The sequence below is a fragment of the Allobosea rubneri genome (assembly GCF_032464875.1).
Classification (GTDB): domain Bacteria; phylum Pseudomonadota; class Alphaproteobacteria; order Rhizobiales; family Beijerinckiaceae; genus Allobosea; species Allobosea rubneri.
The window spans coordinates 1-57,340 of record NZ_JAWDID010000002.1 but is presented as its reverse complement, the minus strand read 5'-3'; the positions used below and the strand labels follow the sequence as shown (position 1 = coordinate 57,340).

Sequence of the window (57,340 nt, the reverse complement as noted above, 5' to 3'; positions counted from 1 at the left end):
CCTGGGCGCAGCGCCCGTCCGGAGCCGTCTGCCCAAAAACGCCATCTCCTCACGCATTTCCTTGCCCGACAGCAGCGTAAGGTTAGCGCCGATCCGAGCGATGATTGGCGCCCGTTTCACTACTGCAGGCCGCTCGACTTAGGGCGAGCCTTAGTTACTTGAATTTAAACCAGTTCAAGTATCTTCTGCGCCTGCTTGCCATGCGGTTGCGCCGGCAAGCTCGGTCGGCTCGTGGCGAGCGGAGAATCCGGCGTGAAGACAGGTCTGTCCCGCAGAGGCTTCCTCAAGGCCGGCGCAGCGGGCGTCGTCATCAAGGTTTCGCTGCTGCCCTCCGCGACAAAGGCCGAACTGATCGAGACGCCGCCCCGCCCCGGCGCCGATTGGCTTTCCGGCGGCAAGCCGAAGTACCGGCTCGACGCCATCGCCAAGGTCACCGGCGGCAAGACCTTCACCCGCGACTATCGCGCCCGCGATCTCGAGGGCTGGCCGAAGGAGCAGGCGCACGCCTTCATGCTGCATGCGACGCGGGTCGACCGCGTCTTCGACGGCGTCGACCTTTCGCTGCTCAGCGACGAGCTCAAGCCGGACCGGCTGGTGCTGCAGGAGGACCTCGTCGCCGACGGCGTCGCGATGCCGGCGCCGTGGCCGGGCTTCTATGGCGACGTCTTCTTCGTGCCGAAGGGCCAGACGGCGCGGCTGCTCGGCCAGCCCGTCGCGATGCTGATCTATCACGACTTCGCCCGCTACGACGCGGCCAAGCGCAAATTGCGCTTCCACGACAAGGTCGTGCGCTACGGCGCCGAGGGGCCCTCGACCACGCCCGGTCCCTATGGCGCTGCGCGCTATGTCCGGATCGACGGCGGCAATCCCGATGCCGAGGATCGCTATTCGGCGCTGAAGGACACGACGATCCGCGCCGGCTTCAAGGGTATCGAACCGCAATGGCCCGCCGCCGGCGAAGGCGATGCGATGGCGCGCGGCATGGCGGCGGCGGCCGAGATCGAGCGCGAGATCGCCAATGCCGGCGACGACGTGCTGGTGCTGCGGCGCTCCTACTCGACCCAGTCGGCCGACGCCTCCGCCATGGAGGCCGACAACGGCAATGTCTGGTACGAGCGTGGCACAGGCGTGCTGCATGCGCTGATCGCGACGCAGTCGCCGCACGAGGTCGCCGAGTTTGCGGCCCATATGGTCTCGAAGTCGAAATTCGCGCTGAAGAGCATCGATCTGAAGATCGGCTACACCGTCGGCTACGGCACCAAGGACCACGCCATCTTTCCGTTCTTCTGCGTGCTCGCCGGGCTCTATGGCGAGGGCCGCCCGGTCCGGCTCGCCAATGACCGCTACGAGCAGTTCCAGACCGCGCTGAAGCGCCATGCCTTCCAGATGGAGAAGGTCATGGTGATCGATCGCAAGACCGGCAAGTTCCGGGCGATGACCGGCCGCTACAGCAATGACGGCGGCGGGCGCGAGAATTTCTCGGTCTCGGTCGGCACGGTCGGCGCGACGGCGGCGCAGTCGATCTACTACCTGCCGAAGAGCGACTTTTCCGCCGCGATCCTGTCGTCTCGCGCCGTCGATGCCGGCTCGATGCGCGGCTACGGCACGCTGCAGACGATGGCGGCGACAGAGATGATGGTCGACGAGGCGGCCGAAGCGCTCGGCCTCGACCCGATGGAGTTCCGGAAGCGGAATGCGCTGAAATCGGGGATGAAGAACTCGCAGGGCGCGATCCCCTCAGGCGCGCTGCGCCATGACGAGATCCTGGCGAAGGCCGAGACGCATCCGCTCTGGGTGAACCGGCAGAAGCGCAAGGCCGAGTTCGAGGCCGCCAATCCCGGCAAGAAATACGGCGTCGGCTACGGCCATGTGCACAAGGATTACGGTACCGGCGCGGAGGCGGCGCTCTGCGCGCTCGAATTCGATGCGAGCGGGCGGCTGAAGCTGTCACATGTCGCGCATGAGATCGGCACGGGCGCGACGACCTCGCAGGCGGTGATGGCCGCCGCCATCCTCGGCAAGCAGCCGGACGAGACCGTGTTCGGCAAGGTGCGCTGGCCGCAAATGCCGCTGGAGACCACCGACGAGCCCTATACGCTCTCGCAGGAGGAAGAGGACAAGCGGATGGCCAATCCGCGTTGGACGCCGAGCTTCACCTCGCCGATGAGCGCCTCCAACAGCGTCTATTATCTCGGCCACGCGACGCGCGAGGCGGCGCGTATTATGGTCGAGCTCACGGTCTGGCCGGCGGCGCGTTCGCTCTGGTCGCGCGGCATCGGCGGCGGCCAGATGGCACCCGAGGCGGTGCGCCGCGAGGATCTGCGCGTCACCAATGGCGGGATCACGGCCGCGGCGATGCAGCCGCTGTCCTTCGCTGCGGTCGCGGCCGAGGCGCACCGGCTCGGCCTCGTCACCGGCATCACCGTGCACAGTTTCAATCGCTGGCAATGGGCCGAAGCGGAATTCGAAGTGCCGGGGACCGGGCGTCGCCGCTTCGCGATCGACGCGCTGGCGCTGAAGTATGGCGACGGGGCTCCAGCCGAGCGCAAGGCGCTGATGACTGAAGGAGGCTGGCATTTCGTCGAGCGGACTTCCGTCTCCTACCCACCGGCGCAGCGCAACAACGCCGGCGTCACCTATTACGCGCCGATGGCGACGCTGGCCGAGATCGTCGTCGACACCGGCAGCGGCGAGGTCAGCCTGCTCTCGCACCACTCCATCCTCGAATGCGGCAACCAGATCGTGCCGGAGCTGGTCTCCGGCCAGATCCAGGGCGGGCTCGCCATGGGCATCGGCCACGCCTTGAAGGAGTACCTGCCGCTCTATGAGGACGGGCCGGGCGACGGCACCTGGAACTGGAACCGCTACGAGTTGCCGACCTCCGGGGATGTCGCGGTCTGGAAGCAGACGGCCGAGGTGCTGCCGCCGCTCTCCGACACCGATCCGCCCAAGGGCATGGCCGAGGTGGTGATGATCGCGGTCGTGCCGGCGATCGTGAACGGCGTCGCCCACGCCATCGGCAAGCGCTTCTACACCCTGCCGCTCACGCCGGAGAGGATCAAAGAGGCGCTGGCATGACGATCCCGACCAAGCAGCTCTCCCTGACCATCAACGACAAGGCCGTCGGTCCGATCGACGTGCCCGAGACGATGATGATGCAGGACTTCCTCTATGAGTACCTGAACCTGACCGGCTCGCGCATGGGCTGCGGCCAGGGCATCTGCCATGCCTGCACCGTGGTGCTGGAAAAGGCGGACGGCTCGCTCGAGGAGATGCGGACCTGCATCACCGGCGCGCACTGGTTCGCCGGCCGCAAGATCAGGACCATAGAAGGTCAGGCCAAGCGCGACGCCAATGGCGCGATCACCGCGCTCTCACCAGTCCAGCAGGCCTTCATCGAGCACTTCTCCTTCCAGTGCGGCTATTGCACCCCGGGCTTCGTCACCGGCGCGACGGTGCTGCTTGACCAGTTGAAGCGTAACCCGGTCAAGCGCGAGGCGCTGGAACAGGTGATCAGCGAGGCGCTCGACCGCCATATCTGCCGCTGCACCGGCTATGTCCGCTATTTCGAGGCGGTGCGCGATCTCGCCCTCAAAACTCCCGGCTTGGTGAAGGCGTAAGGCTGATGGCGAGGAAGCTGCTTCTGGCCGCTCTGGCGGCCGCTGTCGTCGGTGCGCTGGGGGCTGGGGCCGTCTTCCTCGGCCTGTTCGAGCGCAGCGTAGTCGCCAAGGAGATCGAGCAGCCGCTCTCGGCCGAGCAGATGAAGGGGCTTGCCAAGCGCGGCGCCTATGTCGCCGTCGCCGCCGATTGCTATGCCTGCCATGTCGTCAAGGGCGGCGCGCCCTGGGCCGGCGGCCTGCCGTTCGAGACGCCGTTCGGGACGATCTTCTCGACCAATATCTCGCCCGACAAGGAGCATGGCATCGGCTCCTGGACGCGCGCCGAGTTCCACCGCGCCGTGCGCGACGGCATCGGCAAGCATGGCCATCTCTATCCGGCCATGCCCTATGCCTCCTATCGCAAGCTGACCGCCGACGATGTCGACGCGGTCTATGCCTTCCTGATGAGTCGCGAGCCGATGAAGGTGGCGAACAAGGCCAACCACCTGCCATTTCCGTTCAACATCCGGCAGGGCCTGACCTTCTGGAACCTGGTCAACCTCTCCTCCGATACGAAGACCGAGGTCGCCGGGCGCTCGCCGCTGTGGAACCGTGGCCGCTATCTCACCGATGCCCTCGCCCATTGCGGCGAATGCCATACGCCGCGCAACCTCGCCATGGGCATGAAGGAAAGCGCCTATCTGGAGGGCGCCGAGCTCGAAGGCGTGATCGCGCCCGACATCACCAAGGCCGGGCTGACCCGGATGGGTTTCGACCCGCTGGTGTTCGCGAGCTTCATGAAGTCGGGCATCTCGGCGCAGGGCGCGATGACCAACCAGATGTTCGAGGTCGTCCACTTCTCGACCCAGTATTTCACCGCCGAGGACCTCGCCGCGATGTCGGCTTATCTCTTCGACCTCGACAAGCTGCCGGAGCATGCGACGCCGCCGGCGCCGCCCAAGCCGGTCGCCGTCTCCGCCGAGGTCGCGGCCTCGGCCCGCGCTAGCTACATCGCCGTCTGCGCCAGCTGCCACGGCATCGATGGCCAGGGCATCCCGCATGTCGTGGTGCCGCTCGCAACCAACGCCTCCTTGCGGCTGGCCGATGCGCGCAACCTGAACAAGGTCATCCTGACCGGCATCCCGGCCCAGCGCTTTCCCGGCTTGGAGCGCATGCAGCCCATGCCGGGCTTCGCCGGACAGCTCTCCGACCGAGAGGTCGCCGACCTCTCCAACTGGCTGCGGGCGAACTGGGGCGGCCAGCAGCCGACCGTCACCGCGGACGAGGTGAAGCGGCTGCGCTAGGACGACCTCCCGACCGCCCGAGCACGGCGCGCCGGCACACGGTGCCGCGCCGCCTCGTCGCGGCGCATCCCAGCGCTCGAAAGCTTCCTCGCGCGAGCCGGCGCCCATTTCGCCCGAAAGTGCCTTACGACCAGCCCTGCGTGACCTGCATCACAGACGCGGCACCTGCAATTTCTCCGAATGCGGCGTCCATCGGCCGAGCAGCGCCATGGAACGAGCGAGGAGAGCAGAATGGCAACCCTGACGCGCGCCTACCTCCAAACCGTCGAAGGCTTGAGCAATGTGGCCCCCTCCTCCCGCAAACGCTCGTTGAAATCCATCCTGGGCTGCCTGGCGATCGGGCAGATCTTGCGGGAGGAATACGTCTACGAGGTGCATGGCCCGTTTCGCGTCGACGAGACCGAGCCGCCTCAGCCACGGCTCGCCGCCTGGATGATTGCCAGGCTCGCGGCAGCAAGCCGCCGCGGAAAGGGCTGACTTTCGCCCGCCTCCGGCAGACGGCGATAGCACCCCAGCGTTGCCCAACGTGGTGGCTCTCGTCCGGCGCGACCGACGTACTGCCGAACTTCAACGTCATCACCCGAAAGGGTGGCCGGCCGTCGGCCCGATCGATGGTCGCGAAGAGGGCCGAGCCCAAAACTCTCCGGGCGACGACCTCAGTCTGGATCCCCCGCGCCTCCGCCGCTGCGGTAGAGGTCGTTGGCACGGTTCAGATGGTCGGCCATCGCCTGGGCGGCTGCATTGCCATCGCCGGCGGAGATGGCATCGAAGATGCGCTGGTGCTCCTGAAGGGTCGTATTCTCGCGGCCTACAGCGCGCAGCAGCGTATGATAATAGGCGCTGAGCCAGTTCAGCATGCCGTCCAGCGCGGCGCTGAAGATCGGGTTGCCGCTCATCGCCGCGATCTGGCGGTGGAAGGCGACATCCCGCGCCAGGAAATCGTCGAGATCGGCCTGCCGGTGCTCTTCGAGACGCTGCGCCAGCAGCGCGATCCCGGCGGCGTCCGCGCGCTCGGCCGCCATCCGCGCGAGACCCGCCTCCAGGAAGAGCCGGACTTCCTTGAGATGGCTGAGCGTGCCCGGCTCGACGCTGAGCAGATAGCGCGCCGCATTGCTCATCTGGCTGACGATCGCCTCGGCCGTCGGCAGCACGACACGGGCGCGCTCGCCGTGGCTGATCTCGACGATGCCGGAGCGCTCGAGCTGCTGGAGCGCCTCGCGGATCGCCGGCCGGCCGACGCGGTAGCTGTCCATCAACTCGCGTTCGGAGGGCAGTTGCGCGCCCGGGGCGAATTCGCCGGCATTGATGCGCGCCAGCAGGCGGTCGAGCACCTCATGCGAGAGTTTGCGGCGCGGAATCGGCTCGGGGGTCACGGCGGCAGCCTGTTGCTCGGTTCTCATCTCGGACCGCCATTGCGAACGGCGCTGAAATAGTCGGCTCCGCCGATCTGCCCGCCTTTCAGCGCAAGTTCAAGCCCGTCACGATGCGGATCGGCGGCATAGGCGCGGCAGAGGGGCGAGCCCGGCGCGATCTCCGCGATCGCCGAAAGCGCGTCCACGCCAAGCTCGAGCGTGGCATGGCCGGAGGTATCGCCGCCCGCGATCAGGGCCCGCCTTGGCCCGCCCGCATCGACGATTCCAGCCAGAACCCGGCCAAGGCCGGCACCGATCCGGTCATTGATCTCGGAGATCGGGCGACCTGCGCTTTCACAAGCCGCGCCCAACGCCGCGACGGCGGGATCGTCCGGCCCTTGCGCTGTATAGACCAGCGGTGACGCGCCCTCGCCGAGCCTGCGCATCGCTTCGCCGGTCGCCCGGCCGATCTCGGCTATCCATGCCGTCGCATCGACCGCGCGCGTCGCATCGAGTGCGATCGCCGCAAAGCCGTACCCGCTCGCATGAGCGATCTGGCCGGCGGTGACCGGCGAACAGGAGCCTGAAACGACGGCGATCCGCTCGACCGCGGGCACCCGTCTTGGTGCGGGGTCGCGCTCGATCCAGCCTCTGGCACGCCAATGCGCGACCAGCGCATATTCGACGCCCTGCGAGCCGGCGACGAAATGGCCCTCGTCGCGCGTCTCCCAGACCAGCTGGCCGGCGGCGGCGAGGCTGGCCTCGTCGAGCACGTCGAGCGCGACGATGGGAGCGCCATCGTGCGTCATCTGTGCCAGCCGCATCGCTCCCTGGCCGCCGTGGAGCGCGATGAAATCGATCAACCGGATCGGCATGCCTGTCTGCCTGGCGAGATGACGGGGTATGTCCGCCTCCGCCATCGGGGTGACCGGATGGCGCGCCATGGTCGGGTGGCGATCGAGCCTGTGGACCGTGCCACCCGCCCCCGCGAACAGGTTTCCGAAGGCCTGATAGCGCTCGATCGCCGGGGCGCCGACGATCAGCGGCACGTAGGCGCCCGGAAACGCCGCATGGGCGAGTTCGATCGCCCGTCCGATCGAGCCGATATGCGGCGCCGAATCGAAGGTCGAGCAGGTCTTGTAATGGACCAGCGGCGCATGGACGCGAGCGAGCGCCTCGAAGATCGGCGGAAGCTGCACATCCATCCATTCGGGCGGGCGCGAGCGGGCGATGCCGGCAATGCCGATACAGCGTCGGTCCGAGAAGGCGGCCAGGCGCTCCGGCGCGGGCAGATCGAGAAACAGCACCGAGTCGAGCCCGGCGAAGCTCATCACCTCCATCACCGCCGCGGAACCGGTGAAATCGTCACCGTAATAGGCAATCAGAGGCCCGTCGGGCAGGCCGCTCATCCGAAGCGCTCCAAAGCCCGCGCCAGCATCGGATGCGTCTGCGCATAGCTCTGCAGCGGGACCTGCGCCATCGCCGCCTCCCAGGCCTCGCGCAGGGCGGTGACGCCGCCGGCCGGCCCGTCGGGATGGGCGAGGATTCCGCCGCCGGCGGCATAGATCAGGTCGGTGGAGCCGAGCGCCGCGAAGGTCGCCGGTGCCTGGCGCGCGGTCTGGCCGGAGGAGAACACCGGCATGATCGCGTCGGCCCTGGACTCGAACAGGGGCTCTCGGCAAGCCTGCGCCGAGGCGATGACACTCGCATCAGGCTCGCTGAACTTGTTGGCGATGCCGTTGACATGCATGTGGTCGGCGCCGGCCAGTCGCCAGATCTTGTGCCAGGCGCGATAATCGAAGCCGAGCTGCGGGCTGCGGGACAGGTAGCCCCAGCCATTGCGATGGGCGTGGATCGGCAACTGCGTGAACCGGCCCAGCTCGATCATGCCGGCGAGACCGACGGAATTCAGGCTCGCCATCACGCAGGTGCCGCCGCGCTTCAGCACATGATCGTGGCGGCGCCTCATCTGGTCGAGATCGCCGGTGATGTTGAAGGCGAACATCGCCTTGCGGCCACGCCTGTCGGCCTCGGCCTCGATCGCGCGCATCACCGCATCGACCCGCGCCTCGAACGGGCAAAGCGGGCCATCCGACTGCAGCTCGTCATCCTTGATGAAGTCGATGCCGGCTCCTGCCAACGTCGCGACAAGCGCGGCAGTCTCCTCCGGGCCGAAGCCGACGCTCGGCTTGACGATCGTCCCGATGAGCGGGCCATCAGGGACGCCTGCCAGAGCGCGCGTGCCGGCAACGCCGAATTTCGGGCCGGCATAGGCATCCGCGAAGGCTGCCGGCAGGCGAATATCGGTCAGCCTGAGGCCGCTGACCTGCCGGAGCTCGAACAGGTTGCCGGCGACGGTGGCAAGCAGGTTGGGCAGCGACGGCCCTGTCGTCTCCAGCGGCCAGGACAGGGTCAGCCGCGCCCGGCGATAGCCGCCCGGCGCCGGCGGGGCGGCCGGATCGACCGAGGGCAGCGACGGCGCCTGTGCATGGTCGAGCAGATCGAGCCGCTCGACCCGCGCCGCCGCGCGCGCCATCAGCTCGGGCGTCTCGCCGGGAACCGCGACGAACGTGCCGCTCGACTGCTCCCCGGCCATCACCTCCGCGGTGCGCCGCGGATCGCCCGGCGTCTCGAACCAATAGTCCGCTTCGATCCGATTCAGGCTGGCCACGCGGCGCTCCGAGGTGATTTCGACAATGAGAATGTCATACAGTCATCATACCAGATTGACAATCAACGCGGCTCTATGGGAAGGACCGGGATCAAGAGGTTCGCCTGTTCGGATCCATGCCAAGGGAGTGAAGAATGACCACGGTTGCGCTCTTCGGCGCCGGCGGAAAAATGGGAATGCGCCTCGGCCGCAATCTCGCCGGCTCCCGCTTCGAGACCCGGCATGTCGAGGTCAGCCCGGCCGGCCAGCAGCGCGTCAAGGACGCCTACGGCGTCGATTGCGTGCCCGCCGAGAAGGCGATCGTGGACGCCGATGTGGTGATCCTGGCGGTGCCTGACACGCATGTCGGCGCGGTCGCCAAGGAGCTGCTGCCAAAGCTTGCCTCGGGCACGATCGTGGTGATCCTCGATGCTGCCGCCCCCCATGCCGGCCATCTGCCGGAGCGGGCCGATATCACCTATTTCATCACCCATCCCTGCCATCCGCCGATCTTCAACGACGAGACCGATCCGGCGGCCAAGGCTGACCATTTCGGCGGCATCGCCGCCAAGCAGCACATCGTCAACGCGCTGATGCAGGGTCCGGAGGCGCATTATGCGCTCGGCGAGGAGGTGGCACGGACGATCTGGGCGCCGGTGATGCGCTCACATCGCATCACCACCGAGCAGATGGCGATCCTCGAGCCCGGCCTGTCGGAAACCGTCTGCGCCACGCTGCTCGACGCGATGCGCGAGGCGATGGAGGAAGCGATCGCCCGCGGCGTGCCGCGCGAGGCAGCCCGCGACTTCCTGCTCGGTCACATGAACATCCTGGCCGCCGTGACCTTCGAAGAGGTCCAGGGCGTGTTCTCCGATGCCTGCAACAAGGCGATCGTCTTCGGCAAGGACACCATCCTGAAGCCGGACTGGAAGCGCCTGTTCGAGCCGGAGGAGATCCGCGAGAGCGTGCGCCGGATCACCTGAGCCCTCGCTTGCAGACCGCAGCCGACAAACGAACTCAAAAGAACATGGGGAGGATCACCATGAAGCGCCCAACGAGCATGTCTACAAGGTGCTCGATGGCGAGGTCGGCCAGGATCTCCTGAAGCGCATGGACGCCAAGAACACCGTCGGCCTCCGCTGATCTGCAGGCTCATAGCGATCCCGGTTGCCGGGGGTGAAGGCATCCTGTCGTCATGGAAGCGACGGGTGCGCCGCCCGCGATGAAGCAGACGATCGACCTCGTCGCCTCGGTCGACTGCTTCCCGGTGGCACTCGATCTCATAGCATCGGGCCGGATCGGCTATCCGAAGATCGCCAGCTTCTTCGCCCTGGAGGAAGCTCAGACCGTCTTCGAAACCCAGGCCGAGAATCCGACCGCCTATCACAAGGCGGTTTTCAGGATCTGAGCCGCGAGCCGGCTCGCCCGCCTTCACGGCAAGGCACTACCAGCGGCGGCCGCTACCGGCTCGATGCATCCGAGGAGCTTAGGCTGGACACCCAGCCGTCGGCGTGACGGCTGGCCCGGCCTTCCTGCTCCAGCTTCTGGAGATGGGCGACGACATTCCGCTCCGCCGCCCGGATCAGCCATGGATTGGTCTGCGAGTAGAGTTCCTTGACCAGGTCCATCGCAGCGAATGGCCCGGTGCGCAGGGTCTCCGCTATGGCCTCCTCGCGCTTGATCCTGTGGTCGAGCAGTTCCTGGATATAGGGCGCCGGATCGGGCAACGGCGGCCCGTGCCCCGGCAGCAGGAGACGATCATCCCGTGCCAGCATCCGCCGCAGGCTCTGGAAATAGGCCGCCATGTCGCCGCCTGGCGGCGAGACGATGCTGCTCGACCAGCTCATGACATGGTCGGCGCTGAAGACGATGCCGTCCGGCCGGGCGAAGCAGAGATGATCGCTGGCATGGCCAGGCGTATGGATGGCGAGCAGGCCAGCGACAGAATCGCCATCCTGGAGCGGGACATCGGGTCGGAAGGCGGAATCGGCGCTGCGATGGAAAGCGAAGGTCCGGGCGCCCGTCTGCGCCTGTAGCGCGGCCAGCGCTCCAAGGTGATCCGAATGGCTATGGCTGAGCAGGATCGCGCCGACGCTACCTCCGGTCGCGGCCAGGATCGCCGCGACATGTGCCTCGTCATCCGGCCCGGGATCGAGCACGACCGTGCCCTGCCCCGTCTCGATCAGATAGGTGTTCGTGCCGTGATAGGTCATCAGGCCGGGATTGCCGGCGACGATGCGCCTGATCCCCGGCGCGACCTCGGTCGCAAGGCCGCGCACCGGCTCCGGCTCAGTCAGATAGGGCACAATCCCTCCATGACCGTTGCGGCACGCCGGCACGCAGAGCGGTGGCGCCAGCGCTAGACGCCGTATGGGCTTTAGAGCTCAACGCTCCAGCCGGCGGGCGACATAGAGCTGTGTGGGAACCACTACGACCAGAAGCGCGGCCATCAGCAGGACGGCCAGGGCCGCTGCACCCGGCAGGTCCGGGAACTGCCAGAGGTTCCACAGCGTCGAGGCGGCGACGAGATTGCCGGTCGACATCAACATCAGCGGCACCGTGAGGTCGCGGGCGCTGTGGGCGAAGACCCAGAGCCAGCCATTGAGGATCTGCGGCCAGACCAGCGGGAAGGTGACCTTGCGCAGCGAGGTCAGCCAGCTCGCACCACTGATCAGCGCAGCATCCCCCAACTCCTTGTGGATCTGGATCAGGGCGCTGCTCATCGTCCGGACGCCGAAGGCGATGTAGATCGTCACGTGGCCGAGGACCAGAATCCAGACCGTGCCGTAGAGCGGCGTGTTGAGATAGAGCAGGAGGATCGCCAGCACGAGCACGATGGGTGGGATCGCCATCGGCAGGAAGGACAGCGCGTCGAGGATCTTGCCGGCCCGGCTGTTCGAGCGCACCGTGAACCAGCCGATCAGGCAGGAGATCAGCATCACGATCGTCGCGCTCGACACCACGAGGATGATCGTGTTGAGCACCGCCCGCGAGATCATCGGATTGGTCAGCAGGCGGCGATAGATGTCGAAGGACAGGCCACCGAGCGCCGAAAGGCTCGGCGTGGTGTAGGACGGCTGCAGGCTGACCCAGATCAGGATCAGGAGCGGCAGCATCATCACCGCGCAATAGCCGAAGGTGAAGCCGAGCGCGGCGATGCGCCAGCGGCCGAGCCTGATGCGCTTCGGCCGGAAAGCTTTGCCGGTGACGACGCGGAAGCGCTCGCCAAGCCGCGTCGCGCGCATATAGGCCCACATCAGCCCGCCCGCGACCGCCAGCAGGAGCACGCCGAAGGCCGAGGCCAGACCGTAGTTCGGCAGGCCGTTATCGGGCGAGGACAGCAGGTAGACCCGCGTCGATAGCACCGGCACGTCCGCCGACAGGCCGATGATCAGCGGCAGATCGAAGGCCTGCACCACCGCCATGAACATGTAGATGCCGATCGAGAACAACCCGGGCGTCAGCAGCGGCAGCGTCACGCGGGTCAGCGTCGCCCAGGAACCGCCGCCATGGACGCGCGCCGCCAGCTCCAGATTGGGGTCCATGTTGCGCAAGAGGCCGCTGATCATCACGAAGGCGGTCGGCACCACCGCGAAGGAGGTGACGATGATCAGCGACCAGAAGGAATAGATGGTCAGGATCGGCTGCAGGAAGCCGAAAAGCTCGCGGAACATGACGTTCAGCGCGCCATTGCCGGGGTTGAGCAGCAGGATCCAGCCGAAGCCGACGACCAGTGCCGGCACCATCATCCAGGCGAACATCAGGATGCGCACCAGGATGCGGCCCGGCATGTCGGTGCGCTCGGTGCACCAGGCGATGGCGGTCGCGATGGCGACGCCGATCGTCATGCTGGACAGTGCATAGACCGCGGTGTTCCAGACTAGGCTCAGCGTACGCGGGCTCTGGAGCAGCTGGACATAGTTCTTGAGCGTGAATTCCAGCGTCTCCAGCGGCATCGCCTCGGACGGTGCCAGCGATGTCCGGATCAGCAGCAGAACCGGACCGAGGACAAGAACGGAGACGACCGCGAGCAAAAGCGCGAGCACTACCTTCTGCTGGTCGAGCCCTGTGCTCGGACGGCGGGCGGCCGCGATCGAACCGCCGCTCATTTCGGGCTCCCGGAGGAGGCCGGCTCGTCTGCAGGCACGATGACGCAGCGCTCGGGCGGCAGCTCCAGGACGAGCTCCTGCCCGACCGACAGCGCGGTATAGGGGTCGAGCATCAGGGTCAGCTTGCGGCCGCCAACCTCGACCTCGGTCTCCACGACATCGCCGAGGAAGGTCATGGCATCGACCCGCGCCTTGAAGCGGTTGGGACCGGATGCCTCGGTCGCCGGTGCGACCAGGATCGCCTGCGGGCGGACCACGACCATGACCTGCGCACCCGGCGCGAGTTCGGGACCGGCGACACCGGAGATCAGGCCGATCGCCGTCTGGGCGCGCCCTGTCGCGCCGCCAGCCTCGAGCACGCCGGGCAGAAGATTGCTACGGCCCATGAAATCGGCCGTGAAGACGCTGTTCGGCCGCAGATAGATATCGCGCGGCGAACCCTGCTGGACAATCTTGCCAGCCTTCATCAGCACGATCTGGTCGGACATGCCGATCGCCTCGACCTGGTCATGCGTGACGAAGAGCGTGGTGATCCCCAGTGATTTGACGAGATTGCGGATCTCGGTGCGCATCGTGTCGCGCAGCTTGGCGTCGAGATTGGAAAGCGGCTCATCGAGCAGGAGCAGGCGCGGCTCGTGCACCAGCGCGCGGGCGAGCGCGACACGCTGCTGCTGGCCGCCGGAGAGCAGCGGCGCCGGACGGTCGGCGAGATGGCCGAGCTCGACCATCTCCAGCGCCTTCAGCACGCGCGGGCGCACCTCATGGCTCGGCGCACGCTTGACGCCGTAGACCAGCGGGAAGGCGACGTTGTCGAAGACGCTCATATGCGGCCAGATCGCATAGGACTGGAAGACCATGCCGAGTTCGCGGCGGTTGGCCGGAACCAGCAGGTTCTCGCGCGACGAGAAGACGGCCCGGTCGCCCATCTGGATCACGCCGGTATCCGGGTTCTCCAGGCCGGCAATGCACTGCAGCGTCGTGGTCTTGCCGCAGCCCGAGGGCCCGAGCAGCGTGAAGAACGAGCCCTCCTCCACCTTGAAGGAGACATCCCTGAGGGCGAGCATGGCGTCCTGGCCATGCTGTCCCGGATAGGATTTGACGAGGTTCTCGATCAACAGCATCGGGATTTCCGGCTTTCCGTCCGTAAGGTCTTGCTCGGGAGGGGCCTTGCACCCCTCCCCGTTCGGCCAGTCGCGCTCAGCGGGTCATCAGATCGGCGATGGCGCTGCGCACCGAAAGGGCCTGCTTGGTGTCCTCGAGCGAGGTTTCGGTCAGGATCTTGGCGCCGCCCTTGACCCGCTCGGCGATCATGTCGGCGAGCGGCGAGCCCTTGTCTCCGGCGCGCGGCAGCGGCTCCTGGGCATTGGCGACTGTGATCCCCTCGGTGGTCAGCCAGGCCGCGAACAGGCGCGCAGCATTGGGGTTCGGCGCGCTCTCCGGGACATAGATGTAGAGGTTGTTCAGCGGGATGAAGTCGCTGAACAGCTTGAACTTCACGCCCTCGCTGCGGCCGGCGATGTGGAAGGCCGAGAGGCCGACCGGCGCCTGGCCGACCGAGATCGCCCGCGTCGCCGCCGCCGTGCCGCGCTCCAGCACCGGCTTGTTGTCGAGCGTCGCCTTGGCCATCTTCAGCGTCTCGTCCTTGCCGAGCGCGAAGGAATAGTAGTCCAGCGGGTTGAGCGAGAAGGCGTTGATCGCGACGCGGCCGCGCCACTCGCTCTTCAGCAGCTCGGCCCAGGTGTTGGGCACGTCCTCATCCTTGATCAGCTTCGGATTCCAACCGATGCCATAGGTCGCGTCGAGGATCGGCAGCGCCGCGCCGCGCAGGTCCTTCATCACCCGGTTGGCGACTTCCTCGATCTGCGGGAACTGCTTGCCGAAGACCTCGGCCCAGGGATAGGGCTTGAGGATCTGGCGCTCGAACAGCACCGAAGCCTCCTGCGCGCCGCCGGCGCCGACCACGTCGACCGACCCGCCCGCGCGGCCGCGCTCGGCGATCAGCTTGGTGCCGGTCTGGACCGGGTTCGCCGCGTTCCATTCTATGGTGATGTTGAGGCCGAAGCGCTCGTTGAACGCCTTGGCGATCGCGGCATGGGCCTGCGGCGTGCCGGGGCTGCTCACCGCGACGAAGAGGCGGCCCTCCTTGCGCGCGCCTTCAAGAATCTGCTCGTAGCTCGGCGCCTGCGCCTGAACTGCGCCGGCCGACAGGAATACGCTCGCCATAGCGGCGGCGGTCGTGAATAGAGAGCGAACGGTCGCCATGCTTTCCTCCTTCGCAGGGTGTGACCCGACAGAACTGCTTGTCATTCCATTATATGGAATTTGTTATCGTTAGCCTCGGCCTAACTGTAAGCACCTTTGCCGTTCAAGGGCAAAGGCGCGGATAGATCATCCACGATGTGGATCAAAATACCTCGATCAGGCCGGCCGCGCCCATGCCGCTGCCGACGCACATCGTCGCGACCGCGCGCCTGGCGCCGCGGCGCCGCCCCTCGAACAGGGCATGCCCCAGCATGCGTGCGCCCGACATCCCATAGGGATGACCGACGGCGATCGCGCCGCCATCGACATTGAGCCGGTCGGCTGGCAGGCCGAGCTTGTCGCGGCAGTAGAGCACCTGCACCGCGAAGGCCTCGTTGAGCTCCCAGAGGTCGATGTCGTCAACCGAAAGTCCCGCCCGCGACAACAGCCGCGGCACCGCGAAGATCGGGCCGACGCCCATTTCGTCGGGCTCGCAGCCGGCAACGGCGAAATGCGAGAGCGCGCCGAGCGGCGACAGGCCGAGCTTTTCGGCGAGCTTTTCCTCCATCACCACGCAGGCGGCGGCGCCATCCGAAAGCTGGCTGGCATTGCCGGCGGTGACGGTACCGCCCTGGCGGATCGGCTCGAGCTTGGCGAGACCGGCGGCATTGGTGTCGGGACGGTTGCCCTCGTCGCGGCCGAGGCGCACGACTTCCTCGCTCGTCACCCCCGTCGCCTTGTCGGTGTTGAGCTTGACGCTGTCCATCGGCGCGATCTCGGCGTCGAAGCGACCCGCCTCCTGGGCGGCGGCCGTGCGGCGCTGGCTTTCCAGCGCATAGGCATCCTGTTCGTCGCGGCCGATGCCGTAGCGCTTCGCCACCACCTCGGCGGTGTCGAGCATCGGCATGTAGACGTCCGGCCGGTTCGCCTTCAGCCATTCATCGTGAAAGCGGTAGGTGTTCTTGTGCTCGTTCTGCACGAGGCTGATGGTCTCGACGCCGCCGGCCACGACCGCCTGCGCGCCATGGTTCGTGACGGCGTCGACCGCCATGGCGATCGCCTGCAGGCCGGAGGAGCAGAAGCGGTTGATCGTCGCGCCGGCCACGGTCACCGGCAGCCCGGCGCGCAGCACCGCCTGGCGGGCGATGTTGTAGCCGGAGGCGCCTTCCTGCATGGCGCAGCCGAGGATCAAGTCCTCGATCAGCGCCGGATCGACCTTGGCCCGGGCGACCGCCTCGGCCACGACATGGCCGGCGAGGCTCGCCGCATGGGTGTTGTTGAAGGCGCCGCGATAGGCACGGCCCATCGGCGTGCGCGCGAAGGAAACGATGACAGCCCGGCGCATCACGCCCTCCCCTCGACCGGCGCGCCGGTTTCGCGCTGCCAGAGATCCATCAGCAGTTCGTCGCCGCCCTCGTTGGATTCGAGCCGACGCAGCCCATGCGGATCGATCACGTCGCGGATCAACCGCAGCTCCTCGGCGGTCGGTGCCGGCGTCACCGCGATCTCGCCCGCGGTATGGACGACGAAGCCGGTCTTCTCCTGCACACGCTCCAGCGTGACGCCGGGATGCAGGGAGACGACGCGCATCGACCCGCCCGGTCCCTCGAAGTCGAAGACGCCGAGATCGGTGACGACGAGGCCGGGCTTGGCACGGCGCACCGGGCGCGCCTGACCGCCGCCATCCTCATTGCCGCGGCCGCAGACGAAATCGACCTTGGCGACGATCGTGCGCGGGGTATGCCGGCGGATGTGATAGCAGAGCGTTTCGCAGCCCCAGAGGTCGTCGGGAACACCGCGCGCGCCGACGAGCTGCGCCTTCGGCTTGGCCCAGGGGCCGATCACCGAGATGTTGGAGGCGCCGTACTGGTCGAGCTGGACCGTGCCGATCCAGATCTGCAGCTTGCCGTGGGCGATGAGATGGAACATCTCCTGCCAGCTCAGATTCATCCGCCCCGAGGCGGCCAGCGTCCATTCGTCGACCAGCGCCTTGGCGTGCACGTCGCAATCGGCGGCGGCGCGCGAACCCGTGGTCAGGAAGAGATCCGGGACATGCAGCGCCTTGGCGAGGCGCGCCGAAAGATCCGACAGGATCGTCGCGCCGACGCCCATGGCGTTGCCGCGGAACTCCTTGGCCATGCGGCTGATCAGGAGTTCTTCCAGCGTGTAGTCGGTCATCGTCACTGCTCCCGAATCCATGCAGAGAACCATTCGGAATCGGTCGCCCGTTTCTGGTATTCCAGCACCGCCGGCAGATCGAAGCGGTAGTCCGGATAAAGCGCCGTCATGCCGGCGCCGCGCGGCGCCTCGATCACGCCGTCGATCCAGAGCCGCGAAAGGAAGGTGCCGCCGGCGGTCGCCGCGTCATCCGGCAATTCGTCGACGATCCTCTCGGCCGTGACGAAGACGGTCTTCGCCGCCTGGACGAGGAGCGGATCGGCATAGCCGTCGCCGATAATCACGGCATTGCCGTGCCGGTCGGCGATGTTGGCGTGGATGAAGGCGACATCCGGCCGCAGGGCCGGCACCGCCAGCAATTCCTCGCCGCTGAACGGGCAGGCGATCTTGCGGAACGGCGCCGTCGGCGTCGTCAGGATGTCGGTGTCGAGCCCGAAGCGTGTCGGTAGGAAGGGCAGGTTCTTCGCGCCGGCCTCGAAGGCGGCGATGATCGTCGCCTCCGAGTACTCCACGACCGAGATGCTGCCGGCCTCGCGCGCCCGACGGAAATGCGGCGCCAGCCCGAAGGCGTCGAAGCCGACGAAAGCGAACTGCAGTTCGCGGACCTTGCCGGCGCCGATCAGGAGATCGACTTCCGGGCCGCCCAGCATGGCGACGAGGGTGAGATCGCCGACATCCGCAGCCGCGAGCGCCCGCGCCACCGCCATCGGCTTGCGCTGAATGCCGCCGCCGCCGAAGGCCACCGAGCTGCCGGGCGCGACCGCGGCCAGCGCTTTCGCGAGAGTGATCGTCTTCGTCATCGTCACTTTCCGTTCTGGCGCAGATCGAGCAGGCGCCGGGATTTGCCGGTGCTGCCGACCTGCGTAAGCGGCAGCAGGCTCGCCGGCGGCACGATCTCGACCGCGACCCGCACGCTCAGATCGCGATGCAGGGCGGCCTCCATGTCGGCCGCGAAGGCCGCATCGTCGATCTCGTCCGACTTCTTCTCGACCCGGACCGTCATCGACTCCCGGCGCGAGAGGCCCTCGCCGGAATAGGCGACGACGCAGAGGAACTCGCCGGTCGCGCGCGGGTCGGCGGTGACCGCGCTCTGGCAGGCCATCGGATAGACGTTGGTGCCGCGCAGCTTCACCATCTCGTCGCTGCGGCCGAGGAACATCGAGAGCTTGCGCGTGCACAGGCCGCAGGAGCACTCCGAGCGCTCATAGGCGACGAGCAGATCGCGCAGATCGTAGCGGATGATCGGCGGCGTGCTGCGATGCAGGCTGGTCACGACGAGATTGCCGCGCTCGCCGGCCGGCAGCACCGCGCCGGTCTCGACATCGGCGGTCTCGAGATAGACCGTGTCCTCGCTGATGTGCTTGCCGTCCTTCGCCTCGCATTCGAAGGCGATCTGGCCGATCTCGTGCGTGCCGTAATTGTCGTAGACCGGGCAGCCCCAGGCCTCCTCGAGCTGGCCGCGCAGATGGCCGTCGACATCCGGGCCGAGAAAGGAGTGCAACCGCTTGGTCTTGAGCGAGCGCAGGTCGAAGCCGGTCTCGTTCGCCACCTGGACGAGGCGCGCCAGATATTCGGCGCGGCCATACCAGGCGGTGGTGCCGATCTTCAGCGCGTATTCGAGCTGGCGCTCGCTCGGCGTCACCACGCCCGAGCCGGTCGTGACCGGCATCGCGCCGAGCCAGTGCAGGCAGGCGTAGAGGCCGCAATAGCCGGCATTGGCCATGGCGAGCGTGTAGGTGATCTGCACGGCATCGCCGGGGCGCGTGCCCTGCGCCCAGAGCGCGCGCGCCGTCTGGATCGCCTGCACTTCGAGGGCGACAGGGTCGAACAGGGTGAGGCGCGGGAAGCCGGTGGTGCCGCCGGAGGTGTGCACCTTGAAGGGCGTGCCCGCCAGATCCTCGGCCGTGACCGGCTGGTGGCTGCCGAAGGGCGGCGCGGCCGCGATCGCCTCCTTGAGGTCGTCGCTGGTGAAGGTCGGCAGCTTCTCGATATCATCGAGGCCACGAATGTCGCCGGGCTCGATCCCGGCCGCGCGCCAGCGCGTATCGTAGAACGGCGTGCGCCAGGCATCGTCCATGCGCGCCAGGAAGCGGGCGTTCTGCAGCGCGCGCAGCTCCTGGTCGGACATCTTTCCGGTTGTCTGCTGGAAATGCGGCGGCGGCGGGTAATCCCGCATCAACCCGTCCCAGTCGACCGACTTCCAGTAATAGGGAACCGCCGGGGCGCTTTCCTCGTCCGTCCGCGCGGGCTTCACCTCGTTGAGAGACACTAGACTACCTCGCTTCTATCTGCGCCGGCGGCGCTGAACGCGGCCTGCTCCGGCGTCAAAAGGCTTTCGATGAACCGGTCTCCGGCGCGCTTGCGCAGCGCCGCGGTGCCGCCGAAGCTGGCATGGAGCCGACGCGCGCGCTTCAGATAGAAATGCGCGTCGGTCTCCCATGAGAACCCCATGCCGCCATGCAGCTGGATGCAGTCGGCCGTGATCTTCATCGCGGCGTCGGCGGCGATGACGCGGGCGATCTGGGCCGCATCGAGATCGCCGGGCCGCTGCACCGCATCGGACACGGCGAGCCGCGCATGCGAGAGCAAAGTGAACCCGTCGGCAAGGCGATGCTTGATCGCCTGAAAGCGCCCGATGACCTCGCCGAACTGCTTGCGCTGCCGGACATGCGCGACCGCCCGCTCGAAAGCCGCCCGGGCGATGCCGACCAGCTCGACCGCGGTCAGGACATGGATCGGCAGCAGGAGGCGCTCGGCCTCGCTATGGCTGCAGCTCGCCCGCGCCATCTCGGCATCCGGCGCGAGGGTCACGCTTGCGATGGGCGTCGTGGGGTCCATCGGCTGAAGCGCCCGGCTCGTCGCCCCGGCGGTCCGGTAGAGGACGAAGTCGACGCCGGCTTCTCCGCGCTCCATGCGAAGGATATGGCTCGCACCGGCCGCGTGCTCGATCAGCGGCAGGACCACACGCTCCGCGGCGTCGCATATCGGCTCCGCCGTCGCGAGCCCGAGCCGCACCTTCCCCTCGGCCAACTCCTGCAGAAGCGCGTCCCCGACCGCGCCAAAGCGGGGCGCGAGACCAGCCAGCAGCACTGCCGACAGCGCATAGGGGCCGCAGAACAGTTGCGCGCCCATCTCCTCGACGATGTCCGCTGCCTCGGCGAGGCCGAGACCGAGGCCGCCATGGCTCTCGGGCACCATGATGCCGGTCCAGCCCATTTCGGCGGCGAGCCGCCAATGGCTCTCGGCGAAGGCCGTAGAGGCATCCGCATCCTGCACCAGGGCCGCGTTCGGAGCGGCTTCGGCGAGCGTACGCGCCGCGGCGTCGCGCAGCATCTGGTCGGAATAGGCCGTGGAAACGCCCTGTGTCATCGCGGCAGCTCCAGGCCACGTTCGGCAATGATGTTGCGCTGGATTTCGGAGGTGCCGGCCAGGATCGTCTCGGCGCGGGTCCAGAGATAGTCGCGGTGCCACAGCCCCTCGGCCGGCGCCAGCTTCTCCTGAGGCCCGTACTGGAAGGCCGGGCCCATGATGTCCATGGCGAGGTCGAACAGGCGCTGATGCGTCTCGCTCCAGAGCAGCTTCACGGCCGAGCCCTCGACACCAGGCGGCACGCCGTCCTCCGCCTGCTTCAGCATCCGGTCGGCATGGAGCCGCAGGGCATGGGCGTCGCAGAGCAGGCGGGCGATGGCCTCGCGGATCAGTGGATCCTCGATCGCCTTGCGCCCGTCGCGCTGGGTTGTCGCCGCCAGCCGCACCAGATCCTCAAGCTCGGTCTGGAGTCGGACGATGCGCGGGATGAAATAGGTACCACGCTCGAAATTGGCGGCAGCCATGGCGATGCCCCAGCCGGCATTCTCCTCGCCGAGCCGGCAGGAGACCGGCACCTCGACATCGTCGAGGAAGACCTCGCCGTAATCGGCCTCGCCGGTGATCTGGCGGATCGGCCGGACCCGGATACCGGGCAGGCGCATGTCGACGAGGAAGACCGAGATGCCGCGCTGGCGCGGACCCTCGCTCGAGGTCCGCGCGAGCAGGAAGCACCAGTCGCCGAGATGGGAGAAGCTCGTCCAGATCTTCTGGCCGTTGAGGATGTAGACGTCGCCGCGGCGCTCCGCCCGAGTCGTGAGCGAGGCAAGATCGGAGCCTGAGTTCGGCTCGGAATAGCCCTGGCACCAGATCTCCTCATTGCCGAGGAGCTTTGGAATGAAGCGGTCCTTCTGCTCCTGCGAGCCGAAGGCGATCAGGGTCGGACCGACGATGCCGTGGCCGATCAGATTGACCGCGAGCGGCGCTTTCGCGCGGGCATATTCCTGATGGTAGATCGCTTGCCGGCTCAGCGAGAGCGGCCGCCCGCCGACCGCCTCGGACCAGCCAAGGCCGGAGAGGCCGGAACGGCAGACATGGTCCTCCCATTCGCGGCGGAACGCGAGACGCTGCATCTCGGCGGTGCCGTAGCGCGCCCCGGCCAGGCGCGGCAGCTCCTGCGCGAACCAGGCCTTGATCCCGGCGCGGAACGCCTCGTCGGACGGCGCGGCGAGAATGGCTGCCGGCGAAGGGGCAGCCGCCATGGCGGAAAGGCCGTTCATGGAGAGGCTCACCGGCGCCCGCGCTCGATCGCGCTCGCCAGGCCGCTGCCGCGCATCTGCGCGAACTCGGCCGAGACATGCGAAAGCTGGTGGCTATCGAAATGGGCGGACAGGGCATTGCGGAAACCCTGCATGTCCATGGTCCGGTTCAGCGAGCGCTTGATCAGCCGCAGCGCGAAGGGCGGCGCAGCGGCGACCCGCTCCGCCATGGCCTGGACCTCGCTTTCGAGCTCGGCCCGGGCGACGACACGGTTGACCATGCCCGCCGCCAGAGCCTCCTGAGCCGAGAGACGCGCGCCGGTAAAGAGGAACTCCTTGGCCTTTCGCGTCCCCATCACCCAGGGATGAACCAGCACCTCGACGGCGGCCGCACCCATGGAGTGGCAAACGGGATCGGCAAAGAAGGCGTCATCGGCGGCGACGACGAGGTCGCAGAGATTGGCGACCATGAAGCCGCCGGCGATGCAGGCGCCCTGCACCTGCGCGATCGTCGGCTTCGGGCAATCCCAGATCCGCAGCGCATAATCGAAATAGCGCAGCTGCTCGTAGTCCCAGCGTTGCTCGACGGTGAAGCCCTGCCGCTTCGCCTGGGCCTCCTTGAGATCGTGCCCGGCCGAGAAGTGATCGCCCTGGCCGCCGATCACGATGACCCGAACCTCGGCATCGGCCGTGGCGGCGGCGAGCGCCGCATCCATCTCGTCCAGCAGGAGCTGGCTTTCAGCGTTCCGGGCACCCGGCCGCGCATGCAGGATGCGCGCGACCGCCCCCGACACGCTGTACTCGATCTCGCTGAATGCCATGTCGATATTCCATTATATGGATGCTTATTGACAGGATTCGCAGCATATCGGTGGAATTATTTGGGTCAATAGGGAGCATGACAAAAATTGGATCCACTAAGTGGAATAGGAATGTGAACCATCCCGACGGACGGGAGCCAGCGTACAGACCTCGCCCAGGCCGGCATATTTAGGCCCAGCGATCCGACAGAGAGGGCGCAGCCGCTCCGTCACCACCTTCCCGCCATCAATCAGATCGTCACGGACATGGAACCGACGCACACGCCCGACGATGAGCTGCGCACCCTGATCACCGAAGGCGATGACCTGCTCGAAGCCGCACTCGAGCGCCGCCGGGACACACGCCAGGCGCGGCGTCGCAACATCGAGCGACGCCACCAGCTCCAGCCCGAGCAGCTCCGCCTCGCTGACATCGCACGGATGCTCGGCCGCACTGAGATGAACCGGCTGGACCAGCGCCTCGTCGGCGATGTTGACGACGAAATCACCCGCGGCCGCGATGCTCCGCGCCGTATCCTTCAACCCGTCGCCGCGGCGCATGACGCTGATTCCAATCAGCAGCGGCTCCGTCGAGAGATAGGTGAAGGCACTGAACGGAGCCAGATTCACCACACCCTCCGGCGACAGGCTCGTCACCCAGGCGATCGGACGAGGAACGATCAATCCGATCAGGAGCTTGTAGACCTCGTCGACTGACAGGCCCTCGGCGCTTGCATTCATAAAATTCCACCATATGAAATATGATTTCAGATTTCATTCCATGAAGTATTGCAATTGGCAATAAATCGCCATTATCGTTGCGTTCATCTATCCACATTATGGCTTCTTGAACCCCCCCATGATCGAAAATCAGCAGCCCACCGTCGCTGAAGTGCTTGCCGCCGAGCTTCAGGCGGCCGGCGTAGAGCTGATCTTCGGCCAGGGCTCGCCCTCGGCCCTCACTTTGGCGGCCGAGCGGCGCGGCCTGCGACAGATCGGATTCCGGACGGAGAATGCCGGAGCGGCGATGGCGGACGGTTTCGCCCGCGCTTCCGGCCGCCTCGGCTGCATCGCCACCCAGAACGGCGCCGCAGCGGCACTGGTCGCGGCAGGACTGACCGAGTCTTTCAAGGCCTCGGTGCCGGTGCTCGTCCTGGTCCAGGACGTCGAGCGCTCCCATGTCGACCGCAACGCCTTCCAGGAGTTCGACCACGCGGCGCTCTTCGCCTCCTGCACGAAATGGTTCCGCCGCGTCGACGATGGCGCGCGCGCCCTCGAAATGCTGCGCAAGGCGATCCTCATCGCGACCAGCGGCCGGCCAGGGCCGGTGGCGCTCGCCATCCCGGCCGACGTCCTGACCGAGCGGGCGCCCCAACTGCGCGCGCCCCGCTCCGTGCCCGCCGCCTTTCCCGCGCTGCGCCAGCAGCCCGAGCCGGCAGCGATCGCCGAGGCCGCCCGCCTGCTCGCCACTGCCAGGATGCCGATCATCGTCGCCGGCGGCGGGGTCCATAGCTCGGGCGCACAGGCCGAGCTTGCCGGCCTGCAACAGCGCTTCGCGCTCGGCGTCGCGACCACGATCATGGGCAAGGGGGCCGTGAGCGAAGCCGATCCACTTTCTCTCGGCGTGGTCGGCAGCGCGATGGGTCCCGGCAGCCCTTCCCGAGCGATGCGCTCGCTGATCCGCTCGGCCGATGTGGTGATGTTCGTCGGCAACCGGACCAACGACAATGGCACGGCCTCATGGAGCCTGTTTCCGAGCGGCGCGGCCTTCATCCATATCGACGTCGCGGTCGAGGAAACGACGCGGAACTATCCGGCGCTGCCGCTGGTCGGCGACGCCCGCACCACATTGCACGCGCTTAGCCTCGCCATGGCCGGGCTTGTCGATGCCGAAGGCGGCGCGGCGCGCCGCCGGCCGTTGCTCGCGGAGGCCATCGCACAGGCCCGCACAACCACCGCCGAGGAGGTCGCAGCCGTGACGAAGCGGTCCGGCGACCCGTTGCGCCCCGAGCACCTGATGCATGTCCTGCAGGACCGGGCGCCGGCGGAGACCGTCTTCGCCGCCGATGCCAGCTATTCCAGCCTCTGGGTCTCGCAATATCTGCAGGCCCGCGAGCCCGGGAGGCGCTTCCTGTTTCCGCGCGGGCTCGCCGGGATCGGCTGGGGCTACCCGCTGGCGCTCGGCGCGCGCCTCGCCTTGCCTTCCACCCCCGTCGTCGCGGTGGTCGGCGATGGCGGCTTCTCGCATTGCTGGGCGGAGCTGGAATGCGCCGTCCGGCACGGCATCGACGTCAAGCTGATCGTCCTGAACAATGCGGTTCTCGGCTTCCAGCGCCATGCCGAGATGCTGCGCTTCGGCCAGGCGACCGACATCTGCGCGATCACCCGGATCGACCATGCGATGATCGCCCGCGCGGTGGGCTGCGCCAACGCCACCGTCGCCTCGGCAAGCGAGCTCGCAGCCGGGCTCGATGCGATGTTCGCGGCGAAGGGCCCGTTCCTTCTCGATGTCCATGTCGATCCGGATGCCTATCCGCCGATCGCCGGCTTCGCCAGGCTGCAGGCCTCCTGAATGCGCCGGGCCGGGCGCACCAAGCGGGCAGGCCAAAGCGGCGAGGCGGCGAGCCGCCAGTGCCGCAAGCCCGCCTCGCCCTTCGGACGCTCTCGCGCCGTGCCTTCCGCCCATCTTCTCAATGCGCGGGCGGAAGGCTATGTGCTCGACAGGGGTCCGCTCTGACCTATGGTCCGATGAAGAGACCGAATTCGACTGTTCGAGGCCCGTGCCCCGCACTGGGCAGACGGGGAAGCGGAGACCTTCAGCACATGGCGCAGGATGGCGAGAGCACGGCGCGGGAGCCCGCCCAGGGCACCCAGGTCATCGACCGTGCCATTTTCCTGTTGCGCTCGATCGCCCAAAGCGGTGGGTCGGCGCGCCTCACCGATCTGGCGCGCGCCGCCGACCTTGCGACCCCGACCGCCCGGCGCATCCTGAAGCGGCTCGTCGACCATGGCATGGCCGGACAGGATCCCGAGACGCAGCGCTATCATCTGGGCATGCTCGCCTATGAGCTCGGGCTTGCGGCGAGCCACCGGGTCGATGTCGCGGCGCGGCTGAAGCCGTTGATGCAACGGCTGGCCGAGCTCTCCGGAGACACCGCCTATCTGGTGATGCGACAGGATTTCGAGGTCGTCTGCATCGACCGGGTCGAGGGCAACTACCCGATCAAGACACTGACCCTGAAGGTCGGCGACCGCTATCCGCTCGGCATCACCGCCGGCAGCCTCGCTTTGCTCGGCGCACTGCCGAAAGCCGAGGCCGACGCCATCGTCGAGGCCAACCGGACAGCCTATGCCGAGCGCGGCCATCTCACCGTCGAGCAGTTGCGCGACGATCTCGAGAAGACGCGCCAGCGCGGCTATGCGCTGCGTCGCGACGCGATCACCGATGGCAGCATCGGCATCGGCCTCGCGGTCCCCAACGGCTCAGCCCCGCCCTATGCCGCGGTCAGCCTCGCCATGGTGCTGGAGCGCATGACCGAGAGCCGGCGCGAACAGCTGCTAGCAATGATCCGCGGCGAGCTCGCCGCCCTCGCCGGGAACGATCGAACCTAAGCCCGAGGCGAATGGCGAGCCGGCCGGGAGGACGCCGGGTCGACTGCCTTCACCGGCGTCGCACTCTTGCCGAGTTCCCGGTCGGGCGGAGGTCCGGTTGTCGGATCGGGCCTTTCAGCGTGCGCCGACGCCTTCCGGACCTCTGCCGCGAAGAAGCAGCCACAGCGCAACCGGGCATCCCAGCACCGTCGCAAGCAGCCCCGCGGGAAGCGCCCAGGGATAGATGAGGTTGCGTCCCAGCCAGTCGGCGGCGGTCAGCAGCAAGGCGCCCGTGGTCGCAGCGGCGATCATCGTCTGGACGGGCGTACGAAAGCCCGCCAGCACCACAAGCCGCGGGGCAAGCAGGCCGATGAAGCTCAGGGGGCCGACCAGCACGGTCGCGACACCGGTGGCCGCGGCGGCGAGGGTTAGAAGCCCGAGGCGGCCGCGTCCGGCGGGCAGCCCGAGCCCTGCGGCGGTCTCCGGTCCGAGCGGCAGGATGGCGAGCCAGCGCCGCGCGGCCAGCCCGAGCAGCAGCACGGCGGCGGCGCATCCTGCCGCCGTCAGCGCGAGGCTCGGGGTCAGCTGCGCCGTCGATCCCGTCATCCAGCTCAGCAGCGCCATCGCCCGCGCGCCGGCCATGGCGAGCAGCAAGGTCGCCAAACCACCGAACAGGCTGCCGAGCGTCGCACCGGCGAGCAGGACGCGGTCGGCGCCGCCACGACCCAAGCGTCCGGAGAGGGCGGTGCCGGCCAGGATCGCCAGGGCCGCAAGCGCGCCCGCCATTGCCGCCAGCAGCGCAGTGGCTCCATCAGCGGATGGCGCGACGACGGCCAGCAGGGTCACGCCGAGCGCCGCCCCCTGGCTGACGCCGAGCAGTTCCGGGCTCGCCATCATGTTGCCCGTCGTGCGCTGGAGCAGAAGTCCCGCCACCGCGACAAGCGCGCCGGCCGAGATCGCACCGAGCACGCGAGGCCAGCGCCAGCCCAGGAAAGGGCTGTCTGCCGGCGACAACCATTGCCACCCCTGCTCGCCATGCCCTGCGAACAGAGCGAGCGCGGCCATGGCTGCCAACGCAGCCAACAGGCAGGCCAGGATGAGCGCCGGCCGTTGCCCTGGGGCCAGCGGCAGCCCAGCCGCCGGCGAGGACCTCTCTCCCGACGCTCCGAGACGGCGCATCAACCAGAGCAGCAAGGGCAGGCTGAGGATGCTCGATGCCGCGCCGGTCGGTATGAAGCCGAGCCCCGGTACGGATTGCAGGATCTGATCCGTCGCAAAGAGCAGCCCCCCACCGACCAGCGGGCTCCAGACCAGGCGCTGCCGCAATCGCCGGGCCCCCGCCGCGCGGGCGAGATGAGGGGCGATCAGGCCGACGAAGCCGATCACACCCACCGTCGCCGCCACGGCGCCCGCAAGTCCGGCAGCCAGCAGGAAGGTCAGGGTGCGGATCAGGCCGAGCCGCAGGCCCAGCCCCTGCGCGCCTTCGTCCGAGAGGCCGAGCAGCTCGAGCGGGCGGATCAGCAGAGCTGCGAGCAGGAAGCCCGCCGCCAGCCGTGGTGCAAGGTAGAATGCGACCTCCCAACCGGTCTGGTCGAGCGCGCCGGCCTGCCAGAGCAGGATGTCGGTCAGATAGTCGCGATGGAAAATCACGGCGAGCGCGGCCAGGCTCGCCCCGTAGAGGCCGAGGATCAGGCCTGAAAGAACGATTGCGCCGGGTGAGACGCCGCCGCGCAGGGCGAGCGACAGGATCAGGAGCGCGACGAGCGCCGCCCCGGCGAAGGCCGGCACGCCCGGCCCCCAGGCGAGCGCGCCCGGCAGCCAGAGCGTCGCCGCGATCAAGGCGAGTTGCGCGCCGGCGCTGACGCCGAGCACGGTCGGCTCCGCCAGCGGATTGCGCAACACATGCTGGCAGAGCGCGCCGGCTAGCCCGAGCGCGGCCCCCGCCAGCAGCGCGACCGCAGCGCGTGGCATGATGGCGAGCCCGAACACAGCCTGGCGGATATCGCCCTCGGCCGACGCCCGCAGCGCCGGCCACCACAGCTCCACCGGCAAGGTGGCAGCGGCGCGCTGAAGCAGGAGGCCGGCGCCCAGCGCCACTGTGGCAAGCAGCAGCAGCCGCGGCCAGGCGGGATTTCGGATCGCCGTCCCCTCACCCACGAGCACTGCTCTCCAGCACCCGCACCGCCTGTTCGGCGAAATGGAGGGCGGAGCCGAGCCCGCCGAAGGGATAGAAGCCCGAGAGCAGGCCGACGCGCCCGCGCCTCACCGAGGGCAGGCTGCGCCACAGCGCATTGCCGGCAACGGTGCGCGCAAAGCCGCCGCTCGCAGTGGCAAGGTCGATGCAGAGGATCATCGCCTCCGGCTCGCGTGCCAGCGCATCGAGCCCGACCGTCACGGTGCCCACACCGGAGAAGGGTCCGGGATGCGCGTTGCGCAGCCCGAGGCGCTCCAGAACGCCGCCGATCAAGCCGGAGCCGCCATAGAGCGTGATGTTGCGGCCAGTGCGGGCGATCAGACCGACATAGGCAGGCAGCGGTCCGGCGGCGTCGACACGCTGACGCAGTGCAGCGATGCGCTGTTCCGCCTCGGCCACGACCAGCCTGGCCTGAGCCTCCCGCTGCAGCACGCTGCCCAGGCGCCGCAAGGTGCCGGTCGCAAAATCCCACCCGCCTGTACCTTGCGGATACGCCGGCACGCGCTCGACCGGGGCGATCCGCGCCAGCTTGGCGCCATCGATGACCGACCAGGCATCGACCAGGACGAGGTCGGGGCGCAGGGCGAAAAGGCGTTCGAGATTCGGTTCCCAGAACGGCCCGAGATCCGGAACGGCCTCCGGCAAGCGCGGCGATACCATGCGCTCGCGATAATAGCCGGCGTCCGCGACGCCGACCGGCGTCACGCCGAGCGCCAACGCATTCTCCGCGCCGAGCCAGGCGATCGAGGCCACGCGCCGTGGCGCCGCGGCCGATGCGCCGGGCGCGGCAAAGGCGGCCAGGGCTCCCGCCCCGGCTGCCAGCAGGCCGCGTCTCGTCAGCGCGTCAGAAATCGAACCGGACCCGGCCGATCACGGTGCGCCGCTGCCCCTCATAGCAGGCGGTCGCGCTTTCGCAGGTGGCGAAGTACTTCTTGTCGAACAGGTTGGTGGCGTTGACCGCGAAGGTCGCGTTTCGCCACTTGTAGCTGGCGCCGGCATCGACGACCGTCCAGGGATCGATCTTCACCGTGTTGAGCGCGTCGCCGTAGCTCTGGCCGACATAGCGCACGCCGGCACCGAGCCCGAGCCCCTTCAGAACGCCCTGCTGGAAGGTGTAGTTCAGCCAGCCGGAGGCGGTATGCGCCGGCACCAGCATCGGGCGTTTGCCGCGCTGCGCGGCCGTGGCGCCAACCTCGACCTCGACATCGGCAAAGGTGTAGGAGCCTGTGAAATCCAGCCCCTCGGCCAGGCTGACCTTGGCCTCCAGCTCGACGCCCTTGGAGTTCGTCCGCCCGAGTGGCTCGGCACCGTTGGTGGTATAGACGGTGGCATTGGTCTTGGTGAGGTCGAAGAGCGCCGCGGTGAAGAGCGCGTTCCAGCCAGCGGGTTCGAATTTGAGGCCGACCTCGACCTGGCGGCTCTGCGAGGGCTCCATCGTCTGCCCCCTCGCGTCGAGGCCGAGCGTCGGCACGAAGGCCTCGGCATAGGAGACGTAGGGCGCAAGGCCGAAGCTCGTCAGGTAAGTCAGGCCTACACGTCCGGAGAACTGGCCGTCGACCCGCTCGTAGCTGCGACGCGTCAGGCTATCATCCGTCTTGACGTCGATGCGGTCGTAGCGGCCGCCCAGCGTCAGGATCCAGCGATCCCATTTGATCTGGTCCTGAGCATAGATGCCGAACTGGGCAAGCTTCTGATTGTAGATCTGGAACGGCGCGCCAACCAGGCGGGGGTCCGGCATGGCGATGCCATAAACCGGTCTGTTGGGGTTCAGCAGGGTCGATCCCCAGGGCGTCTGCCAGCCGCGGACATCGGCATCGACGAAGTTGTTGTCGAAGCCGAACAGGGCGGTGTGACTGACCGGGCCGGTCCCGAACTTCGCCTCGAGCTGGGTATCGGAGACGAAGGCGCTCATGCTCTCGTCGAAGGTGCGGTTGCGCCGGGCGATCGCCCCGGCCGCCGGCGCCCAATAGCCCTGCGTCGCGTTGAGGAAGGTCTCGGTATGGCCGTAGCGGGCGTTTTGGCGCAGCGTCCACGTCTCGTTGAAGCGGTGCTCGAACTCGTAGCCGACGACCTGCTGATCCTGCTTGAACTTGTCGAAGTTCGGATCCCCCACCGGCAGCCAGCGCCCGCCCGGCGCCCGCGAATAGAGGGCGCTGCCGCCGGAACGGTCCTGCAGCACCTCGGCATAGACGGTGAGCTTGGTGTCCGCCGACGGCCGCCAGGTGAAGGACGGCGCCAGCAGCAGGCGGTCGTCGGCACGCTCGGTCCCGTTAGGGTACTTGAACTGCGTGTTCGAGTCGCGGGCGATGCCGATCACACGGTAGAGCAGCGTCCCGGCGGCATCGACCGGCCCTCCGATGTCGAAGGCTCCCTGCAAGCGGTCATAGCTGCCGCCTTGCAGTTCGACCTGATAATGCGCCTTGTCGCGCGGCCGCTTGCTGACCTTGTTGATGAGGCCGCCGGCATCGCTCTGGCCATAGAGCGACGAGGACGGGCCGCGCAGCACCTCGACACGCTCCAGCGCGTAGGGATCGGTGCGGAAGAAGCTGTAGCTGATCGAGGACTGGCGCAGGCCGTCGCGGAAATCGCTCGACGACTGCGCGTTGAAGCCGCGCATCAGCACCCAGTCATAGCCCTTCGGGTCCGGACCATAGGTCTCGATGACGACGCCGGGAACGTAGCGGAGCACTTCCGTCACGCTGGTCGCGCCCTGGCGCTCCATCTGCGTGCGCCCCACGACCGAGATCGACTGCGGGACCTCGAGGATCGGCGCGTCGGTCTTGGTGCCGGTCGCGGTGCGGTGCGCGATGATCCCGTCCACCGGGCCGCGCGGGTCCTCGCCCTGAACCTCGATGGTGTCGAGTGCCATCGCGCCCTCGACAGCAACGCCACCGCCCCGCGCGGCCGAACCGCCGAGGATTGTCACCGTGTTGGCGTTGGTGAAGCTGTAGCTCAGCCCGGAGCCGGCGAGCAGCCGCGCGAGCGCCTGCTCCGTCGTCATCGAGCCCCGAACGGCCGGCGCCACCGTTCCGGACGCGATCGCCGTGCGATAGGCGAGCTGCACGCCCGACTGGTCGGCCAGCGCCCTCAGGGCGCGATTGAGCGGCTGGCTCGCAATATTGAAATCCTGGGCACGCGTGCTCTGCGCCTGTGCCGGCAGCGTGGCGAGCCCCACCGGCAAAAGACCGAGACCGAGTGCCGTGCCAAGCGTCAGGCTCCGCAACAACCGGCCACGCGCCTGCCGCGAAACATTCCCACCAGCGTCCCTGTCCGTCATCGGAAACCCCAAGCCGTGCAACGAAAGCGGCCCGAAACGGGCCGCGTGGAAGGCCACCGGACAGCCCGGCTGCTGCTTCCTTCACTCGATTGACGGGTGGCGGGCGAAGTTGCCCAAAGAGCTGGAGCGTTTTTTTTGAAAGGTTGCGCGCGTCAGGCGATGATGATCGCCACGCCCGGAATTCGCCGCGCGGTCAACCCTTGCGTCTTGGCGAGCGCCTGGACCGCGGACAACGCTTCCCGTGTCGAGAAGATCGCGCTGACCGGTAGGTCGGATGCTACCGCCGGACCAAGGACGATGCGTTCGGGCACATAGCGCCCGAGTTCGGCGACGGCTGAAGAGAACGGGCGCCCCTCGAAGATCACGCGTCCCGAACGCCAGGCCAGGACGGCGCCACTGTCGACCGCCATGGCCGGCCTCGGCGGCCGGCCGGCGGAATAACTCGTCTGCTCGTCGTCCCGAAGTTCGACACCGCCGCCGTCGCGCAGAGACGCCGCGGTCGCCGCTGCAGGTGCCGAGACATGCGCGCGGCCGTTCGCGACCGTCACGGTCGCCACGCCGTCCACGGCATTGACCGAAAACTGGGCATCGAGCGCGTCGCTGTTCCCGTCGAGCGAAGCAACGCGGAAGGGCACGGAAGCACCCGGCTTCACCTTGAAGACCGCCTCCCCGCCCAGCAACCGGACCAACCGCAGGTCGGGGCGGAAATCGACGGCGATGGCGCTGTCGGTGTTGAGCGTCGCGACGGAGCCATCCGGCAGCGCTACCTCCTTCTGCTCGCCCACCGCCGTGGTGAAATCGGCCTGCCAGAGTCGTTCGAGCCGCGGCATGAGGGCGACGCCTGCCGCTCCGGCGGCCAGCGCCCCGCCGACCACGAAACCGCGCCGGCTGACCGCCGGCCTTGCGCGCACCTCCGCCGCCGGCCGGGCGAGCGCCCCTTCGAGGACCTGCAACTCCTGCCAGAAGCGACGCTCCCGTTCGAAGGCTAGGCCGTGCTCCGGCGCGGCATCGCGCCAGGCCTTGAAGGCGCGCAGATCGGCCTCTCCGGCATCGCCCGACGCCAGCCGCACGATCCAGTCGCGCGCGTCGAGTGCGATCCGGCGGTCTCGGTCGGGGCGTTTGTCGGACTCGTCCATTCAGCCGGCACAGAAAAGCGGTGGCGTGTCGGACGCTCCCGCGCGGAGGCATCCTACCGTAACAGACGCGCGAAGGCGCCGTTTGCCTGAACAGATCGCGAAAATTCAGTCAATGAAATCGTCACGCAGTTCCGCCAGACGCTCCAGCGCTCGCCGGACATGGTAGTAGACGGCGTTGTCGCTCATGCCGAGCAGTTCCGCGATCCGACGATGCGGAATGCGCTCGATACGGTTCATCAGAAAGATCTCCCGCGTTTTCTCGGGCAACTCGTCGAGGGCCGCCCGGACCGCCTGCAGCCGCTCGCGCCCGATCAACGCCCGCTCGGGAGAGACTGCATCGACACTCTCCCAGAGCAGGTCGGAAAGCTCCGCATCGAGTTCGCTGCGGCGCCGCTCCTTGCGCAGATGATCGGTCACGGTGTTGTTCGCGACCTGGATGATGAAGCCGGCGGGGTTGTCGATCGGCCCCTCGATCCGCGCAGCCTCGAGCTTGAACCAGGTGTCCTGGATCAGATCCTCCGCCAGCGCCCGGCTGCCCGTGCGGGCCCGCGCCACGGCTTCGAGCCGCGGCCGCACCTGCACGAATGTGGCCAAGAGCTTTCGAAGAGTGAACCTGTCCATGCCGCGGCGATTATCATGGCCCGCCCGGGGCGAGCGTGCCGGGCGACCTATGCCGCGTAGAAAAACACGCGCAATAACAATGTTTTATATCGATTCCAGACTGAGAAAGCACGCGCTGCCGGGAGCACACGCAGACGCGTTGATTCCGTCAGGCTTTCCAGTGGGATGGGCCTGCGGGAAACGGGTCGGGAGCCTGTGGCGGCCGTATGCGCCGCCACCCCGCTTTGCCCCGGCATGTGGCAGGATGGCCACAATCCGTCGCGCACGTCGCGGCGGCCTGCCTGCGCCTTTTGCCTGATCTCAGGCCGGAACCGCGATCGGACGCTGTGTCTGCGGATGGGCGACGACGCTCATCTCGACGCCGTAGATGCGGGCGAGCTGCGGCGCGGTCATCACGTCTTCGGGCGTTCCCTTGACGATCATCCTGCCGGAATGCAGCGCGACGATCTCGTCGCAGAACCGCGCCGCCATGTTGACGTCGTGCAGCACAACGACGACGCCAAGACCCCGCTCCGAGGACAGCCGGCGTACCAGCGAGAGCACCTCTATCTGGTGGGCAATGTCGAGCGCCGAAGTAGGCTCGTCGAGCAACAGGCATTCGGCATCCTGGGCGACCAGCATGGCAAGCCAGACGCGCTGGCGTTCGCCGCCCGAGAGGCTGTCGACGAGCCGATCGGCGAAGGCTTCGACGTCGGTGAGCGCCATCGCCTCGGCGACCTTCTCGCGGTCCTTGGCACCGAAGCGGCCGAGCGCGCCATGCCAGGGATAGCGGCCGAGGGCGACGAGCTCCTTGACCAGCAGGCCCGAAGAAGGCGGCGTCTGCTGCGGCAGATAGGCGACCTTGCGGGCGAAGGCGCGACCGCTCCAGGCATCGAGCGCCTTGCCTTCGAAGCGGATCGAGCCGGACGAGACCGTCTGCTGGCGGGCGAGCAGCTTCAGCAGCGTCGACTTGCCCGAACCATTGTGACCGATCAGCCCGGTCACGCGCCGCGCCGGAAGCGACAAGGTCAGCGGCTCCAGAAGCACACGGCCGGGAACACCGAAGCTCACAGAATCGAGCTCGAAGAGCTCGCCGTCATCGCCGGCAAGCAGGCCTGCTCCGGCCATGGAGAGAATCTTCGTCGCCATGGTGCCGTCGCGGGACTGGGACGCGGAAGCCTTGTTCTCCATGATCGAACTTGCCCTCGGTATCGTCGGTTTTCGGCCGCTGCCGCCTCGCCCTACACCGCCGCGGCCCGTGGCGAAAGTGGGCTCGCGCCGCTTCGGAAGCTCGCACCGTCGAAGGCCGCTCCCCTCCGCAGGGGGCGGCCGGCCCCAATTCCGCCCCTCGCACGTCTCGTCGCATTGCCCTATCAGGAGGCCGTCGCGCCGCTTGTGGTGCCGATCGGTGGCCTCTTCCGAATCCGGTCGCCGAACCGCGAAGGACGTCGGAATGGCCGAAGCAGCCAGGCTGCATGCGCAGGCGCGCGTCGAACTCGGCGACGCGCCGGCGATGCTTCGACAACTCTGCGATCACTTCACCGAACACGGCACCGTGACGCGGCAGGGCGATGGTGCTCGCCTCGAAGGCCCCTATGGCACGGTCGAGGTCGCGATCGAGGGCGGCGCGCTGCGCCTTTCCGCGGTCAGCCCGAACGAGACCTACCTTTTCGTCGTCAAATCCTACCTGGCCGAACATCTGTTCGAATTCGCGAAGGGAGAGCCCTTCGGCCTGAACTGGCAGGGCGACGCTCCCACCCCGGCGCAGATTCCCTATTTCCGCGAAGCCGTGGTGCGCGGCGCACATACGCTGACGCCGGCAATGCGGCGCGTGATCCTCGCCTGCCAGGATACAGCCCATTTCGAGAGCGGCGGCCTGCATGTCCGCATCCTGATTCCACCGGCGGGCCGCGAGCCGATCTGGCCGCGCGTCGGCGCCGACAGCCGCATCATCTGGCCGATGGCGCAGGACGAGTTGGTGCGCCGGGTCTATACGATCCGCTCGATCGATCATGCCCGTAAGGAGCTGGCCGTCGACGTCGTGCTGCACGAAGATTCCCCGGGTTCGGTCTGGGCGCGCAATGCGAGGCCCGGCGACCGCGTCGGCCTGCTGGGTCCGGGTGGAGGCGATGTCATCCCCGCCGACTGGTATCTGCTCTGCGGCGACGAGACCGCGCTGCCGGCAATCGCCCGCATCGCCGCCTCGCTGCCGACGACCGCTCGCGCCACGATCGTGATCGAGGTCGCCGATCGCGCCGAGGAGCAGGACATCCGCTCCGACGCCGCGATCGCGATCACCTGGCTGCATCGAGACGGCGCCCCGGCAGGCTCGACCGACCTGCTGTCGAAGGCCGTGCGCGCGATCGGCAGGCCGGATGTCGGCAGCCTTTTCGTTTTCGCCGGCTGCGAACAGAGGGCTGCGCGCGACATCCGCAAGCATCTGCGCAGCGAGTGGAAACTGGCGAAGGACTGCTGTCTCGTCGCTGCATATTGGCGCCATGGCCACACCGAGGTGCGCGATCACGGCGAGTAAGGCGCTCGGCACGAGAGTCTCGCCCCAACCGCATCGGCTAGAGGACGATACGGGGCCCTACGCTGCCATGCGGTCGCGGTCGGATTTACGGGGTGTGCCCGAAGCTGCGGGAACGAGGACCGGAGCGGCCTCTGCCTCGGCCTGCGGATCGAGGTCGAGTGCGATCACGATGAGCGTCAGGACCACGACGGGCACGCCGATCAGCGCTGCATAGAACGCGACGTCGATGCCGAACTGCATGCTTCCGAGGAGGATGGCGAGCGTGACGTTCAGCATCGTCCAGGGCAGCTGCTCGGCGGTGAAGAAGCTCCCATAGAGAAAGCCGAGCAGCCTCACGCCCGCCGTGCGCGGCAGCACGACCAAGACGATCCAGGCAGCGAACGCCCAGAAGGCGCCGGCCTGCCCGGCATAGAGCCAGCCGAAGACTGGCGCGATCGCGCTCGTCAGAGTGAGCGCGAAGGCATTGCGCTGCCTTGCGGTCCGCATGGTCGCCTCATCGGTCATGGGAAGCCTCCAATCTGTCGTCATCGAGGAAGATGCGCTCGGCCGCGCCGTCGAGGTCGTCGTACTGACCCGAGCGAAGGGTCCACAGGAACGCCACGACGCCGAGGGCGCCGAGCGTCAATGCGATGGGGATGAGGAAGAGGAGCGGGCTCATCCTGCCGCTCCGAGCCGGGGCGGCCGGGCCCGCAACGCGTTCATGGTCACGAGGATCGAGCTGATCGACATGGCGGCCGCCGCAATCAGCGGCGAAACGAGGCCCAGCACCGCGACCGGGATCAGTGCAAGGTTGTAGACTGCAGCGAAGCCGAGATTCTGCCGGACGATGCCCGCCGCCTTCACCGCCGTGCGATGCGCCACAACGACAGAGGACAAGGCTTCGGCGGGCAGCACGAAATCAGCCGCGACCTGGGTCGCGGGCACGCCATGTCCGAAGCTCGCCGAGACATGAGCGGCGGCCAGCGCCGGTGCATCGTTCAGACCATCGCCGATCATCAACGGCTTGCCGCCATCCGCCTTCCAGCCGGACAGGAGCGCAGCCTTCTGCGCAGGCTTCAGCGCGGCCCGGTGGTCGGCGATTCCGAGGCTGGTCGCGCAGCTCTCGACCGCCGGCAGGCGATCGCCGGACAGGATGCTGAGTTCGACTCCGGCTCTCCGGAAATGGTCCACCGTCTCCCATGCGTCGGAGCGGATGCCGTCGGCGAGGGCGAAGCGCTGCGGCGGCAGCGCCTCCGCCGAGACCCAGACTTCGCTCGCCGCATCGCGTCCTTCCCCGGGGACACCGCAGAAGGCGGCGCTTCCAAGTCGCGCGGGCCTGCCATCGACGAGGCCGCTGATCCCCGCTCCCGGCGTTTCCGAGACATCCTCGGCCGCGGCGCCCCTGCCAAGTCGGCGCGTCAGCGCGCGCGAGAACGGATGCCGGCTGGCACTGGCCAGCGCCGCGGCCAGGCGCAGCGCCACCGGATTCGACGGCATATCGACCAACTCGGCGCGGCCATCGGTCAGGGTCCCGGTCTTGTCGAAGACGACGCGGTCGATCGCGGCCAGCCGGTCGAGCGCTTCGCCCGATCGGACCAGGATGCCGCGCCTGAGCAGTCCGCCGATGGCATTGACCTGCACGGCCGGCACGGCGAGGCCGATGGCGCAGGGACAGGCGATGATCAGCACGGTGACCGCGTAGAGCAGCGCCGTCGGCAGGTCTGCGCCGCCGAGGAACCACCATCCAGACAGCGTCAGCAAGGCAATGGCGTGGACCAGCGGCGTCCAGACGCGCACCAGCCGGTCCGCCAGCGTGGCGGCGCGGCCCTTCTGCAGCTGCGCCTGCTCCACCAGACGCAGGATCTCGGAGAGATGGCTTTGCGCGACCGTTTTCTCGGCACGGAGGTGGAGGATGTCAGGGCCATTGAGATAGCCGGCGAGCACCTCATCCCCGGGGTTGATCAATTCGGGCAGCGTTTCGCCAGTCACCGCCGACCGGTCGAGCATCGTTTGCCCGCTCGTGACGCGACCATCGACCGGAACCGTCTCGCCCGGCGCCACGATGACCTGCATGCCGGGCTCGACCGCCGAGGCCGGGACGATCTCGGTGCGGCCATCGCCAAGCAACACGGTGGCGTGCTCGGCCCGCATCATGGCGAGGCGCTCGATCGCCTCACGCGAGCGGGCGCGCACGCGGAAATCGAGATAGCGCCCGACGAGCAGGACGAAGAGCAGCATGGTCGCGCTGTCGAAATAGACGTGCGCGCCGTGCCGCATGAGCTCCATCATGCTGATCGCGGTCGCCAGGATCAGCGCGGCGGCGATCGGCACGTCGATATTGGTCCGCCCTGCCCTGAGCGCACCGAAGGCGGAGCGGAAGAAGGGACGTCCGGCGATAGCCAGCGCCGAAACAGCGACGAGCGCCGAGAGCCAGTTGAAGAAGGCCTGGGTGCTCGCCGGCATGTCCTGCGCCTGGCCGGCCCAGACCGCCCAGGCGAGCATCATGACATTCGAGGAAGCGAAGCCCGCAATGGCGAGGCAGCGCAGCAGCTCGCGGCCGGTCCGGTCCTGAGAGGCTCCGATCGAGCCGGCATCATAAGGCGCGATCGCGTAGCCGAGGCCGCGAACCGTCTCGCCGATCACCTCGGCATGATCGGGACCGCCGACCCATTCCACCGAAAGCCGCCGCAAGGTCAGGTTGACCCGCGCCCGGGTGACCGCGGGATCCTTCGCCAGACGCGTCTCGATCTTTCTGATGCAGTTGGCGCAATGCACGCCTTCGACGAGGAGCTCCAATTGCTGCGCGCGGCCCGACGCCGGCGCGACGAACGCCGAGAGGAGCGCGGGCGGCAGCGAAGCCGGCAAGGCAGAGGCTGTGATGTTCGGCCCGGTGGTCATGGCCGAACATGCACCTCGTCGATGACTGTGAGGGCCTTCCCGTCGCGCTCGACCCTGACCCTGACGAACCAGCGCCCCGCCAGCGGGACGACGAGATCCGTGAGGTATTCACCAGCGGGCTGCCGGACGAACCGAACGGTCAGGATCTGCGGGAAGCGCGTCATCCGCTCGGCGGTCGCGCGAACCTCGTCGGCGACGAGCGCCTGCCCATCGGCATCGCGAAGCTGCAGCGTCAGCCTGCCACTGAGTCCCTGCCCCTGCTCGAAGGCCATCGCAGCTGTCCAGCCGAGACGCCGCGCCGTGTCGCGCTGCGCTGCGAGCTCCTCCTCGTTCAATCCGATGCTGTAGGCATCGTCCGTCACCACGCCGGTGAAGCTCCGGTTCGCCAGGGTCACGAACCAGACTTCGAGCGCGGCGAGGCAGACGAAGAACAGGATGAAGCAGCCGGGTATCCAGAGGTCCTTCCGGCGGGCCGCAGCCGTGTTACCGCTCATCGCGCCGGCCCCCAGAAATAGGTCTCGACTTCGCCGAGGGTTGCACCGCTCTCGGCGTCGCTGACGATGACGCGGATGTTGGCGCGCCCCTTGGGCGCCTGTCCGGGCGCAGCCGTGATGAAGAGGCGGTCGCTGATCCGGCGGTTGCCGGGCATGGCAAGCGCGACGGTTTCCTGGCCAGTCTCCTCGGTCGCGAAGCGCAAGCTCGCGCCGTCCAATCCCTCCGCACGGATCACGACACGGTCGAGATGCGGCAGACGATGGGCGAGCCGGAAACTGAAATCGTTGCGGACCGAGCCGTCCGAGAGCTGGACGAAGGGCTGGCCGCGTTGCGGCTCGACATCGAGCAGCACGCTTTCCATCCGCGTGATGCCGACTGCCATCGAGCCGAAAGCCAGCAGGCACAGCACCGCATAGAGCAAGGTCTTGGGCCTAACGATCTGCACCTTAGCCTGCGTGAAGGAGCCGGCGCGGTCGGAGCCCTCGACGTCGAAGCGAATGAGCCCGGTGGGGCGGTCGATCCTGGTCATCACCTCGTGGCAGGCGTCGACGCAGAGGCCGCAGCCGATGCAGCCCATCTGCAGGCCGTCGCGAATGTCGACGCCCGTCGGGCAGACATTGACGCAGCGCATGCAGTCGATGCAGTCGCCGCGCCCCGTATCGAAGGAGCTGGCCTCCCGGATCAGAGCGGTGAGGTCGCTGAGCTCCGGGCGCAGCGGCTCGCGCTTCTTGCCGCGCGGCTCGCCGCGCCAGCGCTGATAGGTGACGACGAGGCTCTCCTTGTCGAGCAGCGCCGCCTGGAAGCGCGGCCACGGGCACATGTGCAGGCAGATGCGCTCCTTGGCATAGGCGGCGAACAGCCAGGTGGTGAGCGACAGGATGCCGATCGCGAGGTAGGCGCCGAGCGGCGCCGTGCCGGTCACCAGCGCCAGCGGAAAGCTCGGCGCGTCGTTGAAGAATGCGGCGAAGCCGAACGCCGTCAGCACCGCCAGGGCGATCTGCGCAACCGGCTTGGCGATGCTCGACAGCAGCGTGCCCTTGCCGAAGAGCCGCTCGCAGAAGCGCTCGACCGTGAAAAACAGGTCGGTCCAGACCGTCTGCGGGCAGGTGAAGCCGCACCAGACGCGACCCGCCACGGCCGTGGCGCCGAACAGGCCGAAGGCGCCGAGCACCAGAGCCCCGACCGCTATCGGCAGGTCCTGTGGCCAGAATTCGAGCCCGAAGACGAAGAGCCGCCTGCCGGGCAGATCGAACAATACGGCCTGATCCGGCAGCGACGGGCCGCGATCCCAGCGGATCCACGGCGTGATGAAGTAGAAGGCCAGCAGCGCCCAGGCGATCGCCGTCTTGATCGTGCGGTAACGACCACGCACCGTCTGCGGGATCGGCAACCGCGCCGGCCGGCGCTGGGATACCGTGTCGATGACGGTCATGGTCGCCATCACTTTTCCCCGCCGCCGAGGGTGTGGACATAGACGGTGAGCATCCGGATGGTCGCCTCGTCGAGGCGGCTCTGCCAGGCCGGCATCTGCCCCATCTTCGGATTGGCGATCTGGCGGATGACCGCCTCGCGGCTGCTGCCGTAGAGCCAGATCGCATCGTCGAGACGGGGAGCCCCGGCATCGCGGCTCCCCTCGCCCTTCGCGCCGTGGCAGGCGGCGCAATTGGTCTCGTAGAGCGCGGCGCCGGGCAGGCTCGCCCGGCTGGCGTCGCGGGAACGATCCGACAGGCTCAGCACGAAATCGGCGGTCGCCGCGATCTCCTGCGGCTTCAGAATCTCGCCGAAGGCCGGCATCGCGCTGAGGCGCGTCTCGTCGCCGCCGTCGCGAACGCCGTGGCGGATCGTGGCGTGGATGTCGGTGACTTTGCCGCCCCAGAGCCAGTCATCATCGATCAGCGACGGGAACTGGCCGATCTGCCCGCCCGCGCCGACGCCATGACAGCCGGCGCAGTTCTCGTTGAAGGCGGCCTGACCGCCGGCGACCGCGAAGCGGCGCAGCTCCTCATTGGCCTCGATCTTCTCGAGCGGGGTGGCGAGGATTTGCGTGCGCCAGCTGGACTGCTGGTCGCGCGCACGATCCGTCGCCTGGCCGAGTTCCTTGGCGCTCGACCAGCCGAGAAGCCCGCGCGCATAGTCCTTCGTCGTCGCGAAGGACGGGTAGAGCACGAGATAGCCGATCGAGAAGACCCAGGTGACCACGAAGGTGATCAGCCACCAGTTCGGGATCGGGGTCCGGAGTTCCTTGATGCCGTCCCATTCATGGCCGGTGGTGAGCTGGCCGGTCAGCGGGTCGCGTTCCTGCTCGCTCATTGCTCGCCCCCCTTTCCTTCAAACGGAATCCGGGCATGGCGCTCCATGCGGGCCCGGGCGGAGGGGCGGTACGAGAGCCACACGATGGCGACGAAGAAGAGCGTGGCGACGACGAGCCAGGCATTGAGCAGCAGGCTGATCAGGGACTGGGACATGGGCTATTCCTTCTTCCCGTCGACGCGGACCTTCGAGAAGTCGACCATCGTGCCGAGCACCTGCAGGTAGGCGATCAGCGCATCCATCTCGGTGATGCGCCCGGGCTGGCCGTCGAAATCGCCGATCCTTGCGCCGGGGTAGCGAGCGAGCAGCGCCTCGGTCTTCTCGCCCGTGGCCTGCGCGCGGACATCGTCGGCGGCGCTCAGGATCGCGACGCCGTCATAGGGCACGCCGACCTTGCTCAGCGCCTGCAAATGCTCGCCGATATCGTCGAACTTCAGCTCGCGCTGCTGCAGGAACGGGTAAGCCGGCATGATCGACACCGGCACGACGTCGCGCGGGTTGATCATGTGCGCGACATGCCAGGCGTTCGAATACTTGCCGCCGAGGCGCGCGAGGTCCGGACCGGTCCGCTTCGACCCCCAGAGGAAGGGGTGGTCGTACATGCTCTCGGCGGCGATCGAGTAATGCCCGTAGCGCTCGACCTCATCACGGAACGGCCGCACCTGCTGGCTGTGGCAGGTGTAGCAGCCCTCCCTGGTGTAGATGTTCCGGCCAATCTGCTCGAGCGGCGTATAGGGGCGCACGCCCTCGACTGGCTTGATCGTCTCGTCGAGACGAAACAGGGGCACGACCTCCACCAGGCCGCCGATCGCGACGACCAGGAAGCTCAGGACGAACAGCAGCAGCGTCGAGCGTTCGATCGTCCCGTGATTGACGCGTTCTTCGGATGATTTCGCCATGGCGATACAATGCCTCTCGGCTCGAATTCGTTGAGGGGACTAGCCCTTGGAAGCAAAGGCGGCCTGGAGCGCCGGATCGGTCCCGCTCAGCTCCGGCGGCGCGGGCTCCTTTCGCCCTGCCCTGGAGGAGCGGATGGTCATGAAGACGTTGAGCGTCATCAGCACCGCGCCGATCAGGTAGAGCAGCCCGCCCAGCGCGCGCACGAGATAGTAGGGGTGCAGCATCGCGACGCTGTCGGCGAAGGAGTACTGGAGGAAGCCGAACTGGTCGTAGGCCCGCCACATCAGGCCCTGGGCGATGCCCGCCACCCACATCGCGGTGATGTAGAGAACGATGGCGATCGTCGCGATCCAGAAGTGCCATTCGACGAGGCGATGTGACCAGAGCGGCGCGCGCCAGAGCCGCGGCACGAGATAGTAGATCGCGCCGAAGACCATGAAGGCGACCCAGCCGAGCGCACCCGAATGCACGTGGCCGACGGTCCAGTCGGTGTAGTGGCTGAGCGCGTTGACCGCCTTGATCGACATCAGCGGCCCCTCGAAGGTCGCCATGCCGTAGAAGGCGACGGCGACGACGAGGAAGCGCAGGATCGGGTCGGTGCGCAGCTTTCCCCAGGCGCCCGACAGGGTCATGATCCCGTTGATCATGCCGCCCCAGGACGGGATCCAGAGCATGATCGAGAAGGCGGCGCCGAGCGTCTGCGCCCAGTCCGGCAGCGCGCTGTAGTGGAGATGGTGCGGGCCGGCCCAGATATAGAGGAAGATCAGCGCCCAGAAATGGACGATGGAGAGCCGGTAGGAATAGATCGGGCGCTCGGCCTGCTTGGGGACGAAATAGTACATCATCCCGATGAAGCCGGCCGTCAGGAAGAAGCCGATCATGTTGTGGCCGTACCACCACTGGATCAGCGCATCCTGGACGCCCGCGAACTGCGAGTAGCTCTTCGTCCCGACGAAGGAGACCGGCATCGCCAGATTGTTGACGATGTGCAGGACCGCGACCGTGATGATGAAGGCGAGATAGAACCAGTTCGCCACGTAGATGTGGGGCTCGCGGCGGCGGGCCAGCGTGCCGGTATAGATCGCGAGATAGACCAGCCAGACCGCCAGGAGCAGCAGGTCGGCATACCATTCCGGCTCGGCGTATTCCTTGCTCTGGGTGATACCGAGCGGGTAGCCGGTCATCGCCAGGATCAGGAAGAGCTGGTAGCCGAAAAAGACCAGCATGGAGAGCTGGCGCCCGCCCCATAGCCCGACATGGCAGGTCCGCTGGACCACATAGAGCGACGTCGCGAAGAGCGCGTTGCCGGCGAAGGCTAGCACGACACCCGAGACATGAATCGGCCGCAAGCGCCCGAAGGTGGCGTATTCCGAGAAGTTCAGCGACGGGAAGGTCAACTGGAGCGCGATGAAGAGCCCCGCAGCGAGGCCGACGAGCGCCCAGACGATGGTGGCCAGCACGAACCAGCGGACGATCTGCTCGTCATAGCCGGGAATGGGCTCGTGCAGCCCTTCCTGAATTGTCGTCGCACCCATTTCTGAACCCATCCCCGCCTGCACGCCGTGACGCGATCTCGGCCAGATAATTGTATGGCCTATGCGCATACATATCGATATGCTTACGAACCAGACAAATCCAGCCATCAGCCGCCAAAACGGCTTTGGTGCGACGAAAAGCGCAATCACGGGACCGGAAACAGTGGGAAAATGACGCAGACCTGCGACAATATGTATGGGCGCGAGCCAGAGAAAAAGACATTCCGACCGCACGGATCGACGGCATTCTCGCTCGCGCCCCTGCGCCCAAGGTTTGCAGGCCGCCTGGAAGCCACAAGCACGGGTTCCGGCGGCCCTCGCATCGCCGCCCCGTCATCGACCTGCAATGGTGCCCGTCATGGCGCCTGACGGCGCGACCCGCGCGAAGGATGGCGATCTTCTGCTGCTGACGGCGGCGGCCGGATGCGCCATGTCGCTCGTCGACACGAACATCGTCGCGCTGGCGATCCCGGCCATCGCCCGAGGGCTGCGCACCGGCGCCGCCGACACCCAGTGGGTCATCAGCGCCTTCTTCCTGAGCTTCGCGGCAATGCTGCTGCCGGCAGGTGCGATCGCCGACCGGCTCGGGCGCCGCCGGATATTCCTCTGCGGCCTGGCCGGGCTCGCCGCGGCTTCCTTGTCCGGCGGCCTCGCCTCGACGGTCGTCTGGCTGCATCTCAGCCGCGGAGCGCAAGGGGCCGCGACCGCCTTCGTTCTGGCGCCTGCGCTCGCGATCATCGGGCATCGCTTCCATGCGGGCGCCGAGCAGAACCGCGCCTGGGCGATCTGGGGCGGCGTGATGGGCGCGACCATGGTCGTCGCCCCCATCGCCGGCGGGATCATCGTCGAATCGCTCGGCTGGCGCTGGGCCTTCTTCATCAACCTGCCGATCTGCGCCCTGCTCGCGGCCGCGACGCTCGCCTATGCGGAGGAGTCGCGAGATCCGACGCGAGGGCGGCTCGATCCCGTCGGCATCCTCCTCTTCGCCGGAGCGATGCTCGGCCTCACCTCAGGGTTGATCACCGGCCAGGCGCAGGGCTGGGCCAGCACGGCGACGCTTGCCGGCTTCGCTCTGGGCGCCGCCTCGCTGGTCGGCTTCGTGATCGCGGAGCGGGTGCAGGCGCATGCGATGCTCGACCTGCAACTGTTCAAGAGCCGGCAATTCATCGGCGCGGTCTGGGCGATGTTCGCCTATGCCGCGACCGCCCAGGTCATGGCCTCGCTGTTCCCGATCTTCCTGCAGCACGGCGGCAGGCTTTCCGCGACGGCGACGGGATTCGCGATGCTGCCCTTTGCCTTCGCGATGCTGGCCTTTCCCTATCTCGGCGGCATGCTCGGCCGCCGGCTGACATCGCCTTCGATCCTCGCGCTCGGGCTCGCGGTCGTAGCCATGGGCAATGCGGTCGCAGCATGGGGCGCTGTCCCCGGCAACTGGCCCGTCCTTCTCCCCGCCATGTTCGTCATCGGCGCCGGCGCCGGGCTGCTGAACGGAGAAACGCAGAAGGCGATCATGATGACGATCCCGCGCGAACGGGTCGGCATGGCATCCGGCATCAGCACCACGGCGCGCTTCTCGGGGATTCTGATCGGCTTCGTCGCCTTGAATGCTGTGCTGGCAAGTGGCATTCGCGCCGCCGCCATCGGTGCGGAATGCCTTGCACCCGCCACCTGCGGCGCCGGCCGCGGCTATGTCGACGCCGTCATCGCCGGCGACTTTTCAGCGGCCGTCGCCGGGACGCCCGTCCTCGACATGGCCCTCGCCTGGACGCAGGCGCGCCAGCTCTACGCAAGCGGAGCCTCCGCATCGCTCCTCGCCGCCGCATTGCTGGCGGCGCTCTCCGCCGGCCTGGTCTGGTGGCTGATGCGGCCACGGCGCTCCGGGGCATGAAGAATCGCCGGCACAGATCGACCGACGGCCCCGCTTGACCTTCCCACTATGGCAAGCCTTAGGCCCAGCCCGTTTCACGAGACAAGACCCGCGGATCGGAGAACCTCCGCAGACCAGCGGGCACGGAGCAGACCCAGAATGCAGCATCAAACCAAGCTGAGCCGGCAGGAGGCGCTGGCCTCCTATTTCGGCGCGTTCGCCTTCATCACGGCGATGGTCGCGACGGCCGAATTCTTCGGCGACCGCGAGATCGTGCTTCCGGAAATCGCTGCGATGGCCGTGGCGATCTGGGCCTTCCGCGAGCAGAGCTGGATGCAGCAGCCCGAGAAGATCTTCCTCTGGCCCTCGATCACCGCGCTGATGGGCTTCGGCATCAACCTGCTCGCCCTGCCCTATACGGCCAAGCTCGCGCTTATTCTGGTCGGCATGCTCGGCCTCTTTGCGCTGCTCCGCTACAGCCTCGCCCCGGCACTCGCGACGGGTTTCCTGCCGATCGTCACCAACGCGACGGAATTCTCGTTCCTCACCTCGATCGGCGTCACGACGCTCGTGCTCATGCTCGTTGTGATGCTCTTCGGCCTGCGCAAGGACGCGCCGCGCACCGCCCCGCTCTCGCATCGCGCCATGCTGGCCTATCTCGCGATCATCGCCGCTTGCATGGCGATCGCATCGGCGGCCGGCTATCCGCACCTGGCCGTGCTGCCGCCGGTTGCCGTCGTGGTCTACGAGTCGCTGCACATGAAAATGTACTCGGCGAAAATGGCCCTGAAGCAGACGGCCGTCCTCACCCTCTCGGCCGCCATCGGCGTGGCGCTGTTCCTGGCGATCGATTCCTGGACGCTCGTCACCGTGCTCGACCTGCTGCTGATGGCCGCCCTGCTCCGGCTGTTCGGCATGCGGGTGCCGGCGGTCTATGCCTTTCCCTTCCTGGCCTTCGTCTTCCCGGCTGCTGCGGTTCCCGCGCTTCCTGTCGCTGCGCTGATCGTCTCGGCCGTGTCGTTCTCCCTGGTGCTGGCCTATCGGCACTGGCTCGCGGAGCCGCAGCGCGCGGCCATGCCTGCCGAATGAGCCAAGCGTAGCGAGGTCGCGGCCCAATTCCCGGCGCAGCTCTCTTTCACCGGCGAGCCATACATCATAACGTAAATGCAGGCCGGCAAGGCATACAATAACGAGGGCGAGATGTGGCGGCCAAGACTGATCGAAAGCGCCCGGATGAAGTATCTCGGCATCGTCGAGGCGCTCGAGGCCGATATTCGCTCCGCCCGCGTCGCCCGGGGCGACAGGCTGCCGCCGCAGCGGGCCATCGCCGAAGCGCTCGGCGTCGACCTGACCACGGTGACGCGGGCCTTCAACGAAGCGCGCCGGCGCGGGCTGGTCGAGGCGCAGGCCGGCCGCGGCACGTTCATCAGCGAGAAGCTCGACGGCAGCGCGGCGCCTGAGCGCGCCCAGCCCTTGCTCGATCTCAGCATGAACATCCCGCCGCAGCCCGCGGCCGTCGATTTCCGCAAGATCGTCCCTGGCGGCATCGCCGGCGTTCTGGCGAGCCCGCGCGGCCTGCTGAGCCTCCATTACCAGGAGAGCACCGGCGCCGAGGCCGACCGGCAGATCGCCGCGAACCGGCTGGCGCATTGGATCGAAGGCGCTACGGCCGACCGCGTCGTGATCGCCGGCGGCGCGCAGAGCGCGCTCTTTGCCCTGTGTGACCTCCTGCTCACGCGCGGCGACATGATCGCGGCCGGCGCGATGACCTATCCCGGGCTCAAGGCGGTCGCCTTCCAGAAGGGGCTCGTGCTCGAACCGCTGGAGATGGACGACAAGGGCATCATCCCCGACGCCTTCGAAAGGGCCTGCCGGGACCGAGCGCCAAAAGCCCTCTACGTCATTCCCAGCATCGACAATCCGACGACCGCGACGCTGCCGGAGGATCGCAGGCGGGCCCTGGCCGCGATCGCGCGCAAGCACGACGTCACCATCATCGAGGATGATCCCTATGCGCCGCTGAGGGCGGAACGCGCGCCCGCCCTGGCGGAGCTGGCGCCCGACATCACCTGGCACCTCGCGACGCTCTCGAAATGCGCGACCCCGGCCTTGCGGGTCGCCTATGTCGTCGCGCCCAGCGCCAAGAAGGCGCTGCGTCTGGCGGGCGTCCTGCGGGCGACGATCCTGATGGCGCCGCCGCTGATGTCGGCGCTCGCCAGCCGCTGGATCGCCGATGGCATGCTCGATGACATCACGCAGGCCATCCGCACCGAGAACGCGCAGCGCCAGAAGCTCGCGGCCTCCATCCTGGGCGATGTCGCATTCGCCGCCGACCCCCAGGGGCATCATCTCTGGCTGCGCCTGCCTGAGCATTGGCGTGCGTCCGACTTCGCCGAGCATGCCGACCGCGCCGGCGTCTCGATCGTGCCGAGCTCGGCCTTCGCCGTCACCGCCCATCCGATCGAGGCCGTCAGGATATCGCTGGGCGTCGCGCCGGATCGGGGCGCTCTCGAGGATGGCCTGACATTGCTCGCGGGCCTGATCGGCCAGCCCCCGCTCGGCTCGAAAGCCGTCGTGTAGCCTTCGAGGACCGGTCGCTCCGGCTCGCCAGATCAGAGATCAGGCACGCGGGATAGCTTACGGCGATGACTGCCCCAGCCCCGCCAGGACGGTGATCTGGCGCAGCAATGGCGAGGTGTCGTTCTTGCGGTAGCTGACGATGATCGGGCTGGAGAATGCCTCGTCGAGCTCGAGGAAATGGACGTCGTCGCGGCCGAAGCGCCGCACCGAGGCCGGGACGACGCAGATCCCGACCCCCGAAGCCACCAGGCCGAGCGCCGTCTGCACATCGCGCACCTCCATGCCGATGCGCGGCGTGACCCCGGCCTCGCGATAGAAGGCCAGGACCTGGTCGGCATAGCTCGGCCGGGGCGCCTTCGGGTACAGGATCAGCGGCTCCGCCTCGAGATCGGCCAGTTTCGGCTTGCTGCCCTGCTTCAACAGCGCATGGGTCGCGCCGACCGCGACGCAAAGCCCCTCCTCGCGCAACACGGCGCGCACCAGCGCGTCGTCGTCGAAGCGCAGGCGCCCGAAGCCGACATCGATGCGCCCATCCTTCAGCGCCGAGATCTGCTCCAGCGTCGTCATCTCGAGAAGCTGCACCTCGACATCCGGCACCTGGATGCGGAAGTCGCGGATCAGCTCCGGCAGCGTGTCGTAGAGCGTCGAGGCGACGAAGCCGATATTGAACTGCAGCACCATGCGCTTGCCGATGCGCGTCGTCATCGACCGCATTTCCTCGACGCGCTGCAGCACCTGCAGTCCCTGGTCGAAGAGGTAGCGCCCGGCCTCGGTCATCGTGATCGGCCGGCCGCGATCGAGCAGCCGTACGCCGAGCTCCTCTTCCAGCTGCTGGATCTGCCGGCTCAGCGGTGGCTGGGCGATGTTGAGCTTTTCGGCGGCCCGGCTGAACGAGCCCTCCGCCGCAACGGTGGTGAAATAGCGCAGATGGCGCAGATCCATCGCTGCCTGCTCCTGCTTCCTGCCTCCTCGATTATGCAGCTGCCTGCATTCCCGAAGGCCCGGCCTGACGGTTGTCGAACGCTCTGGGCCAAACGCCCCGGTTTGCGCGCCGACTTTTGCGCCAGCGCGCCCGCTTCATACCGTAAGGGTATTAACTTACACCAAAACGATCCTGTGCAGCAGCAGCCTCCATCCCTACCCTTCGAGCAGGGAAGAGCGTCCGTGCGGGAGAACGAGCTCCGCCGCGGACTTGAACCGGCCGCCAGAGCCGTCGGAGGGCCATGTCTGACATCCAAATTCTGCGGTCCGCTCCGGCGCGGCTTCCGACAGGCGTGCCCGCGCTCATGCGCTGCGGCGAAAGCCCGGAGGCCTGATCATGCCCTATGTCGAAGCCGGCACGGGCGTGCGCCTTTTCTACACCGTCACCGGGCCGGGCAGCGCTCCGGAGATCGTCTTCTCCAATTCGCTCGGCACCACGCACCGGATGTGGGACGCCGTCGTCGGCGAACTCTCCGCCGAGTATCGCTGCGTGCGCTACGACACGCGCGGCCATGGCGGTTCCAGCCGCGGCTCCGAGCCTTTCGAGATCGCCGACCTCGCCGATGATCTCGCCGCGCTGCTCGACCATCTCGATCTCGAACCCGTTCATCTCGCCGGGCTCTCGCTCGGCGGCATGACCGGCCAGGCCTTCGCTATGCGGCACCCGGCGCGCCTTGCCGGCCTGACCCTGATGGCGACGGCGGCCTGCATGCCGACGCGCGAGGCCTGGGAGGAACGCGCCGCGCTGGTGCGGCGCGAGGGCACGCAGGCAATCCTCGCAGGGACGATGCAGCGCTGGTTCACCACAGGTTTCCAGAACAGTCGCTCCGACGTCGCCGGCAAGGTGGCCGAAGAGTTCCGGACCATCGACCGTGACGGTTACGCGGCCTGCTGCGAGGCCATCGGCCGCATGGATCTGCGCCCGCTGCTGCACCGGATCGACACCCCGACGACCGTGATCGCCGGCCGCGAGGATCCGGCGACGCCCGTCGAGATGGCGCAGGCCCTGCACACCGGCATCGCCGGCTCCCGCCTCGTCGTGCTCTCGCCCGCCGCGCATCTGCTCGCCGTCGAGCAGCCCGAGCGCGTTGTCGCCGAGCTGCGCCGCGATCTCACCGCCTCATTCCATCAAGAAGCACAATCCTGAGGAGCGCCCATGTCCAGCCCACCCGCCAGCACGCGAGATATCAAGACCATCATCGACGAAGGCACGATGACCGGCCGCCGCTGGGCGGTCGTCGGTCTCTGCTTCATCATCGCCCTGCTCGACGGCTTCGATACCCAGTCGATCGCCTTCATCGGACCTGCGATCGCGCAGGATTTCGGCATGAAGCCGTCCGACATGACCTGGGTCATCACCGCCAGCACCATCGGCATGACGCTCGGCGCGATCGGCCTCGGCAGCTTCGGCGACCGCTATGGCCGCCGCAAGGCGATCCTGATCGCGATCTTCCTGTTCGGCGTGTTCTCGCTTATGGGCGCCTACGCCACCTCGCCGACGCAGATCATCGTGCTGCGTTTCCTGATCGGCCTCGGCATGGGCGGAGCGACGCCTTCGCTGCTGGCGCTGACCGGCGAGTACAGCCCCGCCTCGAAGCGCGGCATGATGATCACCGGCGTGCTGCTCGGCCTGCCTGCCGGCGCCATGCTCGGCGGTTTGATCGCGGCAAGCTGGCTGCCCGTCATGGGCTGGCGTGGCATCTTCCTGATCGGCGGCATCCTGCCGCTCGCGCTGATGGTCGTGACCTATTTCCTGCTGCCTGAATCCCCCGCCTATCTCGTCTCGCGCAAGCAGAATGACGGCCAGGACGAGGCACGCCGCCTGCTCCGCCAGATGACCGGCCAGGCGATCCCCGACCATGTGCGGCTCGTCAGCGCCGGCAAGGTGTCGAATGGCGGGTCGATCGCCGGCCTGTTCGAATCCGGCTATCGCAATGTCACCATCGCGATCTCGGCGATCTATCTGTTCAACTGGATCGCCTGGTTCCTGCTGCTGCAATGGCTGCCGACCGCGCTGACCACACTCGGCCTGGAAAAGGCCCAGGCCGCCTACGGCACCGTCGTCGTCAACGCCGCCTTCATCACCATGGCCCTGCCGCTTTCGTCCTTCCTGCCGAAGGTCGACCCGCGCAAGCTCCTCATCGGCATGTTCGCCGTCGGAATCGCGGTCGCGCTCGGGCTCGGTTTCGCGGGCGACCGCTGGCCGGTGGTCTTCGCCCTGATCGCGCTCGCCGGCTTCGGCATCGGCGGCCAGCAGCTCGTGCTGAACTACCTGATCTCGAACACCTATCCGACACAGTTGCGCGCCACGGCGACCGGCTGGGGCATCGGCGTCGGTCGCTCAGGTGCCATCGTCGGCTCGGCGATCGGCGGGACGCTGCTTTCGACCGCCGGGCCGTCCGGTTACTTCATGACCCTGGCGATTCCGCTGGTGATCGCGGCGCTGGCGACGCTGACGGTGCGCAGCACCGCCGGCGCCACCGCGACCGCTTCCGCGCCAGCCGCCGCCGCCCCGGCCTCGCGATAAGCGCCGCACCGCTGCGCGCGGCATAGACGCCGCAGCGACGAAGATCACGGACGCGACCGCCCGAAAGGCCGACCGCGTCCTTTTTCTTTGGCCGGACGGCTGCCTGCCGGCTTCGTCCGACTGTTCCCGCAGGCTGATCTGTCAGCCCTCTCCATACCCACGGGGTATAAAAATACACCCAATCGATCCTGTCCTTCGCGAACCGCGCGCCCTAGCCTTTTTGGCAATGAATATGGGAGCGAAACGTGTCTGAAGGCCCGCGGATTCAACAGGTCGAGACGATTCTGGTCGATCTGCCGACCATCCGCCCGCATCAGCTGGCGATGACGACCATGCACCGCCAGACGCTGATGATCGTGCGGCTGCATATGTCCGACGGCCTCGTCGGCACCGGCGAAGGCACCACGATCGGCGGCCTCGCCTATGGGCCCGAGAGCCCTGAAGGCATGAAGCTCGCGATCGACACCTATTTCGCGCCGATCCTGCTCGCCAGCGATCCCAATCGCGTCGCCAGGACGATGGCGACCATCGCGACCTCGGTGCAAGGCAACCACTTCGCCAAAAGCGCCGTCGAGACGGCCCTGCTCGATGCCCTCGGTCAGCGTGTCGGCCTGCCGATTTCCGAGCTGCTCGGCGGCCGCCAGCACGACCGCCTGCCGGTGGCCTGGACTCTCGCCAGCGGCGATACCGGGCGCGATATCGAGGAGGCCGAGGAGATGCTGGCGCGCCGCCGCCACAACATCTTCAAGCTCAAGATCGGCAAGGGCGACCCAGCCGCCAATGTCGCCCATGTCGCCGCGATTAAGCGGGCGCTCGGCCATCGCGCCTCGGTGCGGGTCGACATCAACCAGGCCTGGTCGGAAGCGACCGCCTCCGCCATGCTGCCGGCGCTGGCCGCCGCCGGCGTCGAGCTGATCGAGCAGCCGGTCGCGTTGCGCAATCTTGGCGCGCTTGCCCGGCTGGCCCGCCAGACGCCGGTCGCGATCATGGCGGACGAGGCGCTGAACGGCCCGGAAACCGCCTTCGCCATCGCCAGCCAGGCCGGCGCCGATGTGTTCGCGCTGAAGATCGAGCAGTCCGGCGGCCTCTTCGCCGCAGCCAAGGTGGCGGCGATCGCCGAGGCGGCCGGCATCGGGCTCTATGGCGGGACGATGCTCGAAGGCGGCATCGGCACCGCTGCCTCGGCCCACCTGTTCTCGACCATCGGCAAGCTGGAATGGGGCACCGAGCTGTTCGGCCCCTTGCTGCTCACCGAGGAGATTCTCGAAACGCCGCTCGACTATGCCGATTTCGGCCTCGCCGTGCCGACCGCGCCGGGCCTGGGCGTCACCCTGTCCGAGACCCAGCTGAACCGCTTCCGGCGCGACCGCGCAGAAGCTTCGCTCCATGTGCTGCCGCGCGCCAAGACGGGATCCTGAACCAATGATCTTTCAAGTGGAAATGGACGTCCGGATTCCGCACGACCTGCCGGCCGAGACCGCGAATGCGCTGAAGGCGGCGGAGCGCGAGCGTGCCCAGGAACTGCAGCGCGCCGGCATCTGGCGCCACCTCTGGCGTCATGCCGGGCGCTATGCCAACACCAGCGTCTTCGATGTCGAGAGCCCGCAGGCCCTGCACGACATCCTCTCCGGCCTGCCCCTTTTCCCGTTCATGGACGTGAAGGTCACGGCGCTTTGCCGCCACCCTTCATCCGTCCGCGACGACGACCGCTAGGAACGCCGCGACCCGTTCGCGAATGCCCGCCAATCACCAAGAACGAGGAAACGCCATGCCCACCAATCTGATCTCCGACGCGGACAAGAAGAATCTCGCCAACAGTGCGGCCGGCATCGACAGCGACAAGGGTGATGCCCGCACCAAGGCCGTCACCGCCCAGCTGCTCTACCGACTCATGCAGGTGATCGACGAGTGCGACGTCTCGATGGACGAGTTCTGGGCCGCGGTCGCCTTCATCGGCAAGGCCGCGAAGAACGAGGAGCTCGGCCTGCTGGTGCCCGGCACCGCGCTCGAACATTTCCTCGATCTGCGGCTCGACGAAGCCGAGCGGCTCGCCGGTCTCAATGGCGGCACGATGCGGACCATCGAGGGGCCACTCTATGTGCCGGACGCACCGCTCTCCAAGGGCGAAGCCCGCATGGATGATGGCACCGACCCCGGCGAGGTCTTCATCATCGAGGGCCAGGTTTCGGATGAGGACGGCAAGCCGATCGCCGGCGCGATCGTCGACATCTGGCACGCCAATTCCAAGGGCGGCTATTCCTTCATCGACGGCGAGCAGGCGCCCTACAATCTGCGCCGCCGGATCGAGACCGACGAGCAGGGCCGCTACCGCGCCCAGACCATCGTGCCGAACGGCTATGGCTGCCCGCCCGAAAGCGCTACGCGCCAGCTGATGACGGCGCTGGGCCGGCATGCGGAGCGCCCGGCCCATGTCCATTACTTCATCTCGGCTCCGGGTCACCGCCAGCTGACGACGCAATTCAACTTTACCGGCGACAAGTACCTGTACACGGACTTCGCCTTCGGCACCCGCGAGGAACTCGTCGTCACTCTCGACCGTGTCGTCGACGCCGACGCCATCCGCAATGCCGGGCTCAACCGGCCGTTCGCCCGCACGACCTTCGATGTCGTGCTGACGAAGGAGCGCGCGAACGTGCCGCAGACCGTGGTCAGTCGCGCCCACGTCACGGCCGGCTGACGCCTCGCCCTCAGAGGCTGCGACGGAAGACACCAGCGGTGCGAGGGGCCAGCCCCTTTGCGCCGCCGGCCGCATGAGCAGCCCAGATACTTGCCTTCACGGCAGCCATTTCCCGGAGATCACGCCATGGCTCTGCAATCCCCCCGCGCCGGCCGGTTCGAAGGGCGCAGCTTCATCGTCACCGGCGCCGCGCAGGGCGTCGGCAAGCAGGTGGCGCTGGACGCGGCGGCCGAGGGCGCCCATCTGACGATCGTCGACCGCTCGGCCATCATCCAGGAGGTCGCGCAGGAGATCGCCTCGACCTACGGCACCGGACGCATCGTCGCGCTCGAAGAGGATCTCGAAAGCTACGCCGGGAACGAAAGGGTGATGGCACGCGCCAAGGAGAGTTTTGGCGCCATCGACGTGTTGGTGACGAATATCGGCGGCGCGATCTGGATGCGGCCTTTCCAGGAATTCGACGAAGGCCAGATCATCGCGGAGATCAACCGCTCGCTGTTCCCGACGCTGTGGGGCTGCCGGGCGGTGCTGCCCTATATGCAGGCCCAGGGCCGCGGCGCCATCGTCAACGTCTCCTCGATCGCGACGAAGGGGATCAACCGGATCCCCTATTCGGCGGCCAAGGGCGGCGTGAACGCGCTGACGGCCTCGCTCGCCTTCGAGCTCGCGGGGACGAACATCCGCGTCAATGCCGTAGCTCCCGGCGGGGTCACCGCCCCGCCACGCCGGATTCCCCGCGGAACCGACGCTCAGACCGAGGCTGACAAGCAGTGGATGCAGGAGGTCGTCGACCAGACCCTGCGTGCCTCGCATCTCGGCCGCTACGGCGAGCTGAAGGAGATCGCCGCGGCAATCCTGTTCCTGGCTTCGGACGATGCGTCCTATATCAATGGAACCGTGCTGCCCGCCGGCGGCGGCGACCAGGGGTGACCGAGATCATGAGCAAGCGTCCCGTCGTCGTGGCCGTCGCCATCACCGGCTCCGTGCCGCGCAAGAAGGACAATCCCAGCCTGCCCGTGCTGCCCGCCGAGCAGATCGCCTCGACCCGCGCGGCTTTCGAGGCAGGCGCCAGCCTCGTTCATATCCATGTCCGCAATGACGACGAGACGCCCTCCTCCGATCCGGACCGTTTCGCGCAGGTCCAGGCCGGCATTCGCGAAGCCTGCCCCGGAATGATCATCCAGTTCTCGACCGGCGGCCGCGGGCGCGATCCGGCGGCACGCGGCCTTTCCCTGGTGCACCGTCCCGACATGGCCTCGCTCTCGACCGGCTCGGTGAACTTCCCGACCATCGTCTACGAGAACCCGACGAGCCTGGTGAACGATCTGGCGGCGCGGATGCAGGAGCATGGCATCGCCCCCGAGATCGAGATCTTCGACCTCTCGCATATCCACGCCGCGCGCCGCCTCATCGATGAAGGTCTGATCGGGCCGCGCCCGCACATCCAGTTCGTGATGGGCGTCAAGAATGCGATGCCGGCCGACGAGGTGCTGCTCGACATCCTGCTCGCCGAGACGAAGCGGGTCATTCCCGGCGCGAGCTGGACCGCCGCCGGCATCGGGCGCGAACAGATGCGGGTGATGGAGTGGGCGCTGGCCCGCGGCGCAAGTGCCGTCCGGACCGGGATGGAGGACAATATCCGCGCCGCCAAGGACCGGCTGGCCTCCGGCAATGCCGAGCTGGTCGAGATGGCGGTCGAGGCGATCGGCCGGCATGGCGCGCGCGCCGCGACGCCGGCGGAGGCGCGGGCGATCCTCAACCTTTCTCCAGCCTGACACTGGCCGAGCCAGCCTAGGCGGCCGGTGCTTGGGCGCCGGCTTCCGCGGCCCGGCGCAGGCGACGCCGGATCTTTGCAGAACTCACCTCGAGGACAGCCATGACGCGCAAGATCTACGACAGCCCGGGAGCCGCGCTGGACGGGCTGCTGTCCGACGGGATGACGATCATGTCGGGCGGCTTCGGCCTGTCCGGCAATCCCGAGAGCCTGATCCCGGAAGTCCGCCGCTCCGGCGTGAAGAACCTCACCGTGATCTCGAACAATGCCGGCGCCGACGGCTTCGGCCTGTGGATGCTGCTCGAGACGCGGCAGGTGAAGAAGATGATCGCGTCCTATGTCGGGGAGAACAAGCTGTTCGAGCAGCAATACCTTTCCGGTGAGCTCGAGCTCGAGCTCAACCCGCAGGGCACGCTGGCCGAGCGCATCCGCGCCGGCGGCGCGGGCATCCCGGCCTTCTACACCAGGACCGGCGTCGGCACCGTCGTCGCCGAGGGCAAGCCGGTCGAGGCATTCGAGGGGCAGCTCTATGTCCGCGAGACCTGGCTCAGGGCCGATCTCGCCATCATCAAGGCCTGGAAGGCCGATCCGGCCGGCAACCTCGTCTACCGGCGCACCGCCCGCAACTTCAACCCGAACATGGCGACCGCCGCGAAGGTGACGGTGG

The 57,340-nt window shown here is 67.7% G+C and carries 51 protein-coding genes; 20 read left to right on the top strand and 31 right to left on the bottom strand.

The window, feature by feature from the left end; all coding sequences use genetic code 11:
- The first annotated feature begins 252 nt into the window (after positions 1-252).
- The 4 genes from RKE40_RS01640 to RKE40_RS01625 all read left to right on the top strand — a co-directional run bounded on the left by RKE40_RS01640 (position 253) and on the right by RKE40_RS01625 (position 5,380).
- Positions 253-3,078 (top strand): xanthine dehydrogenase family protein molybdopterin-binding subunit, encoded by a 2,826-nt coding sequence (locus RKE40_RS01640; protein ID WP_316016510.1) that lies wholly within the window; start codon positions 253-255, stop codon positions 3,076-3,078.
- Positions 3,075-3,620: a (2Fe-2S)-binding protein gene (locus RKE40_RS01635; protein WP_316016509.1), complete on the top strand. Its 546-nt coding sequence runs from the start codon at positions 3,075-3,077 to the stop codon at positions 3,618-3,620. Before RKE40_RS01640 ends, RKE40_RS01635 begins: the two co-directional genes overlap by 4 nt.
- 5 nt (positions 3,621-3,625) lie before the next feature.
- A complete protein-coding gene (locus tag RKE40_RS01630; RefSeq protein WP_316016508.1) occupies positions 3,626-4,903 on the top strand; it encodes a cytochrome c in 1,278 nt (425 codons plus the stop codon).
- Positions 4,904-5,134: 231 nt separating this feature from the next.
- A complete protein-coding gene (locus tag RKE40_RS01625; protein WP_316016507.1) occupies positions 5,135-5,380 on the top strand; it encodes a hypothetical protein in 246 nt (81 codons plus the stop codon).
- Positions 5,381-5,559: 179 nt separating this feature from the next.
- Here RKE40_RS01625 and RKE40_RS01620 read toward each other — a convergent pair whose 3' ends face one another.
- The 3 genes from RKE40_RS01620 to RKE40_RS01610 are packed head-to-tail and all read right to left on the bottom strand — an operon-like array spanning position 5,560 to position 8,926.
- Positions 5,560-6,303 carry a transcriptional regulator NanR gene (locus RKE40_RS01620; RefSeq protein ID WP_316016506.1) on the bottom strand — a complete coding sequence of 248 codons (744 nt, stop codon included), beginning with the start codon at positions 6,301-6,303 and terminating at the stop codon, positions 5,560-5,562.
- Positions 6,300-7,664 (bottom strand): four-carbon acid sugar kinase family protein, encoded by a 1,365-nt coding sequence (locus tag RKE40_RS01615; RefSeq protein WP_316016505.1) that lies wholly within the window; start codon positions 7,662-7,664, stop codon positions 6,300-6,302. Before RKE40_RS01615 ends, RKE40_RS01620 begins: the two co-directional genes overlap by 4 nt.
- A complete protein-coding gene (locus tag RKE40_RS01610) occupies positions 7,661-8,926 on the bottom strand; it encodes a ribulose-bisphosphate carboxylase large subunit family protein (RefSeq protein WP_316016504.1) in 1,266 nt (421 codons plus the stop codon). Before RKE40_RS01610 ends, RKE40_RS01615 begins: the two co-directional genes overlap by 4 nt.
- A gap of 134 nt (positions 8,927-9,060) precedes the next feature.
- Between RKE40_RS01610 and RKE40_RS01605 the strand changes: the two genes are divergently transcribed.
- Both RKE40_RS01605 and RKE40_RS01600 read left to right on the top strand, forming a co-directional pair.
- Positions 9,061-9,888, top strand: coding sequence for a phosphogluconate dehydrogenase C-terminal domain-containing protein (locus tag RKE40_RS01605; RefSeq protein ID WP_316016503.1), 828 nt, complete (start codon positions 9,061-9,063; stop codon positions 9,886-9,888).
- A gap of 212 nt (positions 9,889-10,100) precedes the next feature.
- A complete protein-coding gene (locus RKE40_RS01600; RefSeq protein WP_316016502.1) occupies positions 10,101-10,313 on the top strand; it encodes a hypothetical protein in 213 nt (70 codons plus the stop codon).
- A gap of 52 nt (positions 10,314-10,365) precedes the next feature.
- On the opposite strand, the gene RKE40_RS01595 is transcribed toward RKE40_RS01600, so the two are convergent.
- From RKE40_RS01595 to RKE40_RS01540, 12 genes are all read right to left on the bottom strand, one after another.
- A complete protein-coding gene (locus tag RKE40_RS01595) occupies positions 10,366-11,211 on the bottom strand; it encodes an MBL fold metallo-hydrolase (RefSeq protein WP_316016501.1) in 846 nt (281 codons plus the stop codon).
- 78 nt (positions 11,212-11,289) lie between these two features.
- Positions 11,290-13,014, bottom strand: a complete 1,725-nt coding sequence (locus tag RKE40_RS01590; RefSeq protein WP_316016500.1) for an ABC transporter permease — start codon at positions 13,012-13,014, stop codon at positions 11,290-11,292.
- Positions 13,011-14,135 carry an ABC transporter ATP-binding protein gene (locus tag RKE40_RS01585; RefSeq protein WP_316016499.1) on the bottom strand — a complete coding sequence of 375 codons (1,125 nt, stop codon included), beginning with the start codon at positions 14,133-14,135 and terminating at the stop codon, positions 13,011-13,013. The genes RKE40_RS01590 and RKE40_RS01585 overlap by 4 nt, the downstream gene beginning before the upstream one ends.
- A gap of 76 nt (positions 14,136-14,211) precedes the next feature.
- On the bottom strand, positions 14,212-15,276 hold the full coding sequence (locus RKE40_RS01580) for an ABC transporter substrate-binding protein (protein ID WP_316016498.1): 1,065 nt from the start codon (positions 15,274-15,276) through the stop codon (positions 14,212-14,214).
- Positions 15,277-15,418: 142 nt separating this feature from the next.
- Positions 15,419-16,600, bottom strand: a complete 1,182-nt coding sequence (locus tag RKE40_RS01575) for an acetyl-CoA C-acyltransferase (protein WP_316016497.1) — start codon at positions 16,598-16,600, stop codon at positions 15,419-15,421.
- A complete protein-coding gene (locus tag RKE40_RS01570) occupies positions 16,600-17,433 on the bottom strand; it encodes a CoA-transferase subunit beta (protein ID WP_316016496.1) in 834 nt (277 codons plus the stop codon). The genes RKE40_RS01575 and RKE40_RS01570 overlap by 1 nt, the downstream gene beginning before the upstream one ends.
- Positions 17,434-17,435: 2 nt before the next feature.
- The gene (locus RKE40_RS01565) at positions 17,436-18,233 is read right to left on the bottom strand and encodes a CoA transferase subunit A (protein ID WP_316016495.1); all 798 of its coding nucleotides are present in this window, start codon (positions 18,231-18,233) and stop codon (positions 17,436-17,438) included.
- A gap of 2 nt (positions 18,234-18,235) precedes the next feature.
- Positions 18,236-19,702: a phenylacetate--CoA ligase family protein gene (locus RKE40_RS01560; RefSeq protein WP_316016494.1), complete on the bottom strand. Its 1,467-nt coding sequence runs from the start codon at positions 19,700-19,702 to the stop codon at positions 18,236-18,238.
- Positions 19,702-20,802 (bottom strand): acyl-CoA dehydrogenase family protein, encoded by a 1,101-nt coding sequence (locus RKE40_RS01555; protein ID WP_316016493.1) that lies wholly within the window; start codon positions 20,800-20,802, stop codon positions 19,702-19,704. Before RKE40_RS01555 ends, RKE40_RS01560 begins: the two co-directional genes overlap by 1 nt.
- Positions 20,799-22,019 (bottom strand): acyl-CoA dehydrogenase family protein, encoded by a 1,221-nt coding sequence (locus tag RKE40_RS01550; RefSeq protein ID WP_316016492.1) that lies wholly within the window; start codon positions 22,017-22,019, stop codon positions 20,799-20,801. The genes RKE40_RS01555 and RKE40_RS01550 overlap by 4 nt, the downstream gene beginning before the upstream one ends.
- An 8-nt stretch (positions 22,020-22,027) precedes the next feature.
- Positions 22,028-22,819 carry an enoyl-CoA hydratase gene (locus tag RKE40_RS01545; protein WP_316016491.1) on the bottom strand — a complete coding sequence of 264 codons (792 nt, stop codon included), beginning with the start codon at positions 22,817-22,819 and terminating at the stop codon, positions 22,028-22,030.
- Between the two features lie 96 nt (positions 22,820-22,915).
- Positions 22,916-23,539 (bottom strand): flavin reductase family protein, encoded by a 624-nt coding sequence (locus tag RKE40_RS01540; protein WP_316016490.1) that lies wholly within the window; start codon positions 23,537-23,539, stop codon positions 22,916-22,918.
- 118 nt (positions 23,540-23,657) lie between these two features.
- Here RKE40_RS01540 and RKE40_RS01535 point away from each other — a divergent pair, with 118 nt between their 5' ends.
- On the top strand, positions 23,658-25,370 hold the full coding sequence (locus tag RKE40_RS01535) for an acetolactate synthase catalytic subunit (RefSeq protein ID WP_316016489.1): 1,713 nt from the start codon (positions 23,658-23,660) through the stop codon (positions 25,368-25,370).
- 251 nt (positions 25,371-25,621) lie between these two features.
- Positions 25,622-26,410, top strand: a complete 789-nt coding sequence (locus RKE40_RS01530) for an IclR family transcriptional regulator (protein WP_316016488.1) — start codon at positions 25,622-25,624, stop codon at positions 26,408-26,410.
- 114 nt (positions 26,411-26,524) lie between these two features.
- Here the strand turns inward: RKE40_RS01530 and fhuB are convergent, their stop codons facing one another.
- From fhuB to RKE40_RS01500, 6 genes are all read right to left on the bottom strand, one after another.
- Positions 26,525-28,546 carry a Fe(3+)-hydroxamate ABC transporter permease FhuB gene (gene fhuB, locus RKE40_RS01525; RefSeq protein WP_316016487.1) on the bottom strand — a complete coding sequence of 674 codons (2,022 nt, stop codon included), beginning with the start codon at positions 28,544-28,546 and terminating at the stop codon, positions 26,525-26,527.
- Positions 28,539-29,336: an ABC transporter substrate-binding protein gene (locus tag RKE40_RS01520; RefSeq protein WP_316016486.1), complete on the bottom strand. Its 798-nt coding sequence runs from the start codon at positions 29,334-29,336 to the stop codon at positions 28,539-28,541. Before RKE40_RS01520 ends, fhuB begins: the two co-directional genes overlap by 8 nt.
- Positions 29,337-29,427: 91 nt before the next feature.
- Positions 29,428-31,860, bottom strand: coding sequence for a TonB-dependent siderophore receptor (locus tag RKE40_RS01515; protein ID WP_316016485.1), 2,433 nt, complete (start codon positions 31,858-31,860; stop codon positions 29,428-29,430).
- A 152-nt stretch (positions 31,861-32,012) separates the two neighbouring features.
- The gene (locus RKE40_RS01510; RefSeq protein WP_316016484.1) at positions 32,013-32,996 is read right to left on the bottom strand and encodes a FecR family protein; all 984 of its coding nucleotides are present in this window, start codon (positions 32,994-32,996) and stop codon (positions 32,013-32,015) included.
- A 105-nt stretch (positions 32,997-33,101) separates the two neighbouring features.
- Positions 33,102-33,590: an RNA polymerase sigma factor gene (locus RKE40_RS01505; RefSeq protein ID WP_316016483.1), complete on the bottom strand. Its 489-nt coding sequence runs from the start codon at positions 33,588-33,590 to the stop codon at positions 33,102-33,104.
- Between the two features lie 327 nt (positions 33,591-33,917).
- A complete protein-coding gene (locus RKE40_RS01500; protein ID WP_316016482.1) occupies positions 33,918-34,745 on the bottom strand; it encodes an ATP-binding cassette domain-containing protein in 828 nt (275 codons plus the stop codon).
- A 304-nt stretch (positions 34,746-35,049) separates the two neighbouring features.
- On the opposite strand from RKE40_RS01500, the gene RKE40_RS01495 reads away from it, so the two are divergent.
- On the top strand, positions 35,050-36,129 hold the full coding sequence (locus tag RKE40_RS01495; RefSeq protein ID WP_316016481.1) for a DUF2218 domain-containing protein: 1,080 nt from the start codon (positions 35,050-35,052) through the stop codon (positions 36,127-36,129).
- A 57-nt stretch (positions 36,130-36,186) separates the two neighbouring features.
- Here the strand turns inward: RKE40_RS01495 and RKE40_RS01490 are convergent, their stop codons facing one another.
- The 9 genes from RKE40_RS01490 to ccoN are packed head-to-tail and all read right to left on the bottom strand — an operon-like array spanning position 36,187 to position 44,258.
- A complete protein-coding gene (locus RKE40_RS01490) occupies positions 36,187-36,633 on the bottom strand; it encodes a hypothetical protein (protein ID WP_316016480.1) in 447 nt (148 codons plus the stop codon).
- A complete protein-coding gene (gene ccoS / locus RKE40_RS01485) occupies positions 36,623-36,787 on the bottom strand; it encodes a cbb3-type cytochrome oxidase assembly protein CcoS (RefSeq protein ID WP_316016479.1) in 165 nt (54 codons plus the stop codon). The genes RKE40_RS01490 and ccoS overlap by 11 nt, the downstream gene beginning before the upstream one ends.
- Positions 36,784-39,006, bottom strand: a complete 2,223-nt coding sequence (locus RKE40_RS01480; protein ID WP_316016478.1) for a heavy metal translocating P-type ATPase — start codon at positions 39,004-39,006, stop codon at positions 36,784-36,786. The genes ccoS and RKE40_RS01480 overlap by 4 nt, the downstream gene beginning before the upstream one ends.
- Positions 39,003-39,500, bottom strand: a complete 498-nt coding sequence (locus tag RKE40_RS01475) for a FixH family protein (protein ID WP_316016477.1) — start codon at positions 39,498-39,500, stop codon at positions 39,003-39,005. Before RKE40_RS01475 ends, RKE40_RS01480 begins: the two co-directional genes overlap by 4 nt.
- Entirely contained in the window at positions 39,497-40,942 is a 1,446-nt protein-coding gene (ccoG, locus tag RKE40_RS01470) for a cytochrome c oxidase accessory protein CcoG (RefSeq protein WP_316016476.1), read from the bottom strand. The genes RKE40_RS01475 and ccoG overlap by 4 nt, the downstream gene beginning before the upstream one ends.
- Complete coding sequence (gene ccoP / locus RKE40_RS01465) at positions 40,942-41,811, bottom strand: cytochrome-c oxidase, cbb3-type subunit III (protein WP_316016475.1); 870 nt, start codon at positions 41,809-41,811, stop codon at positions 40,942-40,944. Before ccoP ends, ccoG begins: the two co-directional genes overlap by 1 nt.
- The gene (locus tag RKE40_RS01460; protein WP_316016474.1) at positions 41,808-41,966 is read right to left on the bottom strand and encodes a cbb3-type cytochrome oxidase subunit 3; all 159 of its coding nucleotides are present in this window, start codon (positions 41,964-41,966) and stop codon (positions 41,808-41,810) included. Before RKE40_RS01460 ends, ccoP begins: the two co-directional genes overlap by 4 nt.
- Positions 41,967-41,969: 3 nt before the next feature.
- Complete coding sequence (ccoO, locus tag RKE40_RS01455; RefSeq protein ID WP_316016473.1) at positions 41,970-42,710, bottom strand: cytochrome-c oxidase, cbb3-type subunit II; 741 nt, start codon at positions 42,708-42,710, stop codon at positions 41,970-41,972.
- A 39-nt stretch (positions 42,711-42,749) separates the two neighbouring features.
- Positions 42,750-44,258 carry a cytochrome-c oxidase, cbb3-type subunit I gene (ccoN, locus tag RKE40_RS01450; protein ID WP_390893172.1) on the bottom strand — a complete coding sequence of 503 codons (1,509 nt, stop codon included), beginning with the start codon at positions 44,256-44,258 and terminating at the stop codon, positions 42,750-42,752.
- Positions 44,259-44,604: 346 nt separating this feature from the next.
- Here ccoN and RKE40_RS01445 point away from each other — a divergent pair, with 346 nt between their 5' ends.
- From RKE40_RS01445 to RKE40_RS01435, 3 genes are all read left to right on the top strand, one after another.
- Complete coding sequence (locus RKE40_RS01445) at positions 44,605-46,134, top strand: MFS transporter (protein ID WP_316016471.1); 1,530 nt, start codon at positions 44,605-44,607, stop codon at positions 46,132-46,134.
- Positions 46,135-46,272: 138 nt separating this feature from the next.
- Entirely contained in the window at positions 46,273-47,202 is a 930-nt protein-coding gene (locus tag RKE40_RS01440; protein WP_316016470.1) for a hypothetical protein, read from the top strand.
- A gap of 111 nt (positions 47,203-47,313) precedes the next feature.
- Positions 47,314-48,693 (top strand): aminotransferase-like domain-containing protein, encoded by a 1,380-nt coding sequence (locus RKE40_RS01435; RefSeq protein WP_316016469.1) that lies wholly within the window; start codon positions 47,314-47,316, stop codon positions 48,691-48,693.
- Between the two features lie 57 nt (positions 48,694-48,750).
- On the opposite strand, the gene RKE40_RS01430 is transcribed toward RKE40_RS01435, so the two are convergent.
- A complete protein-coding gene (locus tag RKE40_RS01430) occupies positions 48,751-49,635 on the bottom strand; it encodes a LysR family transcriptional regulator (protein ID WP_316016468.1) in 885 nt (294 codons plus the stop codon).
- A 376-nt stretch (positions 49,636-50,011) separates the two neighbouring features.
- On the opposite strand from RKE40_RS01430, the gene pcaD reads away from it, so the two are divergent.
- From pcaD to RKE40_RS01390, 8 genes are all read left to right on the top strand, one after another.
- A complete protein-coding gene (gene pcaD / locus RKE40_RS01425) occupies positions 50,012-50,821 on the top strand; it encodes a 3-oxoadipate enol-lactonase (RefSeq protein WP_316016467.1) in 810 nt (269 codons plus the stop codon).
- 9 nt (positions 50,822-50,830) lie between these two features.
- The gene (locus RKE40_RS01420; protein WP_316016466.1) at positions 50,831-52,201 is read left to right on the top strand and encodes an MFS transporter; all 1,371 of its coding nucleotides are present in this window, start codon (positions 50,831-50,833) and stop codon (positions 52,199-52,201) included.
- Positions 52,202-52,446: 245 nt separating this feature from the next.
- Complete coding sequence (locus tag RKE40_RS01415) at positions 52,447-53,619, top strand: muconate/chloromuconate family cycloisomerase (RefSeq protein ID WP_316016465.1); 1,173 nt, start codon at positions 52,447-52,449, stop codon at positions 53,617-53,619.
- 4 nt (positions 53,620-53,623) lie between these two features.
- Complete coding sequence (catC, locus tag RKE40_RS01410) at positions 53,624-53,914, top strand: muconolactone Delta-isomerase (RefSeq protein ID WP_066476770.1); 291 nt, start codon at positions 53,624-53,626, stop codon at positions 53,912-53,914.
- 55 nt (positions 53,915-53,969) lie between these two features.
- Entirely contained in the window at positions 53,970-54,899 is a 930-nt protein-coding gene (locus RKE40_RS01405; RefSeq protein ID WP_316016464.1) for a dioxygenase family protein, read from the top strand.
- Between the two features lie 126 nt (positions 54,900-55,025).
- A complete protein-coding gene (gene benD / locus RKE40_RS01400; RefSeq protein ID WP_316016463.1) occupies positions 55,026-55,829 on the top strand; it encodes a benzoate diol dehydrogenase BenD in 804 nt (267 codons plus the stop codon).
- Positions 55,830-55,837: 8 nt separating this feature from the next.
- Entirely contained in the window at positions 55,838-56,674 is an 837-nt protein-coding gene (locus RKE40_RS01395; RefSeq protein WP_316016462.1) for a 3-oxoadipate:acetyl-CoA acetyltransferase, read from the top strand.
- A gap of 101 nt (positions 56,675-56,775) precedes the next feature.
- Positions 56,776-57,340, top strand: a 565-nt coding sequence (locus RKE40_RS01390) for a CoA transferase subunit A (RefSeq protein WP_316016461.1), incomplete at its 3' end; no start/stop codon positions are given.

Bases quoted from the DNA above. Each gene is read 5' to 3' on its own strand.
- benD (WP_316016463.1), top strand. From the start codon at position 55,026: ATGGCTCTGCAATCCCCCCGCGCCGGCCGGTTCGAAGGGCGCAGCTTC.
- RKE40_RS01585 (WP_316016499.1), bottom strand. From the start codon at position 14,135: ATGCTGTTGATCGAGAACCTCGTCAAATCCTATCCGGGACAGCATGGC.
- RKE40_RS01620 (WP_316016506.1), bottom strand. From the start codon at position 6,303: ATGAGAACCGAGCAACAGGCTGCCGCCGTGACCCCCGAGCCGATTCCG.
- ccoP (WP_316016475.1), bottom strand. From the start codon at position 41,811: ATGAGCGAGCAGGAACGCGACCCGCTGACCGGCCAGCTCACCACCGGC.
- RKE40_RS01565 (WP_316016495.1), bottom strand. From the start codon at position 18,233: ATGACGAAGACGATCACTCTCGCGAAAGCGCTGGCCGCGGTCGCGCCC.
- ccoN (WP_390893172.1), bottom strand. From the start codon at position 44,258: ATGGGTTCAGAAATGGGTGCGACGACAATTCAGGAAGGGCTGCACGAG.
- RKE40_RS01510 (WP_316016484.1), bottom strand. From the start codon at position 32,996: ATGGACGAGTCCGACAAACGCCCCGACCGAGACCGCCGGATCGCACTC.
- RKE40_RS01490 (WP_316016480.1), bottom strand. From the start codon at position 36,633: ATGACCGATGAGGCGACCATGCGGACCGCAAGGCAGCGCAATGCCTTC.
- RKE40_RS01545 (WP_316016491.1), bottom strand. From the start codon at position 22,819: ATGGCATTCAGCGAGATCGAGTACAGCGTGTCGGGGGCGGTCGCGCGC.
- RKE40_RS01555 (WP_316016493.1), bottom strand. From the start codon at position 20,802: ATGACACAGGGCGTTTCCACGGCCTATTCCGACCAGATGCTGCGCGAC.
- RKE40_RS01590 (WP_316016500.1), bottom strand. From the start codon at position 13,014: ATGAGCGGCGGTTCGATCGCGGCCGCCCGCCGTCCGAGCACAGGGCTC.
- RKE40_RS01440 (WP_316016470.1), top strand. From the start codon at position 46,273: ATGCAGCATCAAACCAAGCTGAGCCGGCAGGAGGCGCTGGCCTCCTAT.
- RKE40_RS01575 (WP_316016497.1), bottom strand. From the start codon at position 16,600: ATGCGCCGGGCTGTCATCGTTTCCTTCGCGCGCACGCCGATGGGCCGT.
- RKE40_RS01570 (WP_316016496.1), bottom strand. From the start codon at position 17,433: ATGACCGACTACACGCTGGAAGAACTCCTGATCAGCCGCATGGCCAAG.
- RKE40_RS01535 (WP_316016489.1), top strand. From the start codon at position 23,658: ATGATCGAAAATCAGCAGCCCACCGTCGCTGAAGTGCTTGCCGCCGAG.
- RKE40_RS01395 (WP_316016462.1), top strand. From the start codon at position 55,838: ATGAGCAAGCGTCCCGTCGTCGTGGCCGTCGCCATCACCGGCTCCGTG.
- RKE40_RS01625 (WP_316016507.1), top strand. From the start codon at position 5,135: ATGGCAACCCTGACGCGCGCCTACCTCCAAACCGTCGAAGGCTTGAGC.
- RKE40_RS01530 (WP_316016488.1), top strand. From the start codon at position 25,622: ATGGCGCAGGATGGCGAGAGCACGGCGCGGGAGCCCGCCCAGGGCACC.
- RKE40_RS01430 (WP_316016468.1), bottom strand. From the start codon at position 49,635: ATGGATCTGCGCCATCTGCGCTATTTCACCACCGTTGCGGCGGAGGGC.
- RKE40_RS01500 (WP_316016482.1), bottom strand. From the start codon at position 34,745: ATGGCGACGAAGATTCTCTCCATGGCCGGAGCAGGCCTGCTTGCCGGC.
- RKE40_RS01605 (WP_316016503.1), top strand. From the start codon at position 9,061: ATGACCACGGTTGCGCTCTTCGGCGCCGGCGGAAAAATGGGAATGCGC.
- catC (WP_066476770.1), top strand. From the start codon at position 53,624: ATGATCTTTCAAGTGGAAATGGACGTCCGGATTCCGCACGACCTGCCG.
- RKE40_RS01420 (WP_316016466.1), top strand. From the start codon at position 50,831: ATGTCCAGCCCACCCGCCAGCACGCGAGATATCAAGACCATCATCGAC.
- RKE40_RS01630 (WP_316016508.1), top strand. From the start codon at position 3,626: ATGGCGAGGAAGCTGCTTCTGGCCGCTCTGGCGGCCGCTGTCGTCGGT.
- RKE40_RS01600 (WP_316016502.1), top strand. From the start codon at position 10,101: ATGGAAGCGACGGGTGCGCCGCCCGCGATGAAGCAGACGATCGACCTC.
- RKE40_RS01475 (WP_316016477.1), bottom strand. From the start codon at position 39,500: ATGAGCGGTAACACGGCTGCGGCCCGCCGGAAGGACCTCTGGATACCC.
- RKE40_RS01460 (WP_316016474.1), bottom strand. From the start codon at position 41,966: ATGTCCCAGTCCCTGATCAGCCTGCTGCTCAATGCCTGGCTCGTCGTC.
- RKE40_RS01495 (WP_316016481.1), top strand. From the start codon at position 35,050: ATGGCCGAAGCAGCCAGGCTGCATGCGCAGGCGCGCGTCGAACTCGGC.
- RKE40_RS01635 (WP_316016509.1), top strand. From the start codon at position 3,075: ATGACGATCCCGACCAAGCAGCTCTCCCTGACCATCAACGACAAGGCC.
- RKE40_RS01480 (WP_316016478.1), bottom strand. From the start codon at position 39,006: ATGACCACCGGGCCGAACATCACAGCCTCTGCCTTGCCGGCTTCGCTG.
- RKE40_RS01435 (WP_316016469.1), top strand. From the start codon at position 47,314: ATGTGGCGGCCAAGACTGATCGAAAGCGCCCGGATGAAGTATCTCGGC.
- RKE40_RS01405 (WP_316016464.1), top strand. From the start codon at position 53,970: ATGCCCACCAATCTGATCTCCGACGCGGACAAGAAGAATCTCGCCAAC.
- RKE40_RS01615 (WP_316016505.1), bottom strand. From the start codon at position 7,664: ATGAGCGGCCTGCCCGACGGGCCTCTGATTGCCTATTACGGTGACGAT.
- ccoG (WP_316016476.1), bottom strand. From the start codon at position 40,942: ATGGCGACCATGACCGTCATCGACACGGTATCCCAGCGCCGGCCGGCG.
- RKE40_RS01445 (WP_316016471.1), top strand. From the start codon at position 44,605: ATGGCGCCTGACGGCGCGACCCGCGCGAAGGATGGCGATCTTCTGCTG.
- pcaD (WP_316016467.1), top strand. From the start codon at position 50,012: ATGCCCTATGTCGAAGCCGGCACGGGCGTGCGCCTTTTCTACACCGTC.
- RKE40_RS01540 (WP_316016490.1), bottom strand. From the start codon at position 23,539: ATGAATGCAAGCGCCGAGGGCCTGTCAGTCGACGAGGTCTACAAGCTC.
- ccoO (WP_316016473.1), bottom strand. From the start codon at position 42,710: ATGGCGAAATCATCCGAAGAACGCGTCAATCACGGGACGATCGAACGC.
- RKE40_RS01550 (WP_316016492.1), bottom strand. From the start codon at position 22,019: ATGAACGGCCTTTCCGCCATGGCGGCTGCCCCTTCGCCGGCAGCCATT.
- RKE40_RS01515 (WP_316016485.1), bottom strand. From the start codon at position 31,860: ATGACGGACAGGGACGCTGGTGGGAATGTTTCGCGGCAGGCGCGTGGC.
- ccoS (WP_316016479.1), bottom strand. From the start codon at position 36,787: ATGAGCCCGCTCCTCTTCCTCATCCCCATCGCATTGACGCTCGGCGCC.
- RKE40_RS01580 (WP_316016498.1), bottom strand. From the start codon at position 15,276: ATGGCGACCGTTCGCTCTCTATTCACGACCGCCGCCGCTATGGCGAGC.